Consider the following 48,413-nt stretch of genomic DNA (forward strand, 5'->3'; position numbering starts at 1 on the left):
AGGAGTCGGAGACCGAGGCACCGGTCTCAGCGGAGGTACGTCTGCTGCCACTCGATCGACGTCATGGTGAGCGCGGCCTCGGCGAGGCACTGGGCAGAGGGCGTTTTGAGCTTGGCGATGCTGCTGTCAATCCAGGGCTGGACATTGGAGCAGCCCTGTTCGCGGTATTCGACAGCTTGGAGGAGGCATTCGAGCTTGTCGGCGTCATGCGCGCAGATGACTTCGAGGGAGTCGCCGTTCTCGTACTCCTCCACGATCCGCTGGGCCCCGGCCTTCACCGCCGGATGTGCGGCCGATACTTGGTCGGCGGTGACTTTCTCGTTGCTGGCGGCTTCGAGGTAGCGACGGCCGATGTGCGGGATGTCGCTGACGCGGGTCTCCTGGGTGTCGTGCCACAGGCCGAGCAGTGCAGCCCGCGCAGGGTCGGCGCCTTCCATCATGGCGAGTACGGAGCCGATCAGCGCGACTCTGAAGCTGTGCTCCGCAATGGTCTCGGGATCTTTCACTCCCGCGATCCACCAGCCGGACCGCTTGGCGCGCTTGAGCATCCCCATTTCCAGCAGAAAGCCTGTAGTGCCCTTTGCCTGCTCCTGCTCTGTGTCCGCCATGAAGTACGACCTCCGATGTGTCATGTGCGGTTCTCGCGTAGAACGTAATGCACCACGCTGAGTTCCCGCCTCGCTCGCAGAGAGATTCCGTCGTGGTCGAGGAGCCGGGCGGTTTGTGTGGCCAGACCGTCCGCGAGAACCGGGTCTGCCAGGGGCAGCCACCGGTTGGTGGTCAGTAGGGCCCATAGCGAGTGAACGTAGAGGTCCATGTACGCCGAAGCCTGGTGGAGGCCGGTGGCGAGTCCGCGAAGAAGTCGTACGGGCTCCCAGTTGGTCGGACCGTGCCGCATGAAGGTGTCGTCCGTCTGGGCCTCTCGGATCGAACCGAACCAATACGCCAAGTAGTTGAGGTTCGCGATCTCTGCGTAGTCATCGCCTGCCAGGCCCCTCTCGATGAAGTCCAGCAGCGGCTGATGGTCACCAAGCCTCACCAACGCGGCGGCTGTTGACCGAGCGGTGGCCCAGTGCGGGGTCCAGCCACGAACGGAGATGAGGTCGCGGCTGCCATGCAGAGCGTGCACTACCCACGACGTCGCCCCGGAGCCTTGGTCATAGGAGCAGAGGTAGAGACACTGGCGATGGAGCAGTAGCCCGTCCCCTCCGGCGTGCAACGCAGATTCGGCGACCTCGCGGAGGTGTGCGAAAAACACGCTTCTATCGGGCGCTGACAGGAGCGGGGCCTTGGCTACGGGACCGCGTCGCCCCGTCACCGCTCTGCGGGCCAGAGCGGGCGGAACGGTCCCGTTGAGAGCCCAGGCGATCATGTGGGCCGTGTCACGGGTGTGTACCCAGCTCGCGAGTGGGTGACGGACGTTGACCTCCGGATGGATCGTGGACGTGATGACGCGGTCTGCGTCCATCGCCGGGTCGAGAAGGTGAAGGACACCGGGGTCCGCGCCCAACGCGAGTAACCGGCGCCGAATATCGAGCAGGACACCCGCCTTCACGTTGGCGAGCGGTCGTCGCCCGGTCTCCCAGCCCTGCCAAGTAGCAAGATCAACCCCCATCGCTTCGGCCATGCCGGCCTGCGTGCGCATGCTCGTACTCTCCCGGGCCACGCGGAGAACGAACCCTGCAATCGTGCCCGCAGTCGCAGGTCCGCGTGCGAATCCCTTCGCTGTCATGCTGCACCCCCGGTGCCCCTCGGTCGCCCAAACACGCACCTCCGGTCAGTCGTACTCGATCAACGGTGCCCTTAGCTTCAGGTTCGGCAACAACCACCGTCGTCAAGGAGGCCAGGATGGCTACCGCAGTTGAGCCCCACATGCGCCCTTGGGGAGCCGATCGGCTCGCCCCGTACCCGACCGTCACTCATCGCCCCCACGCTGTGGTCTCGCTCGACCCCGACACCCAGCTCGGAATCTTCACCGACCGCAGCGGCACGGTGCTCGAGATGGGCAAGCACGGCACCAGCAAAGGCACCGAAACGAGCACGATCACGAACTCGGACTCCGCCCCCGACCAGGGGCACGACCAGGACTCCGAGCAGGACTGACCTGTGACCGACAGAAGGCCTGTGCTGGTGGCCACCGAGGCGGACGATCTCACCGCCGACATGGTGATCAGGGCACTGAACCGACGCAACGTACCGGTGACCAGGTTCAACCCCGCCGACATCGGGGCGGCCCTGACGGTCACCGCTCGTTTCGGGAGCTGCCCGGCCCCTGCGGCCGGGCAGCTCCGCACCCCGTCACGCCTCGTGGAGCTGGCCGAGGTCCGGTCGGTGTACTGGCGCCGCCCGGTGTGGCCGGCCTTCGACGATCTCGGTGCGGACGACGCACGGTTCGCGGCGGCCCACACCCGCTACGGGCTCGGCGGGACCCTGTACGCCCTCGACGGACCACTGTGGGTCAACCACCCGCTGCGCAACGCCGCCGCCGACTACAAGCCGGCCCAGCTCGCGGTTGCCCAGCGCCTAGGGCTGACGGTGCCGCCGACACTGGTCACGAACGACCCGAACGAGGCGCGGTCCTTCGTCGGCAGCCATGATCAGGTGATCTTCAAGACGCTCCGGTGGACGCCCTACCAGCGAGGTGGCGTTCCCGTCACCGGGTGGGCCGACCCGGTCGTGGCGACAGAGATCGACGAGCGTGTGGCTCTGGTGCCTCACCTCTTCCAGGCCGTCGTGAACAAGGCGGCCGACCTTCGCGTGCTGGTCGTCGGCCGCCAGGTGTTCGCCGTACGGATCGAGTCCGGGATGCTGGACTGGCGCAAGGACTACTCGGCCCTGTCCTACCGCGTGGTGGACCTGCCCGACCGCGTGGAGAAGGCGCTTCTGACGTACCTGGACCACTTCGGGCTGGCCTCGGGAAGTTTCGACTTCGCCGTCGACGAGACCGGTGGCCTCTGGTGGCTGGAGCTGAACCCGAACGGACAGTGGGGATGGCTGGAGGAGTCCACCGGCCTCCCGATGTCCGCCGCATTCGCTGAACTGCTGAGGCAAGGAGTTGCCCCATGACCGACACCGAGACCGACACCGCCCAGGAGCGGCGTGCCCTCGCCGGGCGCCTGACGCGGGCGGGTGTCCTCATCAGCTCCCCGTGGCGGGCGGCGGTGGAGGCCGTTCCCCGCGAGCTGTTCCTGAACCCCGGCGTGTTCCTGCCCGCAGAAGGCGGCCGGTGGCAGCCGGTGACCGCATCTGGGAGCGACCCGGCCGCGTGGGTACGGATCGCCTACCGTGACGCGTCCCTGACCACCCAGCTCGACGGGCACCTCACCGCCGACCAGGTCAGCGATCCCGTGACCGGCTCCCCGACCTCCTCGTCCACCACCCCGGTCACCGTCGTTGACATGTTGGAGAAGCTGGAGGTGGAGGACGGTCATCAGGTCCTGGAGATCGGCACAGGAACCGGCTATTCCACCGCCCTCATGTGCTTCCGCCTCGGGGAGGACGCCGTCACCACGGTCGAGGTGGACCCCGGCGTCTCGGCCCGGGCCGACGACGCCCTGGAAACGGCCGGATACTCGACCTGGACCGTCGCGGGCGACGGGCTCCTCGGCCACCCTCGCCGCGCCCCGTACGACCGCGTCATCGCCACCTGCGCGGTGCGCCGCATCCCCTACGCCTGGATCAGGCAGACCAAGCCGGGCGGCATCGTCCTCACCACGGTCGGCGGCTCCTGGCACTACGGCACCGGCCTGGCGAAGGTCACCGTCGCGGAGGACGGTACCGCCGAGGGCGCGATCATCGGCCGCAGCTCGTTCATGCAGGCCCGGTCCCAGGCGGAGGCGCCCGTCGATGGTGACCTGTCGGCCCGCACGGCCTACGCCGACAGTGAGCGCCAGACCAAGGTGTCCCCGCTCCTGCTGGAGGACTGGATGCCCGCGTTCCTCGCCCAACTCGCGGCTCCAGGTGCGCGCTTCACCCGCGCGACGTCGCAGGAGGGTAACCGGCTGCTGTACCTCTTCGACCCGGAGCGCGAGTCCTTCGCCTCGTTCACGGAGAACGACGGCACCTGGACGGTCCGCCAGGGCGGCCCCATCGCCCTGTGGGACGTGATCGAGCAGGCCCTCACCGCCTGGCAGGACGCGGACCGCCCCGACATCACCGAGGTACGGCTCCGCGTCACGAAGGAGGCCCACGTGTACTGGATCGACGGCCACCCCGCGCTGCGCTGGCGGCACGACCTCGTCTGAACAGCAGGATGCCCCACCGTGCGGGCCCGCGCGGCACGGTGGGGCATCCGGTTGCTCGGTGCGTTGTCAGACGGTGTCGAACGTCCCGCCCCGCACGCCCGCGACGAACGCCGCGAACGCGGGGACGGGGACGGCGACCACCGGGCCGTCCACGACCTTGGAGTCACGGACCGGGACGATGCCGTGCGCGGCGGCGAGGTTGGCGGCGACCTCAATGCAGGCACCGCCGTTGTTGCTGTACGAGGACGTGAACCAGCACGGGGATTCGGGCATCACAGGTGTCCCTTCGCCGCAGGAAGCAGAGGCAGCACCACCATGCACGGTGCGGCCGGGCGTGCACCAGAGGGCCTCGGGGCGGCGGTCACGCGTCGAAGGCGTACTCCAGGACGTACGCGGCGGCATCGAGCACCATCTCGTTGACCTCCACGACACGCCCCTCCTCCGCGAAAGCGGTCCGGCAGATGAGCATGACGGGCGTGCCGGCCGGGAGCCTGAGCTTCGCGGTCTCCTCGGGCAGCGGCATGCGCGAGCGAACCTCCTCCCGGAAGTGGACTGGTCCATGGCCCAGTTCGGCGAGCCGAGCGTAGATCCCACCGGGGCCCGTGTCCGGCTCGGTGATGGCCGAACCCTGGACCAGAGACGCCGGGAGGTACGACGTCGAGAGCAGCACCGGCTTCCCGTCCAGGACGAACCGGCGGCTCCTGATCCAGACACGCTCACTGTCGAGACCGAGCACACGCGCCGCGTACTCCGAGGCGGCGCCCTCCCGCACCTCCAGGCGATCCACCACCAGGTCTCTGCCTGAAAGCTCCGCCTCCCAGACCGAGCGACCGGTCCCCCACTGCGCGGGTGCCAGACGCTGAATCCCGCGACGCACGAGCGGTCGGGGTTCGGGCTCGCGCCCGCTGGTGTCGGTGGTGGTCATCAAAAGGTGCCCATTCTCTCCGAACAGCAGGATGTCCCACCCTGCGCGGCACGGTGGGACATCCGGTTGCTCGGTTCCTCAGACGGTGTCGAACGTCCCGCCCCGCACGCCCGCGACGAACGCCGCAAACGCGGTGCCGGGGACGGCGATCACGGGGCTGTCCACGACCTTGGAGTCACGGACCGGGACGATGCCGCGCGTGGCGGCGAGGTTGGCGGCGACCTCAATGCAGGCACCGCCGTTGTCGCTGTACGAGGACTTGAACCATCGGGGGGATTCGGTCGTCACAGGGTGCCCTTTCGCAACTGGCTGATCTTGGCCACAGACGCCGTCTGCGACAGCGACGCGCCCTGGAGTTGATGGTAGGCCGTCAACACGGGCAGGACGAATGAGCTTTCCCGGTCGAGGTGTCCCTGTGTCTGCGACTCGGCGTAGCAGATCACGGACCGGTCCGGCATGGTCAGCAGGTAGACCGGAAGGTTGAACGTCCGCTGTTCACCGATCTCGTACGGAGCCACCTGTAGCAACGTGTTGGGCAATTCGGCGAACTCCATCAGCCGGTCCAACTGGGCGTTCATGACGGCGGAGCCTCCCACCGGACGTCGAATGCAGCTTTCGTCCATAGTCACGAAGAGCATGGGCGGATTCGTCCGCACCAACGCTGCCTGGCGCTCCATCAGGAAGGCCACCCGTTCGTCGGCCTGCTCCGGCGTGATCGCCCCGCGCTGTACGGCACTGTCGGCCAGGACTCGTGCGTACTCCGGAGTCTGCAACAGCCCAGGAATGATCCCGACTTCGTACAGCCTGATCTCCACCGCCCGGCCCTCGTAGCGCACGTACTCCGGGAAGCCCTCCAGTTGGGTCAGGTCCTTCATCGCCTGAACCATGCGGCTGAACTTCTCGCCGGTCCCCAGCGCCCTGTCAACACTTCTCGCAAAACGTGGAGTCGGAGAGCGCCGACCAGTTTCCACGGCCGAAATATGCGTCCCCGAGCACCCCATGCGTCCGGCTAACTCATCCTGCGTCCAGCCACGCGCGTCTCTGGCCTGCCTGAGCTGCAAGCCGAAGGAGACATCCGGGTCCTCGGGGTCGAGCTGCTTGCGATTCACCATGTCGAAGCCCTAACTATCCGAGCAAAGAGCGCAGGTTGAAGACGTTCCGACCCTAGGCCACGCTGAATCGCCCCGGTAGCCGAACGGCTACGGAGAGGAGCGAATGATGTACGGCGAGAACGTACGCCCGAATACACCCACGCCCTCCAACACCTCCATCCCCGCCCTCGGAACCCTCCTGGTCGACACCAGCCGCGCCGACCGCGTGGGGGAGTTCCGAGGGGTCGCCGGCCCCTACTGGTCGCTGCGGCCGGTAGGGGGCGGCGCGGAGTGGGAGGCCGAGCCCCGCCATGTGCGGCCCGCAGTCCTGATAGAGCAGCTCCGCGCCCGTACCGCCCGCCTCAACGCCCGCAGCCGGGGTGAGGTCCTGTGAGCCCGCGCCCCCTTGCCCGGTTACGGGCCCGGCTCGCCCAACGCCGTCACCGGTACACCCCGCCGCTCGCCGAGCTCGTACGCGTCGAGTCGGACCCCGGCTACCGGGTACTGTTCTGTGCCGAGTTGGACGCGGCCATCCAGGAACGCCTCGCGAGCCGCGCCGCCGTCGTGGCGGAGGTCGAGGCAGCGGCCGACCGGCTGCGGGAGCTGATCCGGCACGGCGGACCCGGACGGCCCGCATGACGCGCTCAACGGCTTACGCGGCCGAGGTCACCCTCTCCGACGGGCAGCGGTTCGCCTCGCTCGGCGGGGTCGTCGTACGGAACCGGCGGCTCGTCCTCGTCTGGCTCCGGCGGCAGGCGCTCCGTCTGGCCAACGGCCATGGACTCGCCCTCGCTCCCGAATCCGTACGACTGCCGACCGGCGATGTGCGCGCGGTCCGCTTCCACGGCTCCGACGCCCCCGAGGAGTTGCGTCGCTGGGCCACCGGCAGTGCGCATCAGGACCACGCCATACGGGCCCTGGAGGCCGGGTTCCCCGCGCTGTTCACCGTGCTCGACCCCGCCGTCGGGCTGAGCCTGACGCTCGCCGGGTGGCGTGGCCACCCGGCCGACCGGTAATCCCGCCATACGAAACGGAGTTGACCGCCGTGCTCCAGTGCACCGCCGTCACCCTTCTCCCTCCCGAAGCCGTACTGCGGCTCCTCGCCCCCGAGGTGGACGACCCGGACGAGCCGGAACCGTATGTCCTGTGCGAACTCGGCGAGCACGACGGCCCGCACACCGAACACGCCGCCTACCTCCGGCCGGGCCGGACGCCCGACTCACCGGCCCAGTGGTTCTTCTGGACCGGCGGCGGGCCCGAACGCGTCCACCGGACCGACCGCGCGCCCTGGTGCCCCGCCCTCCTCCGCCGGTTCGACACGGACGTCGTGCGGCGGTGCTCCTTCTTCGACCACCACACCGCGCCCCACTCCTGGGACGTGGACGATCCGCTCGGCGACCTGATCGCGGAGCGGCTCGTATCAGGCGACTCCCCCGAAGGGTGACCCGTACCCATGAACCAGTGCACCGCCGTCGCGTTACTGCCGCCCCCGGAGCACGTGCTCGCCCTGTCGGTCCCGGATCGCCGCCCGGAGGCCGGACACCTGCTCTGCGAACTCGGGGAGGGCCACGACGAGGCGCACGCGACGATGCTGTGGGACGAGGGCGGGCGGCCGGGAAGCGCCGTCTGGGCGCGGTGGCGCGCGGGGCAGGTACGGCTGCTGCCACTCCCCTGGTGTGCGGTCCGCGCCCCCCGCAACGCGGACGCGGCCTGCGGTCTGTTCGCCGGGCATCCGTCGGGGCACGACTGGGAGGTCACCGACCCCACCGACGAGGCGATCACGCGGGAGCTGGCTCGGCGACACCCGTATCTGTTCCGCCGGTGACGGACCACGCACGGACGCACGGACGTACGGACGTACGGTCGGGCGGGCGGTCGGGCGGGCGGACGGGCGGGCGGACGGACGGACGGACGGACGGGCGGACGGGCGGGCGGACGGGCCCGGATCACGACCGTGGGCCCGGATCACGGATGATCCGGGCCCACGGCCCTACGGGGTGATGCTCAGGCGTCAGCTCTGTGCGGGCGACGCGCCCTGCTCGCCGGGCTCGGCGGCGGTGGTGGTGGCCGCCTGCGCCTCGGCGCGCTCGCGCATCTTGCGCACCAGCTCCTGCTTCTTGTCCTCGGCGGCCTTGCGGTCGGCGCCTCGCGCGGAACCCGCGCCCTGCTGTTCGGCGCGGGACAGCTTCTTGCGCTGTCCGCCGACACCGAGGAGGTTGTTACGGCTCTTGGCCATGGCGTTCTCCCATGCGACGTGTGAAGTGAATCAGGTGAAGGATCGGGGCCGGTCGCGCCGGTCCCGGGCTGCGGCGGGGTGTGCGCACCCGCCGCGCTCTCACTCGTAGATCTGGAAGAACGAAGACATGCGGAGACCGTACCCCGCCCCGCGAACGCCCCGCACCCGGTTTTCAGGCCGTCGAGGGCTCAGGCCGTCGAGGTCTCAGGCCGTCGGGTCGACCGTCGCCTGGTGGGCCTCGGCCAGGTGCTCCTCGGCCTTCAGCCAGGGCAGGAACTGCGCCGGGCGGCGCCATGCGCAGGTGGAGCACGTCAGCGCGCGCGTCATGCCCGACTTCCTCACCTGCACGACGTGTTCACGGCCGTGCTGGTCCCATCTGCTGACCTTGCTGGTGGTGCTGGACGGCATCGCGTACCTCCAGGAACGGCGGCGGGGGCTCCGGTGGACCGTACGACGAAGCCCCCGGTCCCGTACCCGGAACCGGGGGCCTCACGCACAGGTGCGGGTGTCAGCAGCCGAGCAGACGCGAGCCGAGGTACGCCTGGATCTGGTCCAGGGAGACGCGCTCCTGCTTCATGGTGTCGCGCTCGCGCACGGTCACCGCGTTGTCGTCGAGGGTGTCGAAGTCGACGGTGACGCAGAACGGGGTGCCGATCTCGTCCTGACGGCGGTAGCGGCGGCCGATGGCGCCGGCGTCGTCGAACTCGATGTTCCAGTTCTTGCGCAGGTCGGCGGCCAGGCCCTTGGCCTTCGGCGAGAGCTGCGGGTTGCGGGAGAGGGGCAGGACCGCGGCCTTGACCGGGGCCAGGCGGTGGTCGAGGCGCATCACGGTGCGCTTCTCCATGACGCCCTTGGCGTTGGGGGCCTCGTCCTCGACGTAGGCGTCCAGGAGGAACGCCAGCATCGCGCGGCCGACACCGGCCGCGGGCTCGATGACGTACGGCGTCCAGCGCTCGTTGGCCTCCTGGTCGTAGTACTGGAGGTCGGTGCCCGACGCCTCGGAGTGCGCCTTGAGGTCGTAGTCCGTGCGGTTGGCCACACCCTCCAGCTCGCCCCACTCGCTGCCGCCGAAGCGGAAGCGGTACTCGATGTCGGCGGTGCGCTTGGAGTAGTGGGAGAGCTTCTCCTTCGGGTGCTCGAACCAGCGCATGTTCTCCTCGCGCATGCCGAGGTCCGTGTACCAGTTCCAGCGCTGGTCCATCCAGTACTGCTGCCACTCCTCGTCCTCGCCCGGCTTGACGAAGAACTCCATCTCCATCTGCTCGAACTCGCGGGTCCGGAAGATGAAGTTGCCCGGAGTGATCTCGTTCCGGAAGGACTTGCCCATCTGCGCGATGCCGAACGGCGGCTTCTTGCGCGAGGTCTGCTGCACCTGGCCGAAGTTGGTGAAGATGCCCTGGGCGGTCTCGGGGCGCAGGTAGGCGACCGAGCCGGAGTCCTGGGTCGGGCCGAGGTGGGTGGAGAGGAGACCCGAGAACTGCTTGGGCTCGGTGAAGGTGCCCTTGTTGCCGCAGTTGGGGCAGTTGAGGTCGGCGAGGCCGTTGACCGGCGGCTTGCCGTGCTTCTCCTCGTACGCCTCCTCCAGGTGGTCGGCGCGGTAGCGCTTGTGACAGGAGGTGCACTCGGTGAGCGGGTCCGAGAAGGTGGCGACGTGGCCCGAGGCGACCCAGACGTCCGGGGCCAGGATGACCGACGAGTCGAGACCGACCACGTCCTCGCGCGCGGTGACCATGTAGCGCCACCACTGACGCTTCAGGTTCTCCTTCATCTCGACGCCCAGCGGCCCGTAGTCCCAGGCGGCTCGCTGGCCACCGTAGATCTCACTGCAGGGGTAGACGAAGCCACGGCGCTTGCTCAGGCTGACGATGGTGTCGATCTTGTCGGCGGCCACGGTGCTCTCTTCATTACGACGGTGACGAACGGCGAATGCTTCAGATTACCGGCGGGCGCACCCCTGGGATCAAATCGGTGGGACGCGAAGGATCTTCCCGGTGAACTTCCCGGTGATCTTCTCGGTGCTCCTAGGTGACCTTCCGGGCATCTCATCAGCCTTGTTGACAATCGTTTCCACTTTAGTTGAAAATGACTGTCATGAACGTACGCCGCCTCATACCCACCACCGCCGTCGCCGGAGCAGTCGCCCTCGGCCTGACCGCTCTCTCGGCCTGCTCCACCTCCGACGCAGCGGACGGGGGCAACGGCGACAAGCTGAAGGTGACCGCGTCGTTCTACCCGATGCAGTTCCTGGCCGAGAGGATCGGCGGCGAGCACGTCTCGGTCACCAGCCTCACCAAGCCGGGCGTCGAGCCGCACGACCTGGAGCTCAACCCCCGCCAGATCGGCTCCATCAGCGAGTCCGACTACGTGCTGTACCTCAAGGGCATCCAGCCGGCCGTGGACGACGCGATCAAGCAGTCCGGTGTGAAGAACACCGTCGACGCCGCGACCCTCACCACCCTGGAGAACCACGGCTCCGAGGTCAGCGGACACGACCACGGTCACGAAGGCGAAGAAGAGCACGGCCACGAAGAGCCCGGTCACGAAGAGCCTGGCCACGACGAAGAGCACGGCCACGAGGAAGAGACCCCCGAGGAGCACTCCGAGGGCGACGGCCACAACCACGGCGAGGAGGGCGGCGCCGACCCGCACATCTGGCTGGACCCGGTGAAGTACGCCGAGGTCGCCAAGGGCGTCGGCGAGTCGCTGGAGAAGGCCGACCCCGACCACGCCGCCGACTACAAGAAGAACACCGCCGCCCTCGTCGCCGAGCTGGGTGAGCTGAACACGGCGTACGAGACCGGGCTGAAGAACACCTCCACCAAGACGTTCATCACCACCCACTCCGCCTTCGGCTACCTCGCCGAGCGTTACGGGCTCACCCAGCAGGGCATCGCGGGCATCGACCCCGAGGCCGAGCCGAGCCCCGCCCGGATCCAGGAGATCCACACCATCGCGGAGAAGGAGAAGGCCACCACGGTCTTCTTCGAGACGCTCGCCAGTGACAAGACAGCGAAGACCCTCGCGAAGGACACCGGGCTCAAGACCGGCGTTCTGGACCCGCTGGAGGGAATCACGGACAAGTCCCAGGGCGCTGACTACATCGAGGTCATGGAGTCCAACCTCGCCGCGCTGCAGAAGGCACTCGGCGCGAAGTGACCCGCACCACCCGTACAGCCATCGGATCGGAGGCGCTCATGCCGGAGCGTGAGAGCACCACCCGCGAGCCCGTGGCCACCGACCACGCGCAGCCCGTCATCGCCCTGCGCGCCGCCACGGCCACCCTCGGCGCACGCCCCGTGCTGCGCGGCGTGGACCTCACGGTGCACCGCGGCGAGGTCGTCGCGCTGCTGGGCGCCAACGGTTCCGGCAAGTCCACCGCCGTACGGTCCGTCATCGGGCAGGTCCCGCTGACCGGCGGCACCGTCGAGCTGTTCGGCACCGAGCTGCGCCGCTTCCGTCGATGGGGCCGGATCGGCTACGTGCCGCAGCGCACCACGGCCGCCGGTGGCGTGCCCGCCACGATCCGCGAGGTCGTCGCCTCCGGCCGGCTGTCCCGTACGGGGCTGCGGTGGCCCGGGAAGGCCGACCGGGCGGCCGTGGACCGGGCCATCGCGCTGGTGGGCCTCGCCGACCGCGCCAAGGACTCGGTGAGCGCGCTGTCCGGGGGCCAGCACCAGCGGGTCCTGATCGCCCGCGCCCTGGCCGCCGAGCCGGAGCTGCTGATCATGGACGAGCCGATGGCCGGGGTCGACCTGGCCAGCCAGGAGATCCTCGCCTCGACCCTCCGCAAGCAGGTGGCGCTGGGCACCTCCGTGCTGCTCGTGCTGCACGAGCTGGGCCCGCTGGAGCCGCTGATCGACCGGGCCGTCGTCCTGCGCGACGGCTGCGTGACGCACGACGGGCCGCCGCCCGAGGCGCTCGGCCAGCACGCGCTGCCCGGCCACGACCACGTACACCCCCACGCGGCCGCCGAGCCCGTCCGGACGGGACTGCTGACCTGATGCTTTTCGAATTCCTGAACCCTCCCTTCATGCAGCGGGCGCTGATCGCGGCCGTCCTGGTCGGCATCACCGCGCCCGCCATCGGCATCTACCTGGTGCAGCGGCGGCAGGCCCTGATGGGCGACGGCATCGGGCACATCGCGATGACCGGCGTCGGCCTCGGCTTCCTGCTCTCCACCAGCCCCGTCTGGATGGCCACCGCCGTCGCGGTGGCCGGCGCGGTCGTGATGGAGCTGATCCGCTGGTACGGACACACGCGCGGCGACCTCGCCCTGGCGATGCTGTTCTACGGCGGCATGGCGGGCGGCGTCATGCTGATCAACCTGTCCGACACGGGCTCCAACGCCAATCTGACCTCGTACCTCTTCGGCTCGCTGGCCACCGTCTCCGAGTCGGACGTCACCGCGATCTGCGTGCTGGCCGCCTTCGTGGTGCTGGTCACGGTGGGGCTGCGCAGGCAGTTGTTCGCCGTCAGCCAGGACGAGGAGTTCGCCCGGGTGTCCGGTCTTCCGGTGCGGGTGCTGAACCTGCTGGTCGCGGTGACCGCCGCCGTGACCGTGACCGTCGCGATGCGGGTCGTCGGCCTGCTGCTGGTCAGCGCGCTGATGGTGGTGCCCGTGGCGGCGGCGCAGCAGATCACCAAGTCCTTCAAGGTCACGTTCGTGCTGGCCGTGGTGATCGGCACGGCCGTGACCCTCACCGGCACCGTGACCTCGTACTACCAGGACGTTCCGCCCGGCGCGACGATCGTGCTGCTGGCCATCGCGGTGTTCGTGGCGCTGACCGCGCTCGCCGCTCCGCTCGCGAGACGCCGGGCACGGGCGAGCGAGGCGAAGGGGGCCGAGTGCACCCTTGAGGTACCGGGGGCCCGCCGGGACAGGGACGACGTACGGGTGTGACAGCGGTGCGTGTGACCGCCGTGGGTGTGACCGAGTCGCACCGTACGTGTTCGCCGGCGGCACCCGGCCGGGCTGGCACAATGGCCCGACACATGTACGGGCGACACGAGGAGGCAGCTGTGGCCACGGCGCCGATCAGTGGCACGAACGCAGCGCCGGTACGCGGCCGGTCCACCCGGCAGCGGGCGGCGGTGGCGGCGGCGCTCGACGAGGTCGACGAGTTCCGCAGCGCCCAGGAGCTGCACGACGTCCTCAAGCACCGCGGCGACTCCGTGGGCCTGACGACGGTCTACCGGACCTTGCAGTCCCTCGCCGACGCGGGTGAGGTCGACGTCCTGCGCACCGCCGATGGCGAGTCCGTCTACCGGCGGTGCTCGACCGGCGACCATCACCACCACCTGGTCTGCCGGCTCTGCGGCAAGGCGGTGGAGGTCGAGGGCCCGGCCGTCGAGCAGTGGGCCGAGATGATCGCCGCCCAGCACGGCTATGTGAACGTCGCGCACACCGTCGAGGTGTTCGGCACATGCGCGGAGTGCGCCGCGAGCAAGGCCTGAGGGCTGTTCCGCAAGCGAAACGAACGGGAAAAGGCGGGACCGGGACGCGTACAAACGTCCCGGTCCCGCCTCTTTCACGTCACTTTTCGCGCCACTTTCGTAGCGCTTGTCCCCTCACTTCTCAGCGGCTTCGGCGACCTTCGCGGCCTTCGCCGCCTTCGCCGCCTCCACCGCCTCCGCTCCGCCGAAGCGGCGGTCGCGCTGGGCGTACTCCAGGCAGGCCCGCCACAGGTCCCGACGGTCGAAATCCGGCCAGAGAACGTCCTGGAAGACCATCTCGGCGTACGCGCTCTGCCAGATCAGGTAGTTCGAGGTGCGCTGCTCGCCGCTGGGGCGCACGAAGAGGTCCACGTCCGGCATGTCCGGGTAGTAGGTGTACTTCGCGAACGTCTTCTCGTTGACCTTGGACGGGTCGAGCTTCCCGGCCGCCACGTCCTGGGCGATGCGCTGCGCGGCGTCCGCGATCTCGGCTCGGCCGCCGTAGTTGACGCAGAAGTACAACGTCATCTTGTCGTTGTCCTTGGTCTGCTCCTGGGCGACCTGGAGCTCCTGGACGACGGACTTCCACAGCTTGGGCATGCGGCCCACCCAGCGGATGCGGATGCCGAGCTCGTCCATCTCGTCACGGCGGCGGCGGATCACGTCGCGGTTGAAGTTCATCAGGAACTTCACCTCGTCCGGCGAGCGCTTCCAGTTCTCCGTGGAGAAGGCGTACAGCGAGAGGTTCTTCACGCCCATCTCGATACAGCCCTTGAGAACGTCCATGACGACGCCCTCACCGACCTTGTGGCCCTCGGTACGGGGCAGACCCCGCTCCTTGGCCCAGCGGCCGTTGCCGTCCATCACGACGGCGACGTGCTGGGGCACCAGCTCGCCGGGGATCTTCGGAGGCGTCGCGCCCGTGGGGTGCGGCTCGGGGGTCTTGTACGTGCGCCGGTTACGGCCGCCGAGGATCCCGCGTACTGCCATGAGCTTCTCAGTCTCCCTGTGTCACTTCTCCACGCGCCGCGTCGTCTGCCCGACGTACCGCGTCACTTCTCCACGTACCGCGTCACTTCACGACGTACCGCGTCACTTCTCCACGTACCGCAGCGAGCGCAGCCCGCGCTCCAGATGCCAGTGCAGATAGGCGGACACCAGCCCGCTCCCCTCCCTGACATGGCGTGCCTCGCACGCGTCCGCCGTCGCCCAGTCGCCGCTGAGCAGCGCGCTCAGCAGGGCCAGGGCCTGTGCCGAGGGTACGACGCTGCCGGGGACCCGGCAGTCACCGCATATGACGCCCCCCGCCGCGACCGAAAAGAACCGGTTCGGACCCGGCATTCCGCACTTGGCGCAGTCCTCGAAGCTGGGCGCGTATCCGTTGACCGCGAGCGAGCGCAGCAGGAACGCGTCCAGGATCAGGTGGGGGGCGTGCTCGCCCCGGGCGAGGGTGCGCAGGCCGCCGACGAGCAGCAGATACTGCTGGACGGCCGGTTCGCCCTCGTGGTCGGTGAACCGCTCGGCGGTCTCCAGCATCGCGGTGCCCGCCGTGTAGCGGGCGTAGTCGGCGACGATCCCGCCGCCGTAGGGGGCGATCGTCTCGCTCTGGGTGCAGAGCGGCAGCCCGCGGCCGACCAGCTCGCTGCCGCGCGCGAAGAACTGCACGTCGACGTGGGAGAAGGGCTCCAGGCGGGCGCCGAACTTGGATTTGGTGCGGCGCACCCCGCGGGCGACGGCCCGCACCCGGCCGTGGCCGCGGGTCAGGATCGTGATGATCCGGTCGGCCTCGCCCAGTTTCTGCGTACGCAGCACGATGCCGTCGTCCCGGAACAAGCTCATGGGCCCATTGTCGCCCACCCGGGTCGGCCCGTGGCGGGCCGGCGGCGAAGGATGCTCTACGAGGGCGTACGGGCGGCTGCCGCCAGCAGGCGGGCGGTGTCGTCGGCGGGGAGCTGGAGGGCGCTGCCGACCGTGGTCAGGACCTGGCGCTCGGCGGTGCGGTAGGGCCCGTCGGCCAGCGCGATCCTGGCGCCCTGGAGGAGGACGGACTCGCGGCCGGCGGTGGCCAGGTGCGGGGCGAGCGGGGCCAGCACCTCGTGCAGCTCGATGGCGAGGGTCGGGCCGCAGGCCTCGGCGGCCGGGTCGGAACCGGAGCCCTGCCCGGTGTCGGCGGCCAGCACCTCGACGACGGTGAACAGCTGCTCCTGGGTGCAGTCGTCGAGCCCGGCGTCGCGCACGGTGGCGACGGCGGCCTCCAGGACGGTGCGGGAGGTGGTGCCCCCGGCGGCGAGGACGGCCAGGGTGACGGTGTGGACGGCCTCGCGGAGCATCGCCGAGAACCGGGTCGTGGTGGGGTGGTCCAGCGCCTCGGGGGCGTAGTGGGCGAGGCAGGCGGCGCACTCGACGACGGGCTCGGTCTCGCCCCTGCCGACCAGCGGGACACCGAGGACGGTGAGGCGGCGGCGGCCGGTGAGCCGGCGGTAGTTGCGGTCTCCCCCGCAGCCGGGGCAGAAGAAGGCGCCGTCACCGACGGCGTCCCAGATGGTGCGAACGCCGCAGAGGACCGGCCTCAGAGCGCGTTGTCCTTTGGCTGACCGCACGTCGCACACCTCCGTAACGCTCCGGCAACATTGCCGTGTGTTGGACGTGATGTTAGCCACACACGCGAGGCGGCGTCAGCCTCTGGGACGTCACAACCCCCGGATATGGCCGAACCCCGACCACCCGGAGCGGGCGGTCGGGATCCGTCAATGCCGTCGTACGGGGGCGAACCGGACGTCCGTACGAAGTGGGGTACGCGAAGGGGCCGGACGGGTCAGCGTGCCGCGCGGTTGACCGCCGAGACGACCGCCTTGAGCGAGGCGCGGGTGGTGTTGGCGTCGATGCCGATGCCCCACAGGACCTTGCCGTCGATCGCGCACTCGATGTACGAGGCGGCCTGGGCGCTGGCGCCCTCGCTCATCGTGTGCTCGGTGTAGTCCAGCAGCCGGGCGTCGATGCCGATGGCCTGCAGCGCTTCGAAGAACGCGGAGATCGGGCCGTTGCCCGTACCGCTCAGCACGGTGTCCGCGCCGTCGACGGTGGCCTCGACGGTCAGGGTGTCCCGGCCGTCGGTGTCGGTGGTGGTCTGGCCGGAGCGGAGCTGGACGCGACCCCATCGGGCCACAGCGTCCTCCGCGTTCGGCAGGTACTCGTCCTGGAAGGTGGTCCAGATCTGGGCCGGGGTGACCTCGCCGCCCTCGGCGTCGGTCTTGGCCTGAATGATCCGGGAGAACTCGATCTGCATCCGGCGCGGCAGGTCCAGCTTGTGGTCGTTCTTCAGGACGTAGGCGATACCGCCCTTGCCGGACTGCGAGTTGACCCGGATGACGGCCTCGTAGGAGCGGCCGACGTCCTTCGGGTCGATCGGCAGGTACGGCACGGCCCACTCGATGTCGTCGACGGTCTTCCCCTGGGCGGCGGCGTCCCGCTCCATGGCGTCGAAGCCCTTCTTGATGGCGTCCTGGTGGGAGCCGGAGAAGGCGGTGTAGACGAGGTCGCCCGCGTAGGGGTGGCGCGGGTGGATCTCCATCTGGTTGCAGTACTCGCTGGTGCGGCGGATCTCGTCGATCTGCGAGAAGTCGATCTGCGGGTCGACGCCCTGGGAGAAGAGGTTCATGCCCAGGGTGACCAGGTCGACGTTGCCGGTGCGCTCGCCCTGGCCGAACAGGCAGCCCTCGATGCGGTCGGCGCCGGCCATGATGGCCAGCTCGGCGGCGGCGACGGCGGTGCCCCGGTCGTTGTGCGGGTGGACCGACAGGCAGACGAACTCGCGGCGGGTCAGGTTGCGGGACATCCACTCGAAGCGGTCCGCGTGGGTCGAGGGCGTCGAACGCTCCACGGTGGCGGGCAGGTTGAGGATGATCTCGCGGCCCTCCTCCGGCTGCCAGACGTCGCAGACGGCCTCGCAGACCTCCAGGGCGAAGTCCAGCTCGGTGTCGGTGAAGATCTCCGGGCTGTACTGGTAGCCGAAGGTCGTCTCCGGGCCCAGGATCTTCTCGGCGTACTCCATGACCAGCCGGGTGCCGTCCACCGCGATCTGCTTGACCTCGTCGCGCGAGCCGCGGAAGACGACGCGGCGGAAGGTGGGGGCGGTGGCGTTGTACAGGTGGACGGTGGCCCGGTGGGCGCCGACCAGCGACTCCACGGTGCGCTCGATCAGCTCCTCGCGGGCCTGCGTCAGGACGGAGATCGTCACGTCCTCGGGGATAGCGCCCTCTTCGATGATGGAGCGGACGAAGTTGAAGTCGGTCTCGCCGGAGGACGGGAAGCCGACCTCGATCTCCTTGTAGCCCATCGCGACCAGCAGGTCGAACATCTCGCGCTTGCGCGCCGGGGACATCGGGTCGATCAGCGCCTGGTTGCCGTCGCGCAGATCGGTGGACAGCCAACGCGGCGCGACGGTGATCCTGTTGTCGGGCCAGGTGCGGTCGGCGATGTCCACGGCCTCGTAGCCGCGGTACTTGTGGACCGGCATCCCGGACGGCTTCTGGAGCTGCGTCGCGTTGGTGATCGGGGTGGGGCGGCCGACGGAATCGCGGGCGGGATTCACGGTATTACCGGCAGGATTCACGGTGGTCATGGCGTAGGGCTCCTCGGTCCAGCGGGGGTCGGCCGACTGTGTCGCTGCAGCACCAGACTCCGCGGGGAGGGGGTCGGCCTACGACTACAGGCCCTCGCCGCGGCAGCTAAGGAGAAGCAGCCCGAAACGCATGATGCGACGAGCGTAACCGAGGGTGGCCCGTGGTGTCGGTCCGTATCAGTATGCGGGACCGGGCATCGATGACGGGAAAACAGTGACTCATCACTCCATTTCGTCAATCGTCGTCGCAACCAGTGACAGAGACGTGACGGAGTGCCACAGTCGTTGTATGCACCTTCGAACCGACGGCGATCTCCACCCCGTCTTCTGCACCATCGTTCCGCCCCACGTCCTCGACCACCTGTCCCGGTCCGCCGACGCCCGGCTCGCGGACCCGGCCCGCCGCACCCTGGCGGCCGACGGTCTCCGCCGCGACCGCCGCCGCGCGACGGCCCTCGCCGCCGTCCCGAGCACCCCCGGCGTGAGCGCGGTCCCCACCAAGCCCCACCGCACCCTGTACGACTGCCGGAACGGCACCACCCTGCCCGGCCGCCCGGTCCGCGACGAGGGCGACAAGCCCACCTCGGACGCCAGCGTCAACCGCGCGTACGCCGGCCTCGGCGCCACCTTCGAACTGCTGCTCTCGGCGTACGGGCGCAGCTCGATCGACGGCAAGGGGCTGCCGCTGATCGGCTCCGTGCACTACGGCGAGGAGTACAACAACGCGTTCTTCGACGGCGAGCAGATGGTCTTCGGGGACGGCGACGGCGAGATCTTCCTCGACTTCACCGTCGCGGTCGACGTGATCGCCCACGAGCTGGCCCACGGCCTGACACAGCACACCGCGAACCTGCGCTACGAGGGCCAGTCGGGCGCGCTCAACGAGTCGGTGTCCGACGTCTTCGGCTCGCTGGTGAAGCAGTACTCGCTGGGCCAGAGCGCGGAGCAGGCCGACTGGCTGATCGGGGCCGGACTGCTGGCGCCCCGGGTCAGCGGGGACGCGCTGCGCTCGATGAAGGCCCCGGGCACGGCGTACGACGACGACGTCCTCGGCAAGGACCCGCAGCCGGGCTCGATGGCGGACTACATCGAGACGGAGGAGGACAACGGCGGGGTCCACCTCAACTCCGGCATCCCCAACCGGGCGTTCCACCTCCTGGCCACCGCGCTGGGCGGCAATTCCTGGGAGCGCGCGGGGCAGATCTGGTTCGACGTGCTGACCGGCGGCGAGCTGACGGCCAACGCGGACTTCGCGGAGTTCGCCCGGCTGACGGTCGCGGCGGCGGGCGACCGCTTCGGCGCTGCGGACGAGCGGGAGGCGGTCCTGAAGGCCTGGTCCGAGGTGGGCGTTCCGACCCGGGCGTGACCCGGCCCGCCGAGGAGGCGGGGTTGAGCGCCCGCGCGGCCCCCGATAGACAGGACCCCATGCGTATTCAGGTCAGCAGGACCGGCGGCTTCGCCGGCATCGCCCGCCGCCATGAGGTCGACACCGAGGGCCGGGCGGACGCCGCGGAGTGGCACGCGCTCGCCGAGGAGGCGCTCGAATCCGCGCGGGACACCCCGCCGACGGGGGTACCGGACGGCTTCCGGTACGAGATCACCGTCGGCGACCGCACCCTGTACTGCGCTGACCCCGATCTGACCGGGGCGCAGCGCACGCTGATCTCACGCGTCCTCAAGGAGGGCGCGTGAGATCGGCACCTCCCCGCGGGCCTGTCCAGGGCGTGTTTCGCCCTAGAACCCCAGCTTCCGCAGCTGCTTGGGATCGCGCTGCCAGTCCTTGGCGACCTTCACGTGCAGGTCCAGGAAGACCGGCGTGCCGAGCAGGGCCTCGATGTGCTTGCGGGACTTGGTGCCGACGTCCTTCAGCCGCTGCCCCTTCGGGCCGATGATGATGCCCTTCTGGCTGGGGCGCTCGATGTAGACGTTGGCGTGGATGTCCAGCAGCGGCTTGTCCGCCGGACGGTCCGTGCGCGGCAGCATCTCCTCGACGACGACCGCGATGGAGTGCGGCAGCTCGTCACGTACGCCCTCCAGCGCCGCCTCGCGGATCAGCTCCGCGACCATGACCATCTCCGGCTCGTCGGTGAGGTCGCCCTCCGGGTAGAGCGGCGGGCTCACGGGGAGCAGCGGGGCGATGAGGTCGGCAAGGAGGCTGACCTGCTGGTCCTTGACCGCCGACACCGGAATGATCTCGGCCCACTCGAAGCCCAGTTCGTCGGCGAGCGCCGAGATCGCGAGGAGCTGTTCGGCCAGCGCCTTCGACTCGACCAGGTCGGTCTTGGTGATGATGGCGATCTTGGGGGTCTTCTTGATCCCCGCGAGCTCCTTGACGATGTACTTGTCGCCGGGGCCGAGCTTCTGGTCGGCGGGCAGGCAGAAGCCGATGACGTCGACCTCGGCCCACGTGGTCCGCACGACGTCGTTGAGCCGCTCGCCCAGGAGGGTGCGCGGCTTGTGGAGGCCGGGGGTGTCGACCAGGATCAGCTGCGCGTCGTCACGGTGCACGATGCCGCGCACCGTGTGCCGGGTGGTCTGGGGGCGGTTGGAGGTGATCGCCACCTTCTGACCGACGAGAGCGTTCGTGAGGGTGGACTTGCCCGCGTTGGGGCGGCCCACGAAGCAGGCGAAGCCGGCCCGGTGGGGGGAGGTGGTCTCCGCTTGCGCGGCAGCGGATTCTTGGTTCGGTCGAGCGCTCATGGCAACCATTCTCCCCGATCCCGGCGGCGCCGGAGCACAGCGGGCCGCGCGAGACCGGTCACGGACGCCTCACTCCGTACGGGTACGGCGTCGGCGGGCCCGTGCCCACAGGGTCCATCCGGCGGCGACGAGCACGGCGAGCACCCCGGCCACGAGCCACGGCACGGCCAGGAACGTGACGGCCGCCGACTCCCGGGTGCCCTTCGCGGTGGCGGTGAGTTCGACCTCGGCCCGGTTCAGCTGCGGCGCCCCGTCCCACGTCTCGGTCAGCCGGACCCGCTGGCGGGGCAGCAGCTCGGCGGGCAGCTTCGTCAGGCCGCGTTTGAGCAGGGTCCGGCCGAAGAGGCCCTCGGCGCGCAGGGCGACGGCGGGGGCGAGGGTGACGTTCCCCCGGTTGTGCAGGGTGTACGAGATGACGGCGCGGCTCGTGCCGGTGCCCGGGACCAGCGGGCGGTCCTGCTCGATCCGGATGTCCTCGACGGAGAGCGCGGGGACGGTGGGCCCGTTCACCCGCAGGTGGATCCGGGCGCCGACGGCTCTGCGGACCCCGACGGCCAGGGCGCCGCGGCGGGTGGCCTCGACGCGTTCGTCCAGGGCGATCAGGGCGCCGGGGTGGTCGCCCGGCTCGGCGTTCTCCGGGACCGTGATGGTCAGGGGCACGGTGACCGAGGCCTTCGGGCCCAGGGTGACGGTGTCCCGGTCGGTGCGGGCCCAGGCGCCGAGGTAGCGCTGCTTCTCGCTCCGGTCGCGGACCGCGAAGCCGCCGTCACGCGGGGTGTTGTAGGCGTCGGCCGCGTACAGCCGCAGGGTCAGCGGCTTCGCGGTCTTGTTGGTGACGGTGACCCGGTCGGTGAGCGTCGTGCCCGGGGCGGCGAAGAGGTAGAGGGAGGGCCGTTCGCCGGACGGGCCGGAGGCCGGCCGGACCGACCAGCTGCCGTTGTCCGCCGGGTGGGCGGCGGGCGTGCCGAGGAGCAGCAGGGCGGCCGTCAGGACGAGTACGGGGAGCTTGCGCACGGTACGGGACCCCCAAGGCCGCGTCCGGGTGGAGTGGGCCGGCCGGGTGCGCGCCCGGCCCACGGGGTGAGGCCGAGGGCCTCGGGTGCGGGCCGGGGCCTCAGGTGAGGGTGAGGGTCAGCACTCCCGCGTAGGAACCGGCCCCGGTGAAGGCCGGCACGTCCAGGGAGAGTCCCGCGTCGACGGCGAACTCCCCTCCGGTGGCCGCCCCGTCGGGCGTGGAGGCCAGGGTGGCCCCGGCGCTGCCGACCGATCCGGCGCTGCCGGCCGCGCAGGTGCTCGGGCTGCCGGGCTTCGTGGCGCAGGTCGGGGTCCAGTCGAGGGCGTCGGCGCTGATCCGCGCCCCGCCCGGACCCGTGAAGTCGGTGACCTTGCCGGTGAGGGACCAGCCGGCGGGACCGCCGCGGAAGTCCTCGACGGTCACCGTGCGCAGGTCGCCGGTGGAGGCGCCGCCCCGGCCGAAGTCGACCCCGGACAGCTGGACGCTGTCGCCGGCCTGGGTCATGGAGAGGGTGCCCGCCCGGACGGTCGTGGTGAGCTGCTGGCTGCCGTCGGGGATCTCGCCGCCCCCGGTGACGGTGTACGCCAGCGGTCCGGCGCCCTTCGTCGCGTCCCAGGCGCCGCCCTCGTAGGCGACGACGCCGGTGGTGGCCGGGTCGCTGACGGCGAGCCGGGCGGTGAAGGCCCCGTATCCGTCGGCGGTGGCTGTGGCGGTGTCCCCGGTCTGAGCGTCGCCGTCGCGGCCCGCCACGGTGATGCCCGCGCCCGGGGTGAACTTCGTGCCGGTGACGGTGACCTCGTCGCCCGCCGCCCCGGAGGCGGCCGAGAGCTGGACGGTACGTTCGTTGACCTGGCCGCCGCCGGTGGCGACGACGGTCTCCGACACGGGGGCGGGCGGGCCCGTCACCGTGCAGGGGGTGTCGAGCTCCATGATGTAGCTGGTGTGGATGTTGTAGTCGCCGGGCGACAGGGTGATCGCGCCGGGCGCGGTGACGGTGAACGTGCCCGTCATGGAGAACGACGGGAAGGCGCCCTTACCGGGGACCGGGGGGTTCTTCTTGGGCCCCGCGACGGTGACGGCGCCGCTCTGCGCACCGCCGAGGGTGACCTCCCCGGTCGGCGTCATGATGTCGGCGGGCAGGGCCAGGTCGACGGGGTTGCTGGCGGCGGGCACGACCACGGTGTAGGTCACGGCGACGGTGTCGCCGACCTGCGGGGTGGTGTCGTCGACGGTGATCCGCGCGGTCGTGGTGCCGTCGATGGGCGGGATGCCCGCGATGGGCGGCGGGATGCAGTGGGTGGGGAAGTCCACCTCGACGGAGGCCGTCGAGGCGGCCTGCGCCGGGCTCCCGAGCAGCCCTCCCCCGGTGACGAAGAGTGCGGTGATGCCCAGGGCGGCGGCCCAGCGGCGCCGCGGTGCGGTGGATCTTCGCATGGTCGGTCGCATGAATTCGGTGCCCTCCTGCGGAAAGCGGTACGGCGGCTCTTCCGTACCGGCAGGGGGCCATTGATGACCCGGGCGAAAAAGAAGTCAATGCAGACGAAACGCGGTGACTGATGGCCCATCAGATGATGGCATGATCGGCCTGCCGTGAGTCTTCCGCTCGGGCAGGCCGTCACACGGCCCCGCTCGCTCCGCCGTCGCACGGTCGGTTCGCCCCGCCGTCACACGGCTGGATCGGCCCGCCGCAACACGGCCGGATCAGCCCGCCGTGACGCGGACCCGCAGCGTGCCGTCCGGGCCCGCGAGCAGCACCGGGGTGTCCGGTCCGCCGAGGTCCCGCACCGCGGCCCGGTCGTCGTCCGAGGGCGTCTCGGCGGCGGAGACGACAGCGGCCGCCTCCAGCGAGGTGGCGCCGCTGGCCACCGCCATGGCGACGGCGGTCTGCAGGGCGCTCAGCTTCAGCGAATCCAGCGCCACCGTGCCCGCGACATACGTACGTCCCGTCTCGTCGCGTACGGCCGCGCCCTCGGGCACCCCGTTGCGGGCACGGGCGCTGCGCGCCAGGGTGACGATCTTGCGGTCCTCGGCGTCGAGCTCCGTGGTGTCGGTCATGGCACGAGCATACGAAGCGGGCGAGGGCCCCCGCAGGTCACCCCCGGCGGGGCCACCGAGGCTCCCGCCGGACCCGCACAGGTCCCCCCGGCACCGGGAGCGTCCCGGACGGGCCCGCCCCACGGAGGGAGCGGGCCCGTTCCGGTGCTCCCTACGGGCGGTCCAGGCGCAGCCGCTCCGCCTTCGGGAGTCCGGCGACCACCAGGTCGTAGGAGTCCTCGACCAGCTCGCGCAGCAGCCGGTCCGGGACGCCGGAGACGGTGACCGTGTTCCAGTGGCGCTTGCTCATGTGCCAGCCGGGCACGATCGCGGGGTGCGTCTCGCGCAGCCGGATCGCCTCGTCGGGATCGCACTTGAGGTTGATGGTGAGCGGCCGCCCGTCCAGCGCGGAGAGGGCGAACATCTTGCCGAGCACCTTGAAGACGGAGATCTCCGGACCGAACGGGAACTCCTCCACGCTCGCGTTGAACTCCAGGCAGAAGGACCGCAGCCGCTGTGGCGTCATTCCGCTTCCTTCTCCTCGGTCTCCTGGTGCTCCGGCTCCACGAGCACCGTGACGATCTTGTTCCGGCGGCCCGCGGGGGATTCCGCGGTGAGCCGGAGCCTGCGGCCGTCGGGCAGCTCGACGGCGGCGGACGCGCCGGCGATCGGGACCCGGCCGAGCGCCTTGGCGAGGAGGCCGCCGACGGTCTCCACGTCCTCGTCGTCGTACTCGTCGAGGCCGAAGAGATCGCCGAGGTCCCCGATGTCGAGCCGGGCGGTGACCCGGTAGCAGCCGTCCCCCAGCTCCTGGACGGGCGGCAGCTCCCGGTCGTACTCGTCGGTGATCTCGCCGACGATCTCCTCCAGGATGTCCTCGATGGTGACGATGCCCGCGGTGCCGCCGTACTCGTCGATGACGACCGCGACGTGGCTGCGGTCCCGCTGCATCTCGCGCAGCAGGTCCCCGGCGTTCTTGGTGTCGGGGACGAAGGCGGCGGGGCGCATCGCGGTGGAGACGGGATCGGCCTCGGACTCGCGGTTGATGTGCGTCTTGCGGACCAGGTCCTTGAGGTAGACGATCCCGACGATGTCGTCCTCGTTCTCGCCGGTGACCGGGATCCGGGAGAAGCCGGAGCGCAGGGCGAGGGTGAGGGCCTGCCGGATCGTCTTGTAGCGCTCGATGGAGACGAGGTCGGTGCGCGGGACCATGACCTCGCGGACCAGGGTGTCGCCCAGCTCGAAGACCGAGTGCACCATGCGGCGCTCGTCGTCCTCGATGAGCGACTCCGCCTCGGCGAGGTCGACCATGGCGCGCAGCTCGGCCTCGCTGGCGAACGGCCCCTTGCGGAACCCCTTGCCGGGGGTCAGCGCGTTGCCGACGAGGATCAGCAGCTGCGGGACCGGCCCCATGATCCTGGCCAGCGGCACCAGGACGTACGCGGATGCCGTGGCCGTGTTCAGCGGGTGCTGGCGGCCGATGGTGCGCGGGGAGACGCCGATGGCGACATAGCTGACGAGGACCATCACGCCCATCGCGACGGCCAGCGCCTCCCAGGTCTCGGGCAGCTCCTGGAGGCAGGCGTAGGTGACGAGGACGCCGGCGGACATCTCACAGGCGACCCGCACCAGCAGGGCGACGTTGAGATAGCGGGTCGGGTCGGCCGCGATCCGCGCCAGCTTCGCGCTGCCGCGCCGGCCGGACCGGACCGCCTCGTCCGCCCGGAAGCTGGAGGTGCGGGCGATGCCGGCCTCCGCGCAGGCGGCCAGCCAGCCGACGACGACCAGCAGCACGGCCCCCATGATCAGGGGCGCGCTCACGAGACGGTGGGGGCGGGGGAGGCGCCGGTGAGCCCGTGCTCCCCGCGCCAGCCGTCCACGATGGCGGCCTGGAGGCCGAACATCTCGGCCTTCTCGTCCGGCTCCTCGTGGTCGTACCCCAGCAGGTGCAGCACTCCGTGGACCGTCAGGAGCTGGAGCTCCTCGTCCATGGAGTGCTGCGTCGGAGCCTCTTCGCCCTGCTTCTTCGCGACCTCCGGGCAGAGCACGATGTCACCGAGGAGCCCCTGCGGGGGCTCCTCGTCGTCCTTGGCCGGCGGACGCAGCTCGTCCATCGGGAAGGACATGACATCGGTCGGACCGGGGAGGTCCATCCACTGGATGTGCAGCTGCTCCATGGCGTCGGTGTCCACCACGATCACCGAGAGCTCGGACAGCGGGTGGATCCGCATCCGGGCCAGTGCGTAGCGGGCGATGTCGAGGATCGCCTGCTCGTCGACCTCGGTTCCGGACTCGTTGTTGACGTCGATCGACATGGTGCGCTGCGACTACTTCCCTTTACGGCGGTCGCGTCGGCCGTCTTCGCGGCCTTCCGCCTGACCGTCCTGCTGACCGTTTCGGCTGTCGTACTTCTCGTACGCGTCGACGATACGGCCGACGAGCTTGTGCCGGACGACATCCTGGGAGGTGAGCCGGGAGAAGTGCACGTCGTCCAGGCCCTCCAGGATGTCCTGGACCTGCCGAAGCCCGCTCTTGGTGCCGCTCGGCAGGTCGACCTGGGTGACGTCACCGGTGATGACGATCTTGGAGTCGAAACCGAGGCGGGTGAGGAACATCTTCATCTGCTCGGCGCTGGTGTTCTGCGCCTCGTCGAGGATGATGAACGCGTCATTGAGAGTTCTACCCCTCATGTACGCCAGCGGCGCGACCTCGATCGTGCCCGCCGCCATCAGCCGCGGGATCGAGTCGGGGTCGAGCATGTCGTGCAGGGCGTCGTAGAGCGGGCGCAGATACGGGTCGATCTTGTCGAACAGGGTGCCCGGCAGGAAGCCGAGCCGCTCCCCCGCCTCGACCGCGGGCCGGGTCAGGATGATCCGGCTGACCTGCTTCGACTGGAGTGCCTGGACGGCCTTGGCCATGGCGAGGTAGGTCTTGCCCGTGCCGGCGGGACCGATGCCGAACACGATCGTGTGCTCGTCGATCGCGTCGACGTACCGCTTCTGGTTGAGCGTCTTGGGGCGGATGGTGCGGCCGCGGTTGGAGAGGATGTTCTGCGTGAGCACTTCGGCGGGCGTCTCGCCCCCGGGCTCTCCCCCGCCGCTGCCGGCCGCCCTGAGCATGGCGATCGACCGTTCCACTGCGTCCTCCGTCATCGGCGCTCCGGTGCGGAGCACGAGCATCATCTCGTCGAACAGGCGTTGGATGAGAGCGACGTCGGCGGCCTCGCCCGTGGCACTGATCTCATTGCCCCGGACATGGATGTCGGCCGCCGGGAAAGCCTCTTCGATCACGCGCAACAGCGAGTCACCCGATCCCAGGAGCATCACCATGGGGTGTGCGGCCGGGATCCTGATCTGGGCACGCGCCTGCGGCTGTGTGGGTGTCTGAGTCATGGGCCGGCCCTCGGGCCTGCGCATACCTCCCGTTGCAGGGTTCTCGCTGCTCGACAACCTCTGGACAACCAAGCCTACGACCTGGCGGTGACAACGCGGAGTGCTTTTACCGCCCATGTGTGCGACTCGGGCCGGAGGCCGGTCACTGACGGAAGCCGATCGTGGGCACCGCGCGCCGCAGCGGCCAGGCGCGGGCCGTGCCGGGCAGGAGGTCGTCCAGGAACGCGTAGCGCTCCAGGGCGGCGGGCTCCTGGCTCGCGCAGGTGCGGATCAGCTGCCACCAGGCGGCGACCTCGGCCCAGCCGGGGGCGGAGAGCGAGCCGCCGAACTCCTGGACCGAGAGGGCGGCGGTGAGCCCGGCGAAGGCGAGCCGGTCGGCGAGCGGCCAGCCGGCGAGGGTGCCGGTGACGAAGCCGGCGACGAAGACGTCCCCTGCGCCGGTGGGGTCGAGCGCCTCCACCTCGATGGCGGGCACGGCCGCGCCGACCCCGGTGCGGCCGTCCACCGCGTACGCGCCCTCGGCGCCCAGGGTGACCACGGCGAGCGGCACCCGTTCGGCGAGCGCGTGGGCGGCGGCGCGCGGGCAGTCGGTGCGGGTGTAGCGCATCGCCTCCTCGGCGTTGGGCAGGAACGCCTCGCAGTGCGCCAGGTCGGGCAGGGCGTCCAGGTCCCAGCGGCCGGTCTCGTCCCAGCCGACGTCGGCGAAGATCAGCGCGCCGTTGCGGGCGGCGGTGGCCACCCAGGGCTCGCGCCGGCCCGGGGCGAGCGAGGCGATGGCGGCACGGGCACGCGGCGGGCAGTACGGGAAGGCCGGGGTGGGGGCGGGTGCTCCGACAGGGGCGCCGGCTCCGGTGGAGGCGGAGGCTCCGGTGGGGGCGGCGGCTCCGGTGGGGGCGGCGGTCCCGGTGGACGCGGAGGCTCCGGTGGACGCGAGAGCTCCGGTGGACGTTCCGGTCGGAGCGGGTGCCTCGTGGCCGTGCGAGACCATCGTGCGCTCCCCCTCGTACGCCATGGAGACGGTGACCGGGGAGTGCCAGCCGGGGACGGTGTGCGACATCGACAGGTCGATCCCCTCGCCCTGTTCGAGGGCGTCCCAGCAGTACTCCCCGTAGTGGTCGTCGCCGAAGGCGGCGGCGAGGGAGGTGTGCAGACCGAGGCGGGCGAGGGCGGTGGCCATGTTGGCGACGCCGCCGGGGCTGGAGCCCATCCCCCGCGCCCATGACTCGGTGCCGCGCACGGGGGCGCTGTCCAGGCCGGTGAAGATGATGTCGAGGAAGACCGGGCCCGTCAGGAAGACGTCGCAGGCGGGGTCCCGGGGGACGCGCAGCGCCCGCAGCGGATCGATGCCCGGAGTGTCTGTGCTCACCGTGCGCTCCCGGTGTCGTGCGGCGGATCTCGGCCGGATCCGGACCGTGTGAGATGCGCCCAGTCTGCCCGATACACCCGGGCGAACGCAGGGTCCACGCCCATATGTTCGCAGCACGCCTGACCTGCATAAACATGAGCTAATACCCGGAGTGCGCCTGCATAAACACATAAGTGGCCCAGATCACAGCGGGGCGACTTCCGGGGGGCCGGAAGCGCTTGATACAAATTGCCCCGCGAGCACCTTCGGGGACGTTCCCCGACGTGAGCCGCATATCTCAGCATTCCGCTGTAAACCCTGTCGTACCCGCGTGCCGTCGCCTGCCCTCGCCTGCGCCGCTCGCTCCGCCGTGCCCCGCTCCACCCTCCCCCTCCCCCCTGCCTGCTCAGGCATGTCTTCAGGAACGCCCATGTCCTCGCGCCCTGGTGCCGCGTGGCCCCTGGTGGCCGTGTTCACCGCCGGTTACCTCGCCTCCTACCTGCTCCCCACCATCGTCGGGCGGCTCAGCGCCCACCTGGGGCTGAGCCCCGCCCAGGCCGGCCTGGTCGGCAGCGCCCTGCTCCTCAGCTCGGCCGGCGCCGGCTTCTCCCTGGCGGGCCGGGTCGAGCGGTACGGGGCACGCACCCCCGCCCGCCTCGGACTGGTGCTGGCCGCCATCGGCTACGGGGGTGCCGCGCTCGCCGCGTCCGTGCCGCTGGTGGTGCTCGGCGTGGTCGTCGGCGGCTTCGGCTCCGGCACGGCGACGGCGGTCGCCGCCGCCGGGATCGCCGCCCGGCGCGACCCGCACCGGACATCCTCGCTCGGGCTGCTCACCGTGTCCGCCACCGCGGGCGTCCTCTACCTGACCATCCCCCACCTGGGCGGCGGCCACCGGCTTCCGTTCGCCGCGATCGCCCTGGTCGCCCTGGTCGTCTGGCCCGCGACCGCCCGGCTCGGCGGGGCGACGGCGGCGGAGGGATCGGCCTCCCCGGTCACCGGCCGGCTCCCGCACCGCCGCTCCGGGCTCGTCCTGGCGGGCGGCATGCTCGTCTGGTCGATGGCGCAGAACGCGCTCTGGGGTGTGAGCAGCCGCATCGGCGCGGTCCAGGTGGGGCTGTCCGAGGTCACCGTCGGCGCGGTGTTCGCCGCCGCGCTCGGCGCGGGGCTGCTCGGGGTGACGGGCGCGGGGCTGCTCGGCGCGCGGCTCGGCCGGGCGGTGCCGATCGGGCTGGGGACCCTGGTCATCGCGGCGAGCATCGTGGTCAGCTCATCGGCCCGGGATCTCGCAGCGTTCGCGACCGGGGAGATCGTGTGGAACACCTTCTACCCGGTGGTCCTCTCCTACCTCATCGGTCTTGCCGCCTCCCTGGACGTGCGCGGCCGCTGGGCGGTGCTGGCGGGCTCCGCCTCCTCCGTGGGGGTGGCCTGCGGCCCGCTGCTGGGCAGCGTGCTCTCCGCGGAGGCCGGCTATCCGACGATGGGGCTGATCCTGGGGGCTGCCACCCTGCTGGTCGCCGCCCCGGTGACCGCCGTGGCGCTGCACACCGGCGGCCGTCCGCTGGTGCCCGGTTCGGTGCGTCGTCGCGGTGGCGCCCCGGCCGCCCTGCTCGCCGCCACCACCGGAAGCCTGTCCGGCGCGGTGCCGAAGCTCGGCTCACCCGAGCAGGCCGTCACGGAGCTGCGGGTGCCCGCCCTGCGGCGCAGGCGGCTGGTGCGCAGCGCGATCCGGACGGCCGGTCCGGACGGCGGTTCCGGTCAGTCGAACGCGTACGCCTCGACCTCGGACAGGTAGCGCGCACGGCGCTCCTCGTCGTGGTCGAGGAAGGCCGCCTCGAAGGAGTTGCGGGCCAGGGTGCGCAGCTGCTCCGGCTCCAGGGCGAGCGCGTCGCGGACGGCGTCGAAGTTGTCCCCGGCGTAGCCGCCGAAGTAGGCGGGGTCGTCGGAGTTCACCGTGCAGTGGAGTCCGGCGGCCAGCATCGCGGGCAGGGGGTGGTCCGCGAGCGTGTCGACCGTGCGCAGCCGCACGTTCGACAGCGGGCAGAGCGTGAGCGGCACCCGGTCGGCGACCAGCCGCTCGACCAGCTCCGGGTCCTCCAGGCAGCGCAGTCCGTGGTCGATGCGCTCGACGCCGAGGACGTCCAGGGCCTGAGTGATGTACTCCGGCGGGCCCTCCTCGCCCGCGTGGGCCACCTTGCGCAGGCCGAGGGCGGTGGCCGCCTCGTACACCTCGCGGAACTTGGCGGGCGGGTGGCCGACCTCGGCGGAGTCCAGGCCGATGGCGCTGATCCGGTGCAGGTACGGCTTCGCCGCGTCCAGGGTGCCGAGGGCCGATTCGGCGGACAGGTCGCGCAGGAAGCACATGATCAGCTGGGTGGAGACGCCGTGCTTCTCCTCGCTGCGCTCCAGCGCCCGGCCGATCCCCTCGATGACGGTGCCGATCGGGACGCCCCGGGCGGTGTGGGCCTGCGGGTCGAAGAAGATCTCGGCGTGCCGGACGCCCTGGGCGGCGGCGCGGGCGAGGTAGGCGTCGACGAGTTCGGCGAAGTCGTCCTCGGTGCGCAGGACGGCCATCAGCGCGTAGTACAGGTCGAGGAAGGACTGGAGGTCCTCGAACCGGTAGGCGGCGCGCAGCTCGTCGGCGGTGGCGTAGGGCAGGGCCACTCCGTTGCGCTCCGCGAGGGCGAAGGCCAGCTCGGGTTCGAGGGTGCCTTCGATGTGGAGGTGGAGTTCTGCCTTGGGGAGGTGCACGGTGTCTCGCAAACAGGGGGGGTCGGATCAGGGGGGACAGATCAGGGGGGACGGATCAGGGGGGGGGACAGATCAGGGGCGGGGACGGATCAGGGGTGGTGGCGGGTGGGGACCGGGACGCGGATCAGGTCCTGGGCGACGGTGAGTTCGCCGTCGAATCCGGCGGCACGGGCCTGGGTCTCGAAGAGCTCCGGGTCGTTGTAGCGCTGCGAGAAGTGGGTGAGCACGAGGTGGCGGACGCCCGACTCCTTCGCCACCCGGGCGGCCTGTCCGGCGGTCAGGTGCCCGTGGTCGACGGCCAGCTTCTCGTCCTCGTCGAGGAAGGTCGACTCGATGACGAGCAGGTCGCAGCCCTCGGCGAGCGCGTACACCCCGTCGCAGAGCCGGGTGTCCATGACGAACGCGAACCGCTGCCCGCGCCGCTCCTCGGAAACCTGCTCCAGTGTGACGCCGCCGAGGACGCCGTCGCGCTGGAGGCGGCCCACGTCCGGTCCGGCGATGCCGCGCTCCTTCAGCAGGGCGGGCAGCATGCGCCGGGTGTCGGGCTCGGTGAGGCGGTAGCCGTACGACTCGACGGGGTGCGAGAGCTTCGCGCTGTCCAGGGTGTACGCGGGGGTGGTGGCGAGGACTCGGCCGGTCCCGGCGACCGGGGCCTGGTTCAGCTCGACGGTCTCGCGGTAGGCGGTGGCGTACCGCAGCCGGTCGAAGAAGTGCTGCCCACTCGCCGGGTAGTGCGCGGTCACCGGGTGCGGCACCTGGTCGAGGTTGATCCGCTGGATCACCCCGGCGAGCCCGAGGGAGTGGTCGCCGTGGAAGTGGGTGACGCAGATCCGGTCGATGTCGTGCGCGGCGACCCCGGCCCGCAGCATCTGCCGCTGGGTGCCCTCGCCGGGGTCGAAGAGGATGCCCTCGCCGTCCCAGCGCAGCAGATAGCCGTTGTGGTTGCGGTGCCGGGTCGGGACCTGGCTGGCGGTGCCGAGCACCACCAGCTCGCGTACGGACATGGTCGGGGGCTCCGTTATCCGGGGGGCCACTGGAGGCCGCGGCCTCCCATGACGTGCGCGTGGGCGTGGAAGACGGTCTGGCCGGCGCCGGAGCCCGTGTTGAGGATGATCCGGTAGCCGCTGCCGTCGACCTTCTCCTCGGCGGCGACCTCCCCGGCCTCGCGCAGGACGTCCGCGGCGATGAGCGGTTCGGCGGCGGCGAGGGAGGCGGCGTCCGGGTAGTGGGCCTTCGGGATGACCAGGACGTGGGTCGGGGCCTGCGGGTTGATGTCGCGGAAGGCGACGGTGGTCTCGCTCTCGCGGACGATGGTCGCCGGGATGTCTCCCGAGACGATCTTGCAGAACAGGCAGTCGGACTGCGGCTCTCCCGCCATGGCGCCGGGCCTCCTCGTTCGCTGGTGATCGGTACAGGAGCATGCTATCTCCGGCCCTCCGGGCCCTGTTTCAGCCCCAGCGCCCCGTACGCCCCAGGAGCAGCGCGGTCGCGGCCGTCCCGGCGGTGGAGGTGCGCAGCACGCTGCGGCCGAGCCGGTAGGGGCGGGCGCCCGCCTCGGCGAAGGCGGTCAGCTCCTGCGGGGAGACGCCGCCTTCCGGTCCGACGACGAGCACGAGACTGCCGGCGGCGGGGAGTCCGGCGGTGGCGAGGGGGGTGCTGTCGTGGTCGCGGTCCTCGTGGAGGACCCCGGCGAAGTCGGCGGCGGCGAGCAGGGCGGCGACCTGCTTGGTCGTCATGGCCTCGGCCACCTCGGGGAAGCGCACCCGGCGGGACTGCTTGCCCGCTTCCCGTGCCGTGCTGCGCCACTTCGTCAGGGCCTTGGCTCCCCGGTCGCCCTTCCACTGGGTGATGCAGCGGGCCGCCTGCCAGGGCACGATCGCGTCGACGCCGGTCTCGGTCATCGTCTCGACCGCCAGCTCGCCCCGGTCGCCCTTGGGGAGCGCCTGGACGACGGTGATGCGCGGGGCGGGCGCGGGCTCCTCGTGGATGGTGTCGAGGCCGGTGACCGTGAGCCGGTCCTTGCCCTCGGCGGCGTGGACGACGCCCTCCGCCCAGTGGCCGAGCCCGTCGGTGAGGACGACGTCCTCGCCGGGCTGGAGCCGCTTCACGGAGACGGCGTGCCGTCCTTCGGGGCCGTCCAGGACGAACTCCGGCCCGGTGGGCATCCGTTCGACGACGAAGACCGGTGCGGTCACCGGGGACTCCTCATGCTCAGGGCCGACCGGGCGGCCTCCAGTTCGGCGGCGAGCAGCTCGATGAGCTCGCCCACGGGCAGTTCCCGGGCCATCCGGTGGCCCTGTCCGGCCCACAGGGCCATGCCCTGGGCGTCGCCGGCCTTGGCGGCGGCCTGGCGCAGCCCGCTGGTGACGTAGTGGACCTGGGGGTAGGCGGCGGGGGCGTAGGGGCCGTGTTCGCGGACGAAGCGGTTGACCAGGCCGCGGGCGGGCCGCCCGGAGAAGGCACGGGTCAGCTCGGTGCGGACGAACAGCGGGTTGGTCAGGGCCTGCTTGTGCAGCGGGTGCGCCCCGGACTCGGGGCAGACCAGGAAGGCGGTGCCGAGCTGGGCGGCGTCCGCGCCCGCCGCGAGGACGGCGGCGAGCTGCGCGCCGCGCATCAGGCCGCCGGCGGCGATGATCGGGATCTGCACGGTCTCGCGGACCTGGGTGATGAGGGAGAGCAGCCCGGTGCCGGTCTGGTCGAGCTGCGGGTCGTCGCGGTGGGTGGACTGGTGGCCGCCCGCCTCGACGCCCTGGACGCAGACGGTGTCGGCGCCCGCCCACTGGGCGCTCCGGGCCTCCTCGGCCGAGGTGACCGTGACGATGGTGTGCGTCCCGGCCCTGGCGAAGGCGTCCAGGGTGTCGCGGGTGGGGCAGCCGAAGGTGAAGGAGACCACCGGAACGGGGTCCTCCAGCAGGATCGCGACCTTCGCCTCGTAGCCGTCGTCGCCGCTGCTGTCCGGGTCGCCGAGCGGGGTCTCGTACCAGGCGGCCTCACCGGCGAGCTGGTGGCGGTAGACCTCGACGGCGCTGGGGTCGGCGAGCGCGGGCTGCGGCATGAAGAGGTTGACGCCGAACGGTCCGCCGGTGAGCCGGCGCAGCTGTTTGATCTCGTTGTACATCCCGTCCGCCGTTTTGTACCCGGCGGCCAGGAATCCGAGCCCGCCGGCTTCGACGACGGCCCCGGCGAGCTGGGGTCCGGACGCGCCGCCCGCCATCGGGGCCTGCACGATCGGATACCGGCAGAGATCGGTCAACTCGGAGGACATGACCGCATCGTGCCATGTCCTGTGCAACGGGGCCGAATCAGCCAGCGACGCCGTGACCGGTTCTGCCGCCGTACGCCGCACCGCCCGCCGGTTCGGGACCGGCGGGCGGTGCGGTGAAAGGCGAAAAGCGGTTCAGCGGCCGTTGAACGCGTCCTTCAGCCGGGAGAAGAGTCCTTGCTGACCTGGCTGAAACTGGCCGAGCGGCCGCTCCTCGCCGCGCAGCTTGGCCAGCTCCCGCAGCAGCCGCTCCTGTTCCGCGTCGAGCTTGGACGGGGTCATCACCTCGACGTGCACGATCAGGTCGCCCCGGCCGCCGCCGCGCAGGTGCGTGATGCCACGCCCGTGCAGGGGCACGGACTGGCCGGACTGGGTGCCGGGCCTGATGTCGATGTCCTCCAGGCCGTCCAGGGTCTCCAGCGGACACTTGGTGCCGAGGGCCGCGGCCGTCATGGGGACGGTGACCGTGCAGTGCAGATCGTCGCCGCGCCGCTGGAACACGGCGTGCGGCAGCTCGTGGATCTCCACGTACAGATCGCCGGGCGGGCCGCCGCCGGGGCCGACCTCGCCCTCGCCTGCCAGCTGGATACGGGTGCCGTTGTCGACACCCGCCGGGATCTTGACCGTGAGCGTGCGCCGCGAGCGGATGCGGCCGTCGCCGGCGCACTCCGGGCACGGGGTGGGCACGACCGTGCCGAACCCCTGGCACTGCGGGCAGGGACGCGAGGTCATGACCTGGCCCAGGAAGGACCGGGTGACCTGCGAGACCTCGCCGCGGCCGCGACACATGTCACAGGTCTGGGCGGAGGTGCCGGGGGCCGCGCCCTCGCCGCTACAGGTGTTGCAGACGACGGCCGTGTCGACCTGGATGTCCTTGGTGGTGCCGAAGGCGGCCTCGTTGAGGTCGATCTCCAGCCGGATCATGGCGTCCTGGCCCCGCCGGGTCCGCGAACGGGGCCCGCGCTGCGCGGCGTTGCCGAAGAACGCGTCCATGATGTCGGAGAAGTTGCCGAAGCCGCCGGCTCCGAAACCGCCCGCGCCGCCTCCGCCGCCGCCACTGGCGGAGAGGGGGTCGCCGCCGAGGTCGTAGACCTGCTTCTTCTGCGGGTCCGAGAGCACCTCGTAAGCGGCGTTGATCTCCTTGAACCGCTCCTGGGTCTTCGGGTCCGGGTTGACATCCGGGTGCAGCTCGCGGGCGAGCCGACGGAATGCCTTCTTGATCTCGTCCTGAGATGCGTCGCGGCGCACGCCGAGTACGGCGTAGTAGTCCGTGGCCACTTACGACTCCGCCAGGATCTGTCCGACGTAACGTGCCACTGCGCGTACCGCTCCCATCGTTCCGGGGTAGTCCATGCGGGTCGGTCCGACCACGCCGAGTTTGGCGACTGCCTCGTCGCCCGAACCGTAGCCGACCGCGACGACGGACGTGGAGTTGAGCCCCTCGTGGGCGTTCTCGTGCCCGATCCGTACGGTCATGCCGGAGTCCGTGGCCTCACCGAGCAGCTTCAGCAGGACGACCTGTTCCTCCAGTGCTTCCAGCACCGGCCGGATCATCACCGGGAAGTCGTGTCCGAAGCGGGTGAGGTTGGAGGTGCCGCCGATCATCAGCCGCTCCTCCGTCTCCTCGACCAGGGTTTCGAGGAGGGTGGAAAGGACCGTGGAAACCGTCCCCCGGTCCTCGCTGTCGAAGGATTCCGGCAGCTCCTGCACCAGCTGCGGGACATCCGCGAAGCGGCGTCCGACGACCCGGCTGTTGAGCCGGGCCCGCAGATCCGCGAGCGATGCCTCGCCGAACGGCGCAGGGCAGTCGATCATACGCTGTTCGACCCGGCCCGTGTCCGTGATCAGGACGAGCATCAGCCGGGCGGGGGCGAGCGCCAGCAGTTCCACGTGCCGCACCGTCGAGCGGGTCAGCGAGGGGTACTGCACGACGGCGACCTGCCGGGTCAGCTGCGCGAGCAGCCGCACCGTCCGGCCGACCACGTCGTCGAGGTCGACCGCGCCGTCGAGGAAGTTCTGGATGGCCCGGCGCTCGGGCGAGGACAGCGGCTTGACGCCCGCGAGCCTGTCGACGAAGAGGCGGTACCCCTTGTCGGTCGGGATGCGTCCCGCGCTCGTGTGCGGCTGGGCGATGAAGCCCTCGTCCTCCAGCACCGCCATGTCGTTGCGGACGGTGGCCGGGGAGACCCCCAGCCGGTGCCGCTCGGTCAGCGCCTTGGAGCCGACGGGCTCCTCGGTGCCGACGTAGTCCTGGACGATGGCGCGCAGCACTTCGAGTCTGCGTTCGCTGAGCATCGCGCACACCTCCAGCTGTGTCTCTCGGTGTCTGACTGGCACTCGGTGCGTTCGAGTGCCAGCAATCCCCGCGGTCAGTGTACGGGGGTGGGGTGGGGCGGGGGCAAGGGCGACCGGCCACGCCTCCACGAGACCGCGCAGGTCGTTGCCGTTAGCGTCGTGGCATGGACGTCGCTTGGGAAGACTTCGGCTGGGAGCGGTTGGGCAACGGTATCGGCAGGCGGCGCCTCCCAGGCTGGGACGCCACGGCCGCGCTGGTCTCCGGGGAGGCCGGCGCGTTGCTGTACGACACCGGCGCCACGCTGCGCGAGGGGGTCGAGCTGCGGCGGCAGGCCGAGGCGCTGCTCGGGCGGAGGGTGACGCATATCGCACTGAGCCACCCGCACTTCGATCATGTGCTGGGCACCGCCGCGTTCGCCGGGGCCCAGGTGTACGGGGCGGTGGGCGTGGCGGCGCTGCTGCGCGGCGGGGCGGAGAGCCTGTGCGCCTCGGCGGTGCGCCACGGGGTGCCGGAGGGCGAGGCGGCCCGGTCGGTGGACACGCTGGTGGTCCCGCACCACGAGGTGTGCGGCGACTGGACGCTCGACCTGGGCGGCGGCCGTCAGGTGCTGCTGGCGAACGTGGGCCCCGGGCACAGCGGCCATGACCTCGCGGCCCTGGTGCCGGGCACGGGCGGTGAGCCTCCGGTGGTGTTCTGCGGCGACCTGGTCGAGGAGTCGGGCGAGCCGCAGGCGGGCCGGGACGCGATCACCTCGCGCTGGCCGGCCGCGCTGGAGAGGCTGCTGGCGCTGGGCGGCGAGGGCGCTCGTTACGTGCCGGGGCACGGGGCGGTGGTGGACGCGGCGTTCGTGCGGGCGCAGCGGGCGTCGCTGGCGGAGCGCTTCGAGGTGGACCCCGACGAGGGGTGAACCCCGGTGAGGACCCTGGAGCACATAGGAACGTTCCTATGTGCTCCAGGGTCCTCACCGGAGCTCTCCGGAACGTTACGGAGAGGTCACCGGGGTGGCCAGCCGGTCATGGCCGGGTCTCCGACGTCCGCCGGCGCTTCGGGCGAATATCGTCGTGCCATGCGCAGCTACCAGCCGGACCTGACCCCGCCGTGGAAGCGGTCCGCCCCCGTGCCCGAGGTGCCCGCCGAGCCCGATCTGGTCGTGGAGGAGGTCTCCACCGGCTTCTGCGGGGCGGTGATCCGCTGCGAGAAGACGGCCCAGGGGCCGACGGTGACCCTGGAGGACCGCTTCGGCAAGCACCGGGTGTTCCCGATGGAGCCGCGCGGCTTCCTGCTGGAGGGCAGGGTCGTCACGCTGGTGCGCCCGGGCCCCGGCGGCCCGGCGCGTCCCACCCGTACGGCCTCCGGTTCGGTGGCGGTGCCCGGGGCCAGGGCCCGGGTGGCGCGGGCCGGCCGGATCTATGTGGAGGGCCGGCACGACGCGGAGCTGGTGGAGCGGGTGTGGGGTGACGACCTGCGCATCGAGGGCGTGGTCGTGGAGTACCTGGAGGGGGTGGACGACCTTCCGGCGATCGTCGCGGAGTTCGCGCCGGGGCCGGACGCCCGGCTGGGGGTGCTGGTGGACCATCTGGTGCCCGGCTCCAAGGAGTCCCGGATCGCCGAGCGCGTGACCGGGGACCATGTGCTGGTGGTGGGACACCCGTACATCGACGTGTGGGAGGCGGTGAAACCGTCCTCGGTGGGGATCGACGCGTGGCCGGTGGTGCCGAGGGGGCAGGACTGGAAGACGGGCGTGTGCCGGGCGCTGGGGTGGCCCCCGAACACCGGGGCGGCCTGGCAGCACATCCTGTCCAAGGTCCGCAGCTACAAGGACCTGGAACCCCAACTGCTGGGCCGGGTGGAGGAATTGATCGACTTCGTCACCCTTCCGGACTGATGTCCGGGGCCTGACTCCGGCCTGATACCGGTCTGTTGCGGGACTGTCGAAGAGGATCTCGTACCGATCCCTATGAATGCCTGCGTCCCACACGCACCATCGGTTATTGAGGTGGGGGAACGGGCAGGCGGTTCACGGGCCGAAGGGCTCACGGGGGAAGGGCAGGGACCGATGGCGCGCGAGGTCTGGCGGGACAGTGCGGACAACGAGGCGGCCTCGGCCGTCTTCCACCTGATACAGCAGCTGATCGACCGGTACCGGGTCAACCGGCCGGTGATGCCGCTCGTGGTGGTGCAGGCGGCGGACGCCGGGGCGGGGCCGGAGATCGACGCGCGGGTGGAGCAGCTCGTGCATCAGGTGCACCGGGCCAACGAGTTGCGGCGGGTGCCGGTGCGGCTGCTGGACGGCGAGGGGGCGACCCCGTACGAGGCGGCGCTCGACATGGTGCGCACGCTCTCCGAGAAGCCGTGGGAGACCCGCGAGAACACCCAGTACAAGACCTTCGCGTTTCCCCGCTCCCGGCTGCTCGGGGCGATCGAGCAGGCCACCGCGACGGTGGTCGAGCAGTCCGCCGGGAACACCTCCGAGGTGCGCGAGGAACGGATCCTGGAGCAGCTGAGCCGGCTGCGCTGGCGGTCCGGCCGGCCGCGCGGGGGCACCCGGTGGGCCTCGCTGCGGCAGTCGGTGCGGCCCGAGACGTTCGTCGGCGCGCTCTTCATCGCACTGCTCAGCGTGTTGCTCGGGGAGATCGACTGGCTGCTGACGGCCCTGGTGGCGGCCGTCGCGCTGATCGGGCTCGCCGTGGTGGGTCTGGCGAGCCGGGCCGCGCCGCCGCTGCTGTGGCTGCGCCGGGCCAGCCGGTGGTTCGCCACCACCTCGTCCCTGGCCGCGTCCAGTACCGGCTATCCGTCGGACGGCTGGTCGTGGCTGTCGCCGAGCGGTTCGTGGCGGGTGATCCGGGCGCGGGCGGCGGCGGTCGCGGAGCGGGTGGCGGACGCGGGGGCGGGCGACGAGTACGCGCGCCAGTTCCATCTGGAGCTGCGGGTGCAGGCGCTGCTGGAGGACCTGCGGCACAACTACCGCCCGCACTCCCTGGACTGGCGGCGCAGCAAGCGCACGGTCCCGCCGGTGGTGTTCCTGCCCCGGGCGACCCAGGACAACGGCGGCATTCTGCTGATCAACGCGATCAACAGCGTACGGTCGCGGCGCAGCGAGGTGGATCCGCTGCTGTTGCTCGCCTCGCTCCAGGCCCCCGAGATCATGCGGCACACGCCGCCGCTGCCCCCGGAGCGGCCGGGCCCCGGCGCACCAACCGGTTCGTCCGGGGCGCGGGCCCGCTACGAGCGCTGGGTCGACGATCTGAGTCTGGGCCAGTCGCCGGGGGCGGCGGCGACCCTGGCGTGGGTGCTGCTGCTGCCGCTGTCCACCGAGAAGCTGACCCACGAGCACGCGCACGCGCAGCTCGTCACCCACCGGGTGCGACGGACGTGGGCGTGGTGGGTGATGTCGCGGGCGAGCGTCGCCGTGCTCGTCGTGGGCAGTCTGCTGGGGGCGTTCCTGTGGGCCGGGCACTGGCGTGACACGTACTGCCACGGGCCGCTGACCGACCGCAACACGGACGCGATCTGGGCCGGGAAGGGGGACGACCGGGAGTGCGTGGGGGTGGCGACCGCCCCCGAGGTGCGCTTCGCGCGGGGCAACGACCTGGATCTGGCCGGGGCAGGGGAGGGCATCACCTTCGAGCGGATCGAGCAGGCGATCCGGGACGAGAACGACGACATCGAGCCGGACGACGCGTACGTGACCATCGTGTACGCCGGTCCGCTCACCGCCACGAGCAAGGACCCCGAGGCGACCCGTAAGGGGCTGGAGGAGCTGACCGGCGTCTACCTCCAGCAGCGTGCGGTCAACAAGACCCGGTCGGTGAAGCTGCGGGTGCTGACGGCCAACGGCGGCGAGGGCATGCTGCGGCAGCTCACCGCCGTGCGGAAGATCGTCGAGGTGGCCCGGCGGGATCCGACGGTGGTCGGGGTGGTCGGTCTCGGCCGCAACACCCAGGAGAGCGAGAAGGCGGTGAGGCTGCTGCGCGAGGCCGGGCTGCCGGTGGTGAACACGACCAACTCCAGCAGCGACCTGCCCCGGGAGTTCCCCAACTACTTCGGCCTGGCGGCGACGGACGAGGAGCAGACGCATGCGCTGGGGCTGGTCGCCCGGCAGATCGCTAAGCGCCTCGACAACCCGCACGCGATCGTGCTGTCGCGCGAGGATGTCAACGGGGACCTGGACCGGTACACCGCCGAGCAGCGGGACGCGGGCCGGAAGATGCTGGCGGACGCGGGCTTCGAGCCGGGCAAGGACGTGACGTACGACCTGGCGGGCGCGGCGAGCCTGAACGCTCCGCTGAGAACCATCTGCCAGGCCGAGCGGGTGCCCGACGCGCTGTACTTCGCCGGGCGGGTCGAGGACGTGCCGACGCTGATGGGGGGTCTGTCGGTGACCACCGGGTGCTCGGACCGGCGGATGACGGTGTTCACCGGGGACGATCTGACGAAGGGGACGTTCGACGACAGCACGTCGATCGCGGCCAACGTCACGCTCTACCACAGCTCGCTCGCCCCGCTGGACCGGGGGAAGAACCTCGGTTTCTACGGGGACGCGTACCGCACGTTGCGGGCGCTGCACCCCGAGGGGGAGGTCACCGCGCTGGCGTCGGGGCGTCCCGCGTACGAGGACGGCCTGTTCGCCAGCGGGCAGACCGTCATCTCCTACAGTGCGACGGCCGCCCTGTACGACGCGGCGGCACGCGGCGACAAGCGCCGGAGCGCGGCGGAGACCTGGGCGACGCTGCACACGGTGGACCTCAACAACATGCCGACGGGGACGATCTCGTTCAGCCGGGCGAGGGCCTCGGTCTCCGACAACGTGCACGGCCTCAACATCGTCAAGGTGGTCCGTCCCAGGCCGGACGCCGATCGGACCGTGGTCTGCGGCAAGCCTGCCGGGGTCGCGCCCCCGCTGACGGTCAAGGACTGCCGGCCGTGAGGCGGCCCGGCTGACGGCCAAGGACTGCCGGCCGTGGGCGCCCCGGCCGGGTCAGTCGACGAGGTCGCGGACGACGGCGTCGGCCAGGAGCCGCCCGCGCAGGGTGAGGACCGCGCGGCCCTTCCCGTACGGCTCCGGGGCCAGCAGCCCGTCGGTCAGGGCGCGGCGGGAGGCGGCGAGGCCTTCGGGTTTCAGGAGGGAGAGCGGGCAGCCCTCGCGCAGCCGGAGCTCCAGCAGGATGCGTTCGACCCGGCGGTCCTCCTGGCCGAGGATCTCCCGGCCCGCGCCGGGTGAGCGGCCCTCGGAGAGCGCCTGGGCGTACGCGCCGGGGTGCTTCACGTTCCACCAGCGGACCCCGCCGACGTGGCTGTGGGCGCCGGGGCCCGCGCCCCACCAGTCGGCGCCGCGCCAGTACAGCTCGTTGTGCAGACAGCGGCCCGCCTCGGTGGTGGCCCAGTTGGAGACCTCGTACCAGTCGAAGCCGGCGGCGGCGAAGGCCTCGTCCGCGATGAGGTAGCGGTCGGCGTGCGCGTCGTCGTCGGTCATCGGGATCTCGCCGCGCCGGATACGGCGGGCGAGCTGGGTGCCCTCCTCGACGATCAGGGCGTACGCGGAGACGTGGTCGGGGCCCGCGCCGATCGCGGCGTCCAGGGTGGCCCGCCAGTCGTCGTCGGACTCGCCGGGGGTGCCGTAGATCAGGTCGAGGTTGACGTGGTCGAAGCCCGCCTGCCGGGCCTCGGCGACACAGGCCTCGGGGCGGCCGGGGGTGTGCGTGCGGTCCAGGATCTTCAGGACGTGCTGCTTGGCGCTCTGCATGCCGAAGGAGACCCGGTTGAAGCCGCCCTCACGGAGCGCGGCGAGGTAGGCCGGGTCGACGGACTCGGGGTTCGCCTCGGTGGTGATCTCCGCGTCCTCCGCGAGCCCGAACTTCTCCTTGATCGATGCCAGCATCCGTACGAGATCGGCTGCGGGCAGCAGGGTGGGGGTGCCGCCGCCGACGAAGACCGTACGGACCGGGCGGGGGTCGTCGCCGAGGACCTTGCGGGCCTGACGGACCTCCTCGATCAGGTGGGCGGCGTAGTTGTCGCGGGAGGCCAGGGCCCCGCCGGAGCCGCGCAGCTCGGTGGCGGTGTAGGTGTTGAAGTCGCAGTAGCCGCAGCGGGTGGCGCAGTAGGGGACGTGCAGGTAGAAGCCGAGCGGGCGGTCGGCTGCGCCTTCCAGGGCGTGGCGGGGCAGCGCCCCGTCGTCGGGCACGGGCTCACCATCGGGCAGTACGGAAGGCATACCGACCATTGTCGCTCGCCGCGGGAGTGCCCCGGACCGGGTGGCTGCTCGTCCACCGGCCCGTTCAGTCCGTGTGCAGGTCAGTCCGGTCCGTGCGCCGGCCCGTCCGGCCCGCGCGCAGGCCTGCCCGGTCCGTGCACAGGTCAGTCCGGTCCGCGTGCCGGCCCGTCCGGTCCGTGTGCAGATCAGTCCGGTCCGTGCGTCCGTCCGGCCCCTGCGCAGGTCAGTCCGCGTGCAGGACCAACAGGGCCACGTCGTCGTCCGGGGGCTGCTCGGCGAACTCGTGGACGGCCCGCCGGATGCGCTCGGCCGTCGCCTCGGCGGGCAGCCCGGCGCACCCGGCCAGCACCCGGGCCAGCCCGTCCCCGTCGTCGAACATCAGCGGGCCCGACCGGCGCTCGGTCACCCCGTCCGTGACGCAGAGCAGGGTGTCCCCGGGAGCGAGGTCGAAGCCCTGGCTCTCGTACGCCACGTCCTCGACGACCCCGAGCAGCACCTGGGGCTCGGCGGCCGGGCGTACGGAGCCGTCGGGGCGCAGCAGCAGCGGCAGGGGGTGCCCGGCGCTGGCCACCGTGCAGCGGACCCCGCCGTCGGGGAGCGGCACGACCTCTCCGTACAGCAGGGAGAGGAAACGCGACTGGGTGCCGTCGTGGAGCTGCTGGCCCCCGGCGGCGGCGACCATCAGGGCGGCGGCCTCGGCTGCCTCCATGGCGTCGTCGAGGAGCAACCGGTTCAGCCGGTCCAGGACCTCCCCGACGCCGAAGCCCTCCCGGGAGAGCAGCCGCAGCCAGGGGCGGGCGAGGCCGGTGACGACGGCGGCCTCGGGGCCGCTGCCCTGGACGTCGCCGAGGACGAAGCACCAGCGGTCGCCGGGGCACGGGAAGATGTCGTAGAAGTCACCGCCGACCACCCCGTCGTCGCTGGGTTCGTAGACGAGGGCGCTGGTGACGCCGGGGATCTCGGCGACCTTGCTGGGGAGCAGGCCGCGCTGGAGGATCCGGCTGATGGTGGCCTGGCGGGTGTAGGCGCGGGCCGCGCCGACGGCGAGGCCGAGGCGGCGGACGAAGTCCTCGATCAGTGAGGCGACGGCCTCGGGCACCTGGGCGACGCCCTCGCGGCCGACGAGGACGGTGCCGAGCGCCCGGCCGCCCACGGTGATGCGGAACGCGAGCGCGGCCCCGTCCCGGCCGCCGGGGTGCGGAGGCGGCGAGGGAGCGGCCCGCCGGTCCTCGCGGCCCGCCCGGCCCTCCCCGTACTCCGCCGGGACCTCCTTCCGGCCCTCCGCGTCCTCCGCCGGGACCTCCGCGTCCTCCGCCCGGCTCTCCTCCCGGCCCTCCGCGTCCTCCTCCCGGTCCTCCCCGACAGGGTGGGCGGGCCAGGGCACGGGGACGGAGACGGGACCGGAGCCGACGCCGGCCGGGAGGCGGAGGGGCTCCCGCTCCAGGACGGCGCGCAGGGGCTCGGTGCCGGTCTCGTCGCTGTGCCAGACGCGGGCGAGCCGGGGTTCGGCGGCCGGGCCCCCGCCCTCGGCCTCCAGCCAGATCGCGCACCAGTCCGCCAGCCGGGGCACCAGGAGCTGGCCGGCTATGGCGGCCACCAGGTCCTCGTCGAGCTGCCCGGCGAGCAGGTCGGAGGCCTCGGCGAGGAAGGCCGGGGCGCCCCGGCTGTCCCAGACCGCGTCGTCGCGCTCGGTGCGCCTGGCGGCGGGAGCGAGGATCTCGGCGGCGCGCAGGCCGCGCCGGAGGGACTCCCCGTCGGGCGGGGCGGGCGGGGCGCTCCAGTCGTCGACGGGGAGGCGGGCCCAGACGGTCTTGAGGCCGGTGCGGTAGGTGATGCCCCAGGAGTCGGCGAGGGTGGCGACGAGCTGGAGGCCCCGGCCGTACTCCGCGGGATCGGGCAGCTCCCCGGGGCGCACCCCGGCCGGTCCACGTCCAGCACCGGGCTCGTCGCCGCTCACCGGGCGGGCCGGGTGGTGGTCGGTGACCTCCAGGACGAGGGCGGCGGACGGCTCGTCGCCGCCCTCCTCCTCCAGCCTGAGCACCAGGTCGACGGTGGTCCCGGCGTGCACCACGGCGTTGGTGACCAGCTCGTTGGTGACGGTCACGGCGTCGTCGGCCAGCCGGTCGCTGAAGCCCACGGCCGCGGGCACCCCGATCCCGGTCCACTCCGCGAGCGCGGCCCGCACGAACCGGCGGGCGGCGGACGGGGCGAGCGGTATGCCGGGCAGGCTCGTGCGGCTGGCCAGGCGCGGGCCGTGCGCGAGCCCGGCACGGGTGGTGCCGGGACGCTGCACGGTGTCCCGCTGCAAGGGAATGGGCGCCACGGTGCGGCTCCTACGGTCCGACGACACCGACAGAGTGACAGACCGGTCGCACCCATAAGCACCGAGTTACCGAAGTGGACAGAAAATCGAGCGGATTCGAACGCAACGCTTCGGAAAACGCGTCACCGCGAGGGCCGGAGCCGGATCGAGGCCACGAAGGCCCTTCGCCGACCGGCTTCACGACGCGTCGGCAGCGGTGTCGCCGGAGGCCGGGGCCGCCCTCCTTCTGCGGTACCCCACCACCCCGCACACCGCGAGGAGGAGCGCCGCCACGGCGGACACCCCGAGGACCGTCCGCTCGGCGAAGAGCCTTCCCAGGACCTCCAGCACGCCGAGCCCCGCGGTCGCGTAGATCAGCGCCCAGGCGGCTCCGCCCACGAACAGCGCGGGGAGGTAGCGCGGCAACGGCATGCGCATGCTGCCCGCGAGGAAGTTGACGGCGGTCTGGAACCCGACCGTCAGGAAGGAGACAGCGACCACCGGCGCGCCCCACCGCTGGATGGCGCGCTCGGCGCGCCGGAACTTCGCCGAAGAGGTCAGCCCCGCGAACCTGCCGCGCCGGGCGCCGGCTCCCGCGAGCCACCCGACGGCGAACGTCCCTCCGGCGCGGAGCAGGACGATGACGTACAGGGCCCCGGCCGCGAGCGCGATCCTCTCCACACTGCCCCCACCTCGCGCGCGGGCCCGAAGCCCGCGTTCTCCGTCATCCGTGTGAGCGGTCCCGCCCCGCCGGCGCACGACGCGCGCGAGTCCGGACGACGTCCCTCACCTGCGCCACGCCCGTGCGCGTTCGGTCCGCCGGGCCTTCACCCGCGGCGCCGGAACCCGGACCCGCACACCCGGGCCCCCAGGGAAGGCCAGCCTAACCGAACGCGCACCCGGCGGACGCGGGGCGGTGGCCGCCTCCGACCGGATGAATTACTTACCACCCGGTCGGAATTTATCGACAGCAGGAGTGTACGTTCGTACGCTCTGGGGTTAGGGTCCTCCGCATGACCGTCGACATCGAGGCACGCCCTCTCCGCGCCCGGCGGAACGCACGGACCGCCGTAGCCGTGCTGTTCTTCACCAACGGGGCCGTGTTCGCCAACCTGCTGCCGAGGTATCCGCAGATCAAGGACGATCTGGCGATCGGCAACGGCGCCTACGGACTGGCGGTCGCCGCGTTCCCGGCGGGCGCCATCGCGGCCGGCCTCGCGGCAGGGGTGCTCATCCGCCGCGTGGGCTCGGCGGAGGTCGCGGTCGCCGGCACCCTGCTGACCGCGCTGGGGATCCTGGCCGCCGGCCTCGCCCCGTCGCCCGCACTGTTCGCGGGCGCCTTGTTCCTGGCCGGAGCCATGGACGCGCTGACGGATGTCGCGCAGAACGCGCACGGCCTACGGGTGCAGCGGCTCTACGGGCGCTCCATCCTGAACTCGTTCCACGCGATCTGGTCCATCGGAGCCGTCACCGGAGGGCTGATGGCCGCCGGAGCGATGGCGCTGGGGCTGTCGCTCGGCGTCCACCTCACGATCTCGGCGGTCGTCCTCGTTCTCGCCGCCATGACCGCGTGGCGCTTCTGCCTGCCCGGCCCGGACAACGAACCGGACGAGACCGGTCCGGAACGGCGGGGCGCCGAGGGAGCGGCCGGCGCCTCGCGCGTCGGGTACGTACTGGCGGCGCTCGTTCTGATCGCCACGGCCGGCACGCTCGTCGAGGACGCGGGAAACTCCTGGGCCGCCCTCTACCTGACCGACTCCCTGCACGCCTCCGCGGCGCTCGCCGCCTGGGGCTTCATCGCCCTGGTGGGCGCCCAGTTCATCGGGCGCGTCATCGGGGACCGTCTCGTCGACCGTTTCGGTCAGCGTGCCGTGGCCCGGACCGGCGGCCTGATCACCGCGGCCGGCATGGGACTCGCCCTGGCGGTGCCGACGCTGCCCGGAACCATCCTGGGCTTCGCTCTGGCCGGGTTCGGGGTGGCGACGCTGGTCCCCGCGGCGATGCACGAAGCCGACGCCCTGCCCGGCCTCAAGCCCGGATCGGGTCTGACGATCGTCTCCTGGCTCATGCGCCTGGGCTTCCTGGTGTCCCCGCCGGTCGTCGGTTACGTCGCCGACGCGACCAGTCTGCGCACCGGCCTGCTGGTGATCCCCTGTGCCGGGCTGCTGGTGGTGGTGCTCGCCGGGGTCCTGCGAGGCCGGCGCGGCTGAAGCGGGCGCGGACCTGCCGGCTCGGGGCGAGTGGAGTCGGCGCGGGCCCGCGGAGGCCGGGGCGTGAAGCAGGCGTTCGAGCAGGCGCGGCTGAAGTCGACCACCGCGGCGAACGACCACCGCGGCGCGGCGCGCACGCCGACATCCGCGATGCGCCACTCCCACCCGGTACTCCCGCCGGCCGGGCCGCCCGGTACGCCTGCCGCCCGGTACGCCTGCCCGGTCGGGCCGCCCGGGAACCGGCGAGCGGGGGGGGGGGGGGGGGGGGGGGGGGGGGGGCGCCCCCCCGGGCCCCCCCCCGGGGCGGCGCGGCGCGGGCGGCCCCCGCGCGGCGCGCCCGCCGGCGCC

50 protein-coding genes and 1 pseudogene are annotated in these 48,413 nt (G+C 71.6%); 19 read left to right on the plus strand and 32 right to left on the minus strand.

Annotation, left to right across the window (positions count from 1 at the left end):
- Positions 1-26: 26 nt before the first annotated feature.
- Together ACH4KB_RS18860 and ACH4KB_RS18865 are read right to left on the minus strand one after the other, a co-directional pair.
- A complete protein-coding gene (locus ACH4KB_RS18860) occupies positions 27-608 on the minus strand; it encodes an HD family hydrolase (protein WP_398067022.1) in 582 nt (193 codons plus the stop codon).
- A gap of 20 nt (positions 609-628) precedes the next feature.
- Positions 629-1,645: an XRE family transcriptional regulator gene (locus ACH4KB_RS18865; protein WP_398067023.1), complete on the minus strand. Its 1,017-nt coding sequence runs from the start codon at positions 1,643-1,645 to the stop codon at positions 629-631.
- Positions 1,646-1,848: 203 nt separating this feature from the next.
- Here ACH4KB_RS18865 and tgmA point away from each other — a divergent pair, with 203 nt between their 5' ends.
- Genes tgmA through tgmC form a run of 3 tightly spaced genes read left to right on the plus strand, consistent with a single transcriptional unit; the run spans position 1,849 to position 4,244 of the window.
- Positions 1,849-2,103, plus strand: coding sequence for a putative ATP-grasp-modified RiPP (gene tgmA / locus ACH4KB_RS18870; RefSeq protein ID WP_398067024.1), 255 nt, complete (start codon positions 1,849-1,851; stop codon positions 2,101-2,103).
- 3 nt (positions 2,104-2,106) lie between these two features.
- Positions 2,107-3,066, plus strand: a complete 960-nt coding sequence (gene tgmB / locus ACH4KB_RS18875) for an ATP-grasp ribosomal peptide maturase (RefSeq protein ID WP_398067025.1) — start codon at positions 2,107-2,109, stop codon at positions 3,064-3,066.
- Positions 3,063-4,244, plus strand: coding sequence for an ATP-grasp peptide maturase system methyltransferase (gene tgmC / locus ACH4KB_RS18880; protein ID WP_398067026.1), 1,182 nt, complete (start codon positions 3,063-3,065; stop codon positions 4,242-4,244). Before tgmB ends, tgmC begins: the two co-directional genes overlap by 4 nt.
- A gap of 66 nt (positions 4,245-4,310) precedes the next feature.
- Here tgmC and ACH4KB_RS18885 read toward each other — a convergent pair whose 3' ends face one another.
- From ACH4KB_RS18885 to ACH4KB_RS18900, 4 genes and pseudogenes are all read right to left on the minus strand, one after another.
- Positions 4,311-4,520 carry a DUF397 domain-containing protein gene (locus ACH4KB_RS18885; RefSeq protein ID WP_398067027.1) on the minus strand — a complete coding sequence of 70 codons (210 nt, stop codon included), beginning with the start codon at positions 4,518-4,520 and terminating at the stop codon, positions 4,311-4,313.
- Between the two features lie 85 nt (positions 4,521-4,605).
- Positions 4,606-5,130 (minus strand): annotated as a pseudogene (locus ACH4KB_RS18890) (GntR family transcriptional regulator); the annotation flags it as partial.
- A gap of 117 nt (positions 5,131-5,247) precedes the next feature.
- On the minus strand, positions 5,248-5,457 hold the full coding sequence (locus ACH4KB_RS18895; protein WP_398067028.1) for a DUF397 domain-containing protein: 210 nt from the start codon (positions 5,455-5,457) through the stop codon (positions 5,248-5,250).
- Complete coding sequence (locus ACH4KB_RS18900; protein ID WP_398067029.1) at positions 5,454-6,281, minus strand: Scr1 family TA system antitoxin-like transcriptional regulator; 828 nt, start codon at positions 6,279-6,281, stop codon at positions 5,454-5,456. Before ACH4KB_RS18900 ends, ACH4KB_RS18895 begins: the two co-directional genes overlap by 4 nt.
- A 106-nt stretch (positions 6,282-6,387) precedes the next feature.
- Between ACH4KB_RS18900 and ACH4KB_RS18905 the strand changes: the two genes are divergently transcribed.
- From ACH4KB_RS18905 to ACH4KB_RS18925, 5 genes are read left to right on the plus strand one after another with little or no spacing between them, the layout of a single operon-like run.
- Complete coding sequence (locus tag ACH4KB_RS18905) at positions 6,388-6,654, plus strand: hypothetical protein (protein WP_398067030.1); 267 nt, start codon at positions 6,388-6,390, stop codon at positions 6,652-6,654.
- Entirely contained in the window at positions 6,651-6,899 is a 249-nt protein-coding gene (locus tag ACH4KB_RS18910; RefSeq protein ID WP_398067031.1) for a hypothetical protein, read from the plus strand. Before ACH4KB_RS18905 ends, ACH4KB_RS18910 begins: the two co-directional genes overlap by 4 nt.
- Positions 6,896-7,276 carry a hypothetical protein gene (locus ACH4KB_RS18915; RefSeq protein ID WP_398067032.1) on the plus strand — a complete coding sequence of 127 codons (381 nt, stop codon included), beginning with the start codon at positions 6,896-6,898 and terminating at the stop codon, positions 7,274-7,276. Before ACH4KB_RS18910 ends, ACH4KB_RS18915 begins: the two co-directional genes overlap by 4 nt.
- A 29-nt stretch (positions 7,277-7,305) precedes the next feature.
- Positions 7,306-7,704 carry a hypothetical protein gene (locus tag ACH4KB_RS18920; protein WP_398067220.1) on the plus strand — a complete coding sequence of 133 codons (399 nt, stop codon included), beginning with the start codon at positions 7,306-7,308 and terminating at the stop codon, positions 7,702-7,704.
- 9 nt (positions 7,705-7,713) lie between these two features.
- Positions 7,714-8,085, plus strand: a complete 372-nt coding sequence (locus ACH4KB_RS18925; RefSeq protein WP_398067033.1) for a hypothetical protein — start codon at positions 7,714-7,716, stop codon at positions 8,083-8,085.
- Positions 8,086-8,271: 186 nt separating this feature from the next.
- Here ACH4KB_RS18925 and ACH4KB_RS18930 read toward each other — a convergent pair whose 3' ends face one another.
- The 3 genes from ACH4KB_RS18930 to ACH4KB_RS18940 form a co-directional block, all read right to left on the minus strand.
- Entirely contained in the window at positions 8,272-8,496 is a 225-nt protein-coding gene (locus ACH4KB_RS18930) for a DUF6243 family protein (protein ID WP_398067034.1), read from the minus strand.
- Between the two features lie 204 nt (positions 8,497-8,700).
- Positions 8,701-8,904: a hypothetical protein gene (locus ACH4KB_RS18935; protein WP_398067035.1), complete on the minus strand. Its 204-nt coding sequence runs from the start codon at positions 8,902-8,904 to the stop codon at positions 8,701-8,703.
- A gap of 100 nt (positions 8,905-9,004) precedes the next feature.
- Positions 9,005-10,387: a glycine--tRNA ligase gene (locus ACH4KB_RS18940; protein WP_018961192.1), complete on the minus strand. Its 1,383-nt coding sequence runs from the start codon at positions 10,385-10,387 to the stop codon at positions 9,005-9,007.
- A 200-nt stretch (positions 10,388-10,587) separates the two neighbouring features.
- Between ACH4KB_RS18940 and ACH4KB_RS18945 the strand changes: the two genes are divergently transcribed.
- The 4 genes from ACH4KB_RS18945 to ACH4KB_RS18960 all read left to right on the plus strand — a co-directional run bounded on the left by ACH4KB_RS18945 (position 10,588) and on the right by ACH4KB_RS18960 (position 13,950).
- Complete coding sequence (locus ACH4KB_RS18945) at positions 10,588-11,652, plus strand: metal ABC transporter substrate-binding protein (protein ID WP_398067036.1); 1,065 nt, start codon at positions 10,588-10,590, stop codon at positions 11,650-11,652.
- Positions 11,653-11,690: 38 nt separating this feature from the next.
- Positions 11,691-12,497, plus strand: a complete 807-nt coding sequence (locus ACH4KB_RS18950) for a metal ABC transporter ATP-binding protein (protein ID WP_398067221.1) — start codon at positions 11,691-11,693, stop codon at positions 12,495-12,497.
- Positions 12,497-13,396 (plus strand): metal ABC transporter permease, encoded by a 900-nt coding sequence (locus ACH4KB_RS18955; protein WP_398067037.1) that lies wholly within the window; start codon positions 12,497-12,499, stop codon positions 13,394-13,396. Before ACH4KB_RS18950 ends, ACH4KB_RS18955 begins: the two co-directional genes overlap by 1 nt.
- A 119-nt stretch (positions 13,397-13,515) precedes the next feature.
- Positions 13,516-13,950: a Fur family transcriptional regulator gene (locus tag ACH4KB_RS18960; protein WP_398067038.1), complete on the plus strand. Its 435-nt coding sequence runs from the start codon at positions 13,516-13,518 to the stop codon at positions 13,948-13,950.
- A 114-nt stretch (positions 13,951-14,064) separates the two neighbouring features.
- On the opposite strand, the gene ACH4KB_RS18965 is transcribed toward ACH4KB_RS18960, so the two are convergent.
- The 4 genes from ACH4KB_RS18965 to leuA all read right to left on the minus strand — a co-directional run bounded on the left by ACH4KB_RS18965 (position 14,065) and on the right by leuA (position 18,550).
- Positions 14,065-14,919, minus strand: a complete 855-nt coding sequence (locus ACH4KB_RS18965; RefSeq protein ID WP_398067039.1) for an isoprenyl transferase — start codon at positions 14,917-14,919, stop codon at positions 14,065-14,067.
- A 102-nt stretch (positions 14,920-15,021) separates the two neighbouring features.
- Positions 15,022-15,768: a DNA repair protein RecO gene (gene recO, locus ACH4KB_RS18970; protein WP_026237355.1), complete on the minus strand. Its 747-nt coding sequence runs from the start codon at positions 15,766-15,768 to the stop codon at positions 15,022-15,024.
- A gap of 56 nt (positions 15,769-15,824) precedes the next feature.
- Positions 15,825-16,529, minus strand: coding sequence for a TerB family tellurite resistance protein (locus tag ACH4KB_RS18975; protein ID WP_018961198.1), 705 nt, complete (start codon positions 16,527-16,529; stop codon positions 15,825-15,827).
- A 215-nt stretch (positions 16,530-16,744) separates the two neighbouring features.
- Positions 16,745-18,550 (minus strand): 2-isopropylmalate synthase, encoded by a 1,806-nt coding sequence (gene leuA / locus ACH4KB_RS18980; protein WP_398067040.1) that lies wholly within the window; start codon positions 18,548-18,550, stop codon positions 16,745-16,747.
- A 289-nt stretch (positions 18,551-18,839) separates the two neighbouring features.
- Here leuA and ACH4KB_RS18985 point away from each other — a divergent pair, with 289 nt between their 5' ends.
- Both ACH4KB_RS18985 and ACH4KB_RS18990 read left to right on the plus strand, forming a co-directional pair.
- Positions 18,840-19,916, plus strand: coding sequence for a M4 family metallopeptidase (locus ACH4KB_RS18985; RefSeq protein WP_398067041.1), 1,077 nt, complete (start codon positions 18,840-18,842; stop codon positions 19,914-19,916).
- Between the two features lie 59 nt (positions 19,917-19,975).
- The gene (locus ACH4KB_RS18990; RefSeq protein WP_398067042.1) at positions 19,976-20,242 is read left to right on the plus strand and encodes a protealysin inhibitor emfourin; all 267 of its coding nucleotides are present in this window, start codon (positions 19,976-19,978) and stop codon (positions 20,240-20,242) included.
- A 42-nt stretch (positions 20,243-20,284) separates the two neighbouring features.
- Here ACH4KB_RS18990 and era read toward each other — a convergent pair whose 3' ends face one another.
- The 9 genes from era to ACH4KB_RS19035 all read right to left on the minus strand — a co-directional run bounded on the left by era (position 20,285) and on the right by ACH4KB_RS19035 (position 29,057).
- Entirely contained in the window at positions 20,285-21,259 is a 975-nt protein-coding gene (era, locus tag ACH4KB_RS18995; protein ID WP_018961202.1) for a GTPase Era, read from the minus strand.
- Positions 21,260-21,319: 60 nt separating this feature from the next.
- On the minus strand, positions 21,320-22,264 hold the full coding sequence (locus tag ACH4KB_RS19000; protein ID WP_398067043.1) for a WxL protein peptidoglycan domain-containing protein: 945 nt from the start codon (positions 22,262-22,264) through the stop codon (positions 21,320-21,322).
- Positions 22,265-22,364: 100 nt separating this feature from the next.
- Positions 22,365-23,711: a beta-xylosidase gene (locus ACH4KB_RS19005; protein WP_398067044.1), complete on the minus strand. Its 1,347-nt coding sequence runs from the start codon at positions 23,709-23,711 to the stop codon at positions 22,365-22,367.
- A 255-nt stretch (positions 23,712-23,966) separates the two neighbouring features.
- Complete coding sequence (locus tag ACH4KB_RS19010; RefSeq protein WP_361322160.1) at positions 23,967-24,320, minus strand: cytidine deaminase; 354 nt, start codon at positions 24,318-24,320, stop codon at positions 23,967-23,969.
- 151 nt (positions 24,321-24,471) lie between these two features.
- Positions 24,472-24,825: an MmcQ/YjbR family DNA-binding protein gene (locus ACH4KB_RS19015; protein ID WP_398067045.1), complete on the minus strand. Its 354-nt coding sequence runs from the start codon at positions 24,823-24,825 to the stop codon at positions 24,472-24,474.
- The gene (locus tag ACH4KB_RS19020; RefSeq protein ID WP_398067046.1) at positions 24,822-26,120 is read right to left on the minus strand and encodes a hemolysin family protein; all 1,299 of its coding nucleotides are present in this window, start codon (positions 26,118-26,120) and stop codon (positions 24,822-24,824) included. The genes ACH4KB_RS19015 and ACH4KB_RS19020 overlap by 4 nt, the downstream gene beginning before the upstream one ends.
- Positions 26,117-26,614, minus strand: coding sequence for an rRNA maturation RNase YbeY (gene ybeY / locus ACH4KB_RS19025; RefSeq protein ID WP_003969265.1), 498 nt, complete (start codon positions 26,612-26,614; stop codon positions 26,117-26,119). The genes ACH4KB_RS19020 and ybeY overlap by 4 nt, the downstream gene beginning before the upstream one ends.
- A gap of 12 nt (positions 26,615-26,626) precedes the next feature.
- A complete protein-coding gene (locus tag ACH4KB_RS19030) occupies positions 26,627-27,691 on the minus strand; it encodes a PhoH family protein (RefSeq protein WP_398067047.1) in 1,065 nt (354 codons plus the stop codon).
- 142 nt (positions 27,692-27,833) lie between these two features.
- On the minus strand, positions 27,834-29,057 hold the full coding sequence (locus tag ACH4KB_RS19035; protein ID WP_398067048.1) for a carbohydrate kinase family protein: 1,224 nt from the start codon (positions 29,055-29,057) through the stop codon (positions 27,834-27,836).
- Positions 29,058-29,466: 409 nt separating this feature from the next.
- Here ACH4KB_RS19035 and ACH4KB_RS19040 point away from each other — a divergent pair, with 409 nt between their 5' ends.
- Positions 29,467-30,828 carry an MFS transporter gene (locus ACH4KB_RS19040; protein WP_398067049.1) on the plus strand — a complete coding sequence of 454 codons (1,362 nt, stop codon included), beginning with the start codon at positions 29,467-29,469 and terminating at the stop codon, positions 30,826-30,828.
- Here ACH4KB_RS19040 and ACH4KB_RS19045 read toward each other — a convergent pair.
- From ACH4KB_RS19045 to hrcA, 7 genes are all read right to left on the minus strand, one after another.
- Positions 30,792-31,784: an adenosine deaminase gene (locus ACH4KB_RS19045; RefSeq protein ID WP_398067222.1), complete on the minus strand. Its 993-nt coding sequence runs from the start codon at positions 31,782-31,784 to the stop codon at positions 30,792-30,794. The two genes, ACH4KB_RS19040 and ACH4KB_RS19045, sit on opposite strands and share 37 nt — an antisense overlap.
- Before the next feature lie 89 nt (positions 31,785-31,873).
- Positions 31,874-32,788, minus strand: a complete 915-nt coding sequence (locus ACH4KB_RS19050; RefSeq protein WP_398067050.1) for a ribonuclease Z — start codon at positions 32,786-32,788, stop codon at positions 31,874-31,876.
- A 14-nt stretch (positions 32,789-32,802) separates the two neighbouring features.
- The gene (locus ACH4KB_RS19055) at positions 32,803-33,162 is read right to left on the minus strand and encodes a histidine triad nucleotide-binding protein (protein ID WP_398067051.1); all 360 of its coding nucleotides are present in this window, start codon (positions 33,160-33,162) and stop codon (positions 32,803-32,805) included.
- Positions 33,163-33,232: 70 nt separating this feature from the next.
- Positions 33,233-33,979, minus strand: a complete 747-nt coding sequence (locus ACH4KB_RS19060) for a 16S rRNA (uracil(1498)-N(3))-methyltransferase (protein WP_398067052.1) — start codon at positions 33,977-33,979, stop codon at positions 33,233-33,235.
- Positions 33,976-35,049 carry a nitronate monooxygenase gene (locus ACH4KB_RS19065; protein ID WP_398067053.1) on the minus strand — a complete coding sequence of 358 codons (1,074 nt, stop codon included), beginning with the start codon at positions 35,047-35,049 and terminating at the stop codon, positions 33,976-33,978. Before ACH4KB_RS19065 ends, ACH4KB_RS19060 begins: the two co-directional genes overlap by 4 nt.
- Positions 35,050-35,181: 132 nt before the next feature.
- Positions 35,182-36,324, minus strand: coding sequence for a molecular chaperone DnaJ (gene dnaJ, locus ACH4KB_RS19070; protein ID WP_398067054.1), 1,143 nt, complete (start codon positions 36,322-36,324; stop codon positions 35,182-35,184).
- On the minus strand, positions 36,325-37,341 hold the full coding sequence (hrcA, locus tag ACH4KB_RS19075) for a heat-inducible transcriptional repressor HrcA (RefSeq protein ID WP_361868511.1): 1,017 nt from the start codon (positions 37,339-37,341) through the stop codon (positions 36,325-36,327).
- Positions 37,342-37,505: 164 nt separating this feature from the next.
- Between hrcA and ACH4KB_RS19080 the strand changes: the two genes are divergently transcribed.
- From ACH4KB_RS19080 to ACH4KB_RS19090, 3 genes are all read left to right on the plus strand, one after another.
- Positions 37,506-38,249 carry an MBL fold metallo-hydrolase gene (locus ACH4KB_RS19080; protein ID WP_398067055.1) on the plus strand — a complete coding sequence of 248 codons (744 nt, stop codon included), beginning with the start codon at positions 37,506-37,508 and terminating at the stop codon, positions 38,247-38,249.
- 159 nt (positions 38,250-38,408) lie between these two features.
- Positions 38,409-39,227 carry a DUF3097 domain-containing protein gene (locus ACH4KB_RS19085; protein ID WP_398067056.1) on the plus strand — a complete coding sequence of 273 codons (819 nt, stop codon included), beginning with the start codon at positions 38,409-38,411 and terminating at the stop codon, positions 39,225-39,227.
- A 171-nt stretch (positions 39,228-39,398) separates the two neighbouring features.
- A complete protein-coding gene (locus ACH4KB_RS19090) occupies positions 39,399-42,269 on the plus strand; it encodes an ABC transporter substrate-binding protein (protein WP_398067057.1) in 2,871 nt (956 codons plus the stop codon).
- 51 nt (positions 42,270-42,320) lie between these two features.
- Here ACH4KB_RS19090 and hemW read toward each other — a convergent pair whose 3' ends face one another.
- The 3 genes from hemW to ACH4KB_RS19105 all read right to left on the minus strand — a co-directional run bounded on the left by hemW (position 42,321) and on the right by ACH4KB_RS19105 (position 46,536).
- Positions 42,321-43,562, minus strand: a complete 1,242-nt coding sequence (hemW, locus tag ACH4KB_RS19095) for a radical SAM family heme chaperone HemW (protein ID WP_398067058.1) — start codon at positions 43,560-43,562, stop codon at positions 42,321-42,323.
- Positions 43,563-43,776: 214 nt separating this feature from the next.
- Entirely contained in the window at positions 43,777-45,876 is a 2,100-nt protein-coding gene (locus tag ACH4KB_RS19100; protein WP_398067059.1) for a SpoIIE family protein phosphatase, read from the minus strand.
- A gap of 177 nt (positions 45,877-46,053) precedes the next feature.
- Positions 46,054-46,536, minus strand: coding sequence for a DedA family protein (locus tag ACH4KB_RS19105; protein ID WP_398067060.1), 483 nt, complete (start codon positions 46,534-46,536; stop codon positions 46,054-46,056).
- Between the two features lie 332 nt (positions 46,537-46,868).
- Here ACH4KB_RS19105 and ACH4KB_RS19110 point away from each other — a divergent pair, with 332 nt between their 5' ends.
- Positions 46,869-48,065 (plus strand): MFS transporter, encoded by a 1,197-nt coding sequence (locus ACH4KB_RS19110; RefSeq protein ID WP_398067061.1) that lies wholly within the window; start codon positions 46,869-46,871, stop codon positions 48,063-48,065.
- Positions 48,066-48,413 lie beyond the last annotated feature (348 nt).

The organism is Streptomyces sp. NPDC017520, from assembly GCF_044329855.1.
GTDB lineage: Bacteria > Actinomycetota > Actinomycetes > Streptomycetales > Streptomycetaceae > Streptomyces.

Excerpts from the sequence above, each read along its gene's own strand:
- ACH4KB_RS18860 (WP_398067022.1), bottom strand. The coding sequence starts at position 608 with ATGGCGGACACAGAGCAGGAGCAGGCAAAGGGCACTACAGGCTTTCTG.
- ACH4KB_RS18865 (WP_398067023.1), bottom strand. The coding sequence starts at position 1,645 with ATGCGCACGCAGGCCGGCATGGCCGAAGCGATGGGGGTTGATCTTGCT.
- tgmA (WP_398067024.1), top strand. The coding sequence starts at position 1,849 with ATGGCTACCGCAGTTGAGCCCCACATGCGCCCTTGGGGAGCCGATCGG.
- tgmC (WP_398067026.1), top strand. The coding sequence starts at position 3,063 with ATGACCGACACCGAGACCGACACCGCCCAGGAGCGGCGTGCCCTCGCC.
- ACH4KB_RS18900 (WP_398067029.1), bottom strand. The coding sequence starts at position 6,281 with ATGGTGAATCGCAAGCAGCTCGACCCCGAGGACCCGGATGTCTCCTTC.
- ACH4KB_RS18905 (WP_398067030.1), top strand. The coding sequence starts at position 6,388 with ATGTACGGCGAGAACGTACGCCCGAATACACCCACGCCCTCCAACACC.
- ACH4KB_RS18915 (WP_398067032.1), top strand. The coding sequence starts at position 6,896 with ATGACGCGCTCAACGGCTTACGCGGCCGAGGTCACCCTCTCCGACGGG.
- ACH4KB_RS18925 (WP_398067033.1), top strand. The coding sequence starts at position 7,714 with ATGAACCAGTGCACCGCCGTCGCGTTACTGCCGCCCCCGGAGCACGTG.
- ACH4KB_RS18930 (WP_398067034.1), bottom strand. The coding sequence starts at position 8,496 with ATGGCCAAGAGCCGTAACAACCTCCTCGGTGTCGGCGGACAGCGCAAG.
- ACH4KB_RS18935 (WP_398067035.1), bottom strand. The coding sequence starts at position 8,904 with ATGCCGTCCAGCACCACCAGCAAGGTCAGCAGATGGGACCAGCACGGC.
- ACH4KB_RS18945 (WP_398067036.1), top strand. The coding sequence starts at position 10,588 with ATGAACGTACGCCGCCTCATACCCACCACCGCCGTCGCCGGAGCAGTC.
- ACH4KB_RS18950 (WP_398067221.1), top strand. The coding sequence starts at position 11,691 with ATGCCGGAGCGTGAGAGCACCACCCGCGAGCCCGTGGCCACCGACCAC.
- ACH4KB_RS18955 (WP_398067037.1), top strand. The coding sequence starts at position 12,497 with ATGCTTTTCGAATTCCTGAACCCTCCCTTCATGCAGCGGGCGCTGATC.
- ACH4KB_RS18965 (WP_398067039.1), bottom strand. The coding sequence starts at position 14,919 with ATGGCAGTACGCGGGATCCTCGGCGGCCGTAACCGGCGCACGTACAAG.
- recO (WP_026237355.1), bottom strand. The coding sequence starts at position 15,768 with ATGAGCTTGTTCCGGGACGACGGCATCGTGCTGCGTACGCAGAAACTG.
- leuA (WP_398067040.1), bottom strand. The coding sequence starts at position 18,550 with ATGACCACCGTGAATCCTGCCGGTAATACCGTGAATCCCGCCCGCGAT.
- ACH4KB_RS18985 (WP_398067041.1), top strand. The coding sequence starts at position 18,840 with ATGCACCTTCGAACCGACGGCGATCTCCACCCCGTCTTCTGCACCATC.
- ACH4KB_RS18990 (WP_398067042.1), top strand. The coding sequence starts at position 19,976 with ATGCGTATTCAGGTCAGCAGGACCGGCGGCTTCGCCGGCATCGCCCGC.
- era (WP_018961202.1), bottom strand. The coding sequence starts at position 21,259 with ATGGTTGCCATGAGCGCTCGACCGAACCAAGAATCCGCTGCCGCGCAA.
- ACH4KB_RS19005 (WP_398067044.1), bottom strand. The coding sequence starts at position 23,711 with ATGCGACCGACCATGCGAAGATCCACCGCACCGCGGCGCCGCTGGGCC.
- ACH4KB_RS19010 (WP_361322160.1), bottom strand. The coding sequence starts at position 24,320 with ATGACCGACACCACGGAGCTCGACGCCGAGGACCGCAAGATCGTCACC.
- ACH4KB_RS19015 (WP_398067045.1), bottom strand. The coding sequence starts at position 24,825 with ATGACGCCACAGCGGCTGCGGTCCTTCTGCCTGGAGTTCAACGCGAGC.
- ybeY (WP_003969265.1), bottom strand. The coding sequence starts at position 26,614 with ATGTCGATCGACGTCAACAACGAGTCCGGAACCGAGGTCGACGAGCAG.
- ACH4KB_RS19030 (WP_398067047.1), bottom strand. The coding sequence starts at position 27,691 with ATGACTCAGACACCCACACAGCCGCAGGCGCGTGCCCAGATCAGGATC.
- ACH4KB_RS19040 (WP_398067049.1), top strand. The coding sequence starts at position 29,467 with ATGTCCTCGCGCCCTGGTGCCGCGTGGCCCCTGGTGGCCGTGTTCACC.
- ACH4KB_RS19050 (WP_398067050.1), bottom strand. The coding sequence starts at position 32,788 with ATGTCCGTACGCGAGCTGGTGGTGCTCGGCACCGCCAGCCAGGTCCCG.
- ACH4KB_RS19055 (WP_398067051.1), bottom strand. The coding sequence starts at position 33,162 with ATGGCGGGAGAGCCGCAGTCCGACTGCCTGTTCTGCAAGATCGTCTCG.
- ACH4KB_RS19065 (WP_398067053.1), bottom strand. The coding sequence starts at position 35,049 with ATGTCCTCCGAGTTGACCGATCTCTGCCGGTATCCGATCGTGCAGGCC.
- hrcA (WP_361868511.1), bottom strand. The coding sequence starts at position 37,341 with ATGCTCAGCGAACGCAGACTCGAAGTGCTGCGCGCCATCGTCCAGGAC.
- ACH4KB_RS19080 (WP_398067055.1), top strand. The coding sequence starts at position 37,506 with ATGGACGTCGCTTGGGAAGACTTCGGCTGGGAGCGGTTGGGCAACGGT.
- ACH4KB_RS19085 (WP_398067056.1), top strand. The coding sequence starts at position 38,409 with ATGCGCAGCTACCAGCCGGACCTGACCCCGCCGTGGAAGCGGTCCGCC.
- ACH4KB_RS19090 (WP_398067057.1), top strand. The coding sequence starts at position 39,399 with ATGGCGCGCGAGGTCTGGCGGGACAGTGCGGACAACGAGGCGGCCTCG.
- hemW (WP_398067058.1), bottom strand. The coding sequence starts at position 43,562 with ATGGTCGGTATGCCTTCCGTACTGCCCGATGGTGAGCCCGTGCCCGAC.
- ACH4KB_RS19110 (WP_398067061.1), top strand. The coding sequence starts at position 46,869 with ATGACCGTCGACATCGAGGCACGCCCTCTCCGCGCCCGGCGGAACGCA.